This is a genomic window from Dactylosporangium sp. NPDC005555, assembly GCF_040605635.1.
Classification (GTDB): domain Bacteria; phylum Actinomycetota; class Actinomycetes; order Mycobacteriales; family Micromonosporaceae; genus Dactylosporangium.
Genome location: NZ_JBEXDG010000074.1, coordinates 1 through 47,720, shown reverse-complemented (window position 1 = coordinate 47,720; position 47,720 = coordinate 1). Strand labels below are relative to the sequence as shown.

At 69.3% G+C, this 47,720-nt stretch carries 38 protein-coding genes and 4 pseudogenes; 31 read left to right on the top strand and 11 right to left on the bottom strand.

Annotated features, from left to right (window positions below; genetic code table 11):
• Together ABZS58_RS45075 and ABZS58_RS45070 are read right to left on the bottom strand one after the other, a co-directional pair.
• Positions 1-199, bottom strand: a pseudogene (locus ABZS58_RS45075) (hypothetical protein); the annotation flags it as partial.
• 310 nt (positions 200-509) lie between these two features.
• Positions 510-638: pseudogene (locus ABZS58_RS45070) on the bottom strand (IS6 family transposase); the annotation flags it as partial.
• A gap of 67 nt (positions 639-705) precedes the next feature.
• On the opposite strand from ABZS58_RS45070, the pseudogene ABZS58_RS45065 reads away from it, so the two are divergent.
• The 3 genes and pseudogenes from ABZS58_RS45065 to ABZS58_RS45055 form a co-directional block, all read left to right on the top strand.
• Positions 706-921, top strand: a pseudogene (locus ABZS58_RS45065) (hypothetical protein); the annotation flags it as partial.
• Between the two features lie 231 nt (positions 922-1,152).
• A complete protein-coding gene (locus ABZS58_RS45060) occupies positions 1,153-1,698 on the top strand; it encodes a hypothetical protein (protein WP_354790361.1) in 546 nt (181 codons plus the stop codon).
• Positions 1,699-1,806: 108 nt separating this feature from the next.
• Positions 1,807-1,932, top strand: a complete 126-nt coding sequence (locus tag ABZS58_RS45055; RefSeq protein WP_354790362.1) for a hypothetical protein — start codon at positions 1,807-1,809, stop codon at positions 1,930-1,932.
• Positions 1,933-1,955: 23 nt separating this feature from the next.
• Here the strand turns inward: ABZS58_RS45055 and ABZS58_RS45050 are convergent.
• A pseudogene (locus tag ABZS58_RS45050) lies at positions 1,956-2,069 on the bottom strand (transposase); the annotation flags it as partial.
• 124 nt (positions 2,070-2,193) lie between these two features.
• A complete protein-coding gene (locus ABZS58_RS45045) occupies positions 2,194-2,838 on the bottom strand; it encodes a hypothetical protein (protein WP_354790360.1) in 645 nt (214 codons plus the stop codon).
• On the opposite strand from ABZS58_RS45045, the gene ABZS58_RS45040 reads away from it, so the two are divergent.
• The 3 genes from ABZS58_RS45040 to ABZS58_RS45030 all read left to right on the top strand — a co-directional run bounded on the left by ABZS58_RS45040 (position 2,817) and on the right by ABZS58_RS45030 (position 7,530).
• Complete coding sequence (locus ABZS58_RS45040) at positions 2,817-4,244, top strand: HupE/UreJ family protein (RefSeq protein ID WP_354790359.1); 1,428 nt, start codon at positions 2,817-2,819, stop codon at positions 4,242-4,244. The two genes, ABZS58_RS45045 and ABZS58_RS45040, sit on opposite strands and share 22 nt — an antisense overlap.
• Positions 4,245-4,413: 169 nt before the next feature.
• On the top strand, positions 4,414-6,342 hold the full coding sequence (locus ABZS58_RS45035) for a metallophosphoesterase family protein (protein WP_354790358.1): 1,929 nt from the start codon (positions 4,414-4,416) through the stop codon (positions 6,340-6,342).
• A 105-nt stretch (positions 6,343-6,447) separates the two neighbouring features.
• Positions 6,448-7,530, top strand: coding sequence for a DUF916 domain-containing protein (locus tag ABZS58_RS45030; RefSeq protein ID WP_354790357.1), 1,083 nt, complete (start codon positions 6,448-6,450; stop codon positions 7,528-7,530).
• Positions 7,531-7,816: 286 nt separating this feature from the next.
• On the opposite strand, the gene ABZS58_RS45025 is transcribed toward ABZS58_RS45030, so the two are convergent.
• Positions 7,817-8,323 carry a WHG domain-containing protein gene (locus tag ABZS58_RS45025; protein ID WP_354790356.1) on the bottom strand — a complete coding sequence of 169 codons (507 nt, stop codon included), beginning with the start codon at positions 8,321-8,323 and terminating at the stop codon, positions 7,817-7,819.
• A 37-nt stretch (positions 8,324-8,360) separates the two neighbouring features.
• The gene (locus tag ABZS58_RS45020; protein WP_354790355.1) at positions 8,361-8,852 is read right to left on the bottom strand and encodes a hypothetical protein; all 492 of its coding nucleotides are present in this window, start codon (positions 8,850-8,852) and stop codon (positions 8,361-8,363) included.
• A gap of 28 nt (positions 8,853-8,880) precedes the next feature.
• Here ABZS58_RS45020 and ABZS58_RS45015 point away from each other — a divergent pair, with 28 nt between their 5' ends.
• On the top strand, positions 8,881-9,285 hold the full coding sequence (locus tag ABZS58_RS45015) for a polymorphic toxin type 44 domain-containing protein (RefSeq protein WP_354790353.1): 405 nt from the start codon (positions 8,881-8,883) through the stop codon (positions 9,283-9,285).
• A 48-nt stretch (positions 9,286-9,333) separates the two neighbouring features.
• Positions 9,334-9,870: a hypothetical protein gene (locus ABZS58_RS45010; protein ID WP_354790352.1), complete on the top strand. Its 537-nt coding sequence runs from the start codon at positions 9,334-9,336 to the stop codon at positions 9,868-9,870.
• Positions 9,871-10,678: 808 nt separating this feature from the next.
• Here ABZS58_RS45010 and asnB read toward each other — a convergent pair.
• Positions 10,679-12,529 carry an asparagine synthase (glutamine-hydrolyzing) gene (gene asnB, locus ABZS58_RS45005; RefSeq protein WP_354790351.1) on the bottom strand — a complete coding sequence of 617 codons (1,851 nt, stop codon included), beginning with the start codon at positions 12,527-12,529 and terminating at the stop codon, positions 10,679-10,681.
• Between the two features lie 521 nt (positions 12,530-13,050).
• On the opposite strand from asnB, the gene ABZS58_RS45000 reads away from it, so the two are divergent.
• The 4 genes from ABZS58_RS45000 to ABZS58_RS44985 all read left to right on the top strand — a co-directional run bounded on the left by ABZS58_RS45000 (position 13,051) and on the right by ABZS58_RS44985 (position 15,666).
• The gene (locus ABZS58_RS45000) at positions 13,051-13,884 is read left to right on the top strand and encodes an LLM class F420-dependent oxidoreductase (protein ID WP_354790349.1); all 834 of its coding nucleotides are present in this window, start codon (positions 13,051-13,053) and stop codon (positions 13,882-13,884) included.
• Complete coding sequence (locus tag ABZS58_RS44995; RefSeq protein WP_354790347.1) at positions 13,842-14,285, top strand: TIGR03668 family PPOX class F420-dependent oxidoreductase; 444 nt, start codon at positions 13,842-13,844, stop codon at positions 14,283-14,285. The genes ABZS58_RS45000 and ABZS58_RS44995 overlap by 43 nt, the downstream gene beginning before the upstream one ends.
• Positions 14,286-14,295: 10 nt before the next feature.
• Positions 14,296-15,054: a dienelactone hydrolase family protein gene (locus ABZS58_RS44990; protein ID WP_354790346.1), complete on the top strand. Its 759-nt coding sequence runs from the start codon at positions 14,296-14,298 to the stop codon at positions 15,052-15,054.
• An 84-nt stretch (positions 15,055-15,138) separates the two neighbouring features.
• Complete coding sequence (locus tag ABZS58_RS44985) at positions 15,139-15,666, top strand: DUF6221 family protein (RefSeq protein WP_354790344.1); 528 nt, start codon at positions 15,139-15,141, stop codon at positions 15,664-15,666.
• A 70-nt stretch (positions 15,667-15,736) separates the two neighbouring features.
• On the opposite strand, the gene ABZS58_RS44980 is transcribed toward ABZS58_RS44985, so the two are convergent.
• Positions 15,737-16,747: a LacI family DNA-binding transcriptional regulator gene (locus ABZS58_RS44980; protein ID WP_354790342.1), complete on the bottom strand. Its 1,011-nt coding sequence runs from the start codon at positions 16,745-16,747 to the stop codon at positions 15,737-15,739.
• A 185-nt stretch (positions 16,748-16,932) separates the two neighbouring features.
• On the opposite strand from ABZS58_RS44980, the gene ABZS58_RS44975 reads away from it, so the two are divergent.
• From ABZS58_RS44975 to ABZS58_RS44925, 11 genes are all read left to right on the top strand, one after another.
• A complete protein-coding gene (locus ABZS58_RS44975) occupies positions 16,933-18,732 on the top strand; it encodes a beta-L-arabinofuranosidase domain-containing protein (protein WP_354790341.1) in 1,800 nt (599 codons plus the stop codon).
• A 185-nt stretch (positions 18,733-18,917) separates the two neighbouring features.
• A complete protein-coding gene (locus tag ABZS58_RS44970) occupies positions 18,918-19,919 on the top strand; it encodes a LacI family DNA-binding transcriptional regulator (RefSeq protein ID WP_354790339.1) in 1,002 nt (333 codons plus the stop codon).
• Between the two features lie 41 nt (positions 19,920-19,960).
• Complete coding sequence (locus tag ABZS58_RS44965; RefSeq protein WP_354790337.1) at positions 19,961-21,226, top strand: sugar ABC transporter substrate-binding protein; 1,266 nt, start codon at positions 19,961-19,963, stop codon at positions 21,224-21,226.
• A 12-nt stretch (positions 21,227-21,238) separates the two neighbouring features.
• Entirely contained in the window at positions 21,239-22,165 is a 927-nt protein-coding gene (locus ABZS58_RS44960; protein ID WP_354790336.1) for a sugar ABC transporter permease, read from the top strand.
• Position 22,166: 1 nt separating this feature from the next.
• A complete protein-coding gene (locus ABZS58_RS44955) occupies positions 22,167-22,946 on the top strand; it encodes a carbohydrate ABC transporter permease (protein WP_354790335.1) in 780 nt (259 codons plus the stop codon).
• A gap of 612 nt (positions 22,947-23,558) precedes the next feature.
• On the top strand, positions 23,559-24,188 hold the full coding sequence (locus tag ABZS58_RS44950) for a hypothetical protein (protein ID WP_354790334.1): 630 nt from the start codon (positions 23,559-23,561) through the stop codon (positions 24,186-24,188).
• The gene (locus tag ABZS58_RS44945; protein ID WP_354790333.1) at positions 24,185-29,695 is read left to right on the top strand and encodes an Ig-like domain-containing protein; all 5,511 of its coding nucleotides are present in this window, start codon (positions 24,185-24,187) and stop codon (positions 29,693-29,695) included. The genes ABZS58_RS44950 and ABZS58_RS44945 overlap by 4 nt, the downstream gene beginning before the upstream one ends.
• A gap of 11 nt (positions 29,696-29,706) precedes the next feature.
• A complete protein-coding gene (locus ABZS58_RS44940) occupies positions 29,707-32,766 on the top strand; it encodes a family 43 glycosylhydrolase (RefSeq protein WP_354790332.1) in 3,060 nt (1,019 codons plus the stop codon).
• 7 nt (positions 32,767-32,773) lie between these two features.
• Positions 32,774-33,397, top strand: coding sequence for a hypothetical protein (locus ABZS58_RS44935; protein ID WP_354790331.1), 624 nt, complete (start codon positions 32,774-32,776; stop codon positions 33,395-33,397).
• Positions 33,397-34,431, top strand: a complete 1,035-nt coding sequence (locus ABZS58_RS44930; RefSeq protein ID WP_354790329.1) for a hypothetical protein — start codon at positions 33,397-33,399, stop codon at positions 34,429-34,431. Before ABZS58_RS44935 ends, ABZS58_RS44930 begins: the two co-directional genes overlap by 1 nt.
• Before the next feature lie 113 nt (positions 34,432-34,544).
• Positions 34,545-37,862, top strand: a complete 3,318-nt coding sequence (locus tag ABZS58_RS44925; protein ID WP_354790328.1) for a beta-L-arabinofuranosidase domain-containing protein — start codon at positions 34,545-34,547, stop codon at positions 37,860-37,862.
• Positions 37,863-37,974: 112 nt separating this feature from the next.
• On the opposite strand, the gene ABZS58_RS44920 is transcribed toward ABZS58_RS44925, so the two are convergent.
• Positions 37,975-38,991 carry a LacI family DNA-binding transcriptional regulator gene (locus tag ABZS58_RS44920; RefSeq protein ID WP_354790326.1) on the bottom strand — a complete coding sequence of 339 codons (1,017 nt, stop codon included), beginning with the start codon at positions 38,989-38,991 and terminating at the stop codon, positions 37,975-37,977.
• A 4-nt stretch (positions 38,992-38,995) separates the two neighbouring features.
• Positions 38,996-40,477: an alpha-L-arabinofuranosidase C-terminal domain-containing protein gene (locus tag ABZS58_RS44915; protein WP_354790325.1), complete on the bottom strand. Its 1,482-nt coding sequence runs from the start codon at positions 40,475-40,477 to the stop codon at positions 38,996-38,998.
• Positions 40,478-40,720: 243 nt separating this feature from the next.
• Here ABZS58_RS44915 and ABZS58_RS44910 point away from each other — a divergent pair, with 243 nt between their 5' ends.
• From ABZS58_RS44910 to ABZS58_RS44875, 8 genes are all read left to right on the top strand, one after another.
• The gene (locus ABZS58_RS44910; RefSeq protein WP_354790323.1) at positions 40,721-41,962 is read left to right on the top strand and encodes an extracellular solute-binding protein; all 1,242 of its coding nucleotides are present in this window, start codon (positions 40,721-40,723) and stop codon (positions 41,960-41,962) included.
• Between the two features lie 27 nt (positions 41,963-41,989).
• On the top strand, positions 41,990-42,931 hold the full coding sequence (locus tag ABZS58_RS44905; protein WP_354790322.1) for a sugar ABC transporter permease: 942 nt from the start codon (positions 41,990-41,992) through the stop codon (positions 42,929-42,931).
• Positions 42,928-43,746: a carbohydrate ABC transporter permease gene (locus ABZS58_RS44900; protein ID WP_354790321.1), complete on the top strand. Its 819-nt coding sequence runs from the start codon at positions 42,928-42,930 to the stop codon at positions 43,744-43,746. Before ABZS58_RS44905 ends, ABZS58_RS44900 begins: the two co-directional genes overlap by 4 nt.
• 491 nt (positions 43,747-44,237) lie before the next feature.
• Complete coding sequence (locus ABZS58_RS44895) at positions 44,238-44,549, top strand: hypothetical protein (protein WP_354790319.1); 312 nt, start codon at positions 44,238-44,240, stop codon at positions 44,547-44,549.
• A 179-nt stretch (positions 44,550-44,728) separates the two neighbouring features.
• Complete coding sequence (locus ABZS58_RS44890) at positions 44,729-44,938, top strand: hypothetical protein (protein WP_354790317.1); 210 nt, start codon at positions 44,729-44,731, stop codon at positions 44,936-44,938.
• Positions 44,939-45,462: 524 nt separating this feature from the next.
• Positions 45,463-45,906 (top strand): hypothetical protein, encoded by a 444-nt coding sequence (locus ABZS58_RS44885; RefSeq protein ID WP_354790316.1) that lies wholly within the window; start codon positions 45,463-45,465, stop codon positions 45,904-45,906.
• Positions 45,907-46,089: 183 nt separating this feature from the next.
• Entirely contained in the window at positions 46,090-46,353 is a 264-nt protein-coding gene (locus tag ABZS58_RS44880) for a DUF1883 domain-containing protein (RefSeq protein ID WP_354790314.1), read from the top strand.
• Between the two features lie 228 nt (positions 46,354-46,581).
• Positions 46,582-46,854, top strand: a complete 273-nt coding sequence (locus ABZS58_RS44875) for a hypothetical protein (protein WP_354790312.1) — start codon at positions 46,582-46,584, stop codon at positions 46,852-46,854.
• A gap of 97 nt (positions 46,855-46,951) precedes the next feature.
• On the opposite strand, the gene ABZS58_RS44870 is transcribed toward ABZS58_RS44875, so the two are convergent.
• Positions 46,952-47,584 carry a hypothetical protein gene (locus ABZS58_RS44870; RefSeq protein WP_354790311.1) on the bottom strand — a complete coding sequence of 211 codons (633 nt, stop codon included), beginning with the start codon at positions 47,582-47,584 and terminating at the stop codon, positions 46,952-46,954.
• Positions 47,585-47,720 lie beyond the last annotated feature (136 nt).

Here is a 47,720-nt window from a genome sequence, read left to right as displayed (position 1 = left end):
CCCAGGCCAGGAGACGGCGGTAGCCGGCGGCGGTGGTGGGGAAGGTGGCGTCGGCGAGCTCGGCGCCGAGGGTGGTGATGATCGCGGCGACGTGGATGTCTTTGTGGGTGTCAACGCCGAGGATGACCTCCTCCAGATCCGGTTCCGGGTCGGGCTGGTCGGGCTGTCCGGCGGGGTCTGGGTGGGGCATCCTGGACATGGCGTGTTCGTCCTCTCGATGGCTGGGCGGATGGCCATCGCCGGACCGGTGGGCGGTCAGAACTGTGACGGTGCGCTTGTTTGCGGCAAGGCCCCTATCGGGACACGCCCCACCGGTCTGGTGACAGCGAGCACTCCCACCACCGGCGGCCGACAGATCGGCGCCAAGGCATCGGCTGAGCCAGTTGCGTTGCGGGTCAGACCGCGGCGGCGGGAGCACGGCTCCAGACTCTCAAAGCCGCAAACCAAGACTCACAGTTGCGTTGTGGGATCGGCGGGCGCGTTGAACCCCATGGTCGGGTCCGCGGGCAGATCGCCCGAGCGAGTTCGGCGAACGCAGCGGCGACCCGCAACGCGGGCGGGGCGTCGACGCCGAGTTCGTAGTGTCCGCGGCGGACGTTCTGCATGAACGCGTGTCCGGCGATGATCACCTGCGCTGTCGTCCGTTCGCAGGCCGCGCATCGATCTCAACCGCGTGGCACCCGGCTGCGGACCCTGGTCCGGACCGCGGGCGCGAGGTGGTCGGTCGAGGAGTCGTTCCAGACCGCGAAGAACGAGGTCGGCCCCGACCAGTGCCAGGTCCGTCGCTACGACGCCTGGCACGCGCGCATCACCCTGGCCATGGCCGCGGCGGCGTTCCTGGTCATCACCCGCGCCGCCGAAACCGACCGCGACGCTGATCGGTCACAGGGGGCCGGGCCGGGCCGGGCCGGGACATGCTGATCCCGTTGAGCAGCAACGAAATCCGTCGCCTGTTCACCCGGCTCGTCTCCACCGTCACGCACCACACCAGCCACATCCTGCACTGGTCACGATGGCGTAGACGCAGGCAAGCACAGGCCGGAGCTCTGGTCGCCGGGCCCGCCGCTGACCCTGCTCGGCTGCCGCCCCGGCCTCACCGGCCAGGTCGACGCCGCCCTGGCCCACGTCCGCGTCGACGGCCCGGCACACACCATGGGCGACGCGCAACGCGTGTGGGGCGACGTCGTGGACACCCGCCCGTCCGCCCTCGGCGCCGGCCTCGTCGACGTCACCCTGGACGCGCGCCTCGACGCACCGCTCGCCGCCAACGATCGTCCACTGTGGAACATGTGGCGCGCCGGCGGTCCGGCGACCCGCAACGAGTGGGCCCCGCTCGCCCGCAGCGACCGCTACTGCTGGGTCCACGCCGCCAACGTCCACCGCAACCACGCCCCGGACCGCCCCGCCGCCCCCGTCTACCACCTCGACGGCCGCCACGTCACCGACTACGACGGCTTCTACTGCGCCATCGGCGAGGCGCTGAACGGCCCCGGCGGCTGGTTCGGCGGCGACCTGTTCTGGCTGCACGAGAACATCTTCGACCACGCCGGCAACCTCAACCTCGTCTGGCACTACTCCGACGTCGCCCGCACCCACCTCGTCCCCGGCTACGACCGCAAGGCCTGGGACTCGGCCGTCACCTTCGACGACCTCGTCCGCTTCCTCACCGAGGAAAGCGTCAACCTCGACCTGCGCTGACGCCGCCTATGCGGCCGTCCCCATGCCCGCTGACTCGCCGACCAGAACCAAACCCGGCCCACGCATCGTCAGCTATCTACGTCTCGAACCCGGGCTGGAGTAAAAGTCATGGCCACCCTCCGCAACGCCGCCATCAGCGCCCTACGCCTCGATGGCACCACCAACATCGCCGCCGCCAACCGCCACCACGCCCGCAATCCCAACCGCTCGCTGGCCCTGCTCGGCATCACATAACGACTTTGCCGGAGCCCTGACGCCAAGGCGTTCACGATCTCCCGCCGCTCATGCACCGCCGGGCGCCCACCCGGCTTCACCACAGGGATCAACGGCGCCAGCAACTGCCACTCGGCATCGGACAGATCAGTCGGGTACGCAGCACGCGACGAACACATCGTGACCTCCACCAGGACGTCCCCGTTGCCGCCTACCCCAACCGCCTATCCCACCAGGACCTTTCCAAACGCCGCCACTCACAACGATGTGCGAAAGACGGGTCTAGAGCTGATCGAGCCAGATCACGATCCCGGTCAGGTCGTTGAGCACGGCCGCGACGCCCGCTCTGATGGAGGCAGCGCAGCGCTCGGCGGTGAACGATTCGGGGTTGTACGTCGAGGACATGCCGAGCCCTTCGCCACGGAACGACGCGCCGGACCAGTCGACCGCCGTGACGTTGTGGGTGGGCTCGGCCAGCTCCGCGCCCACCACGAGGAACTGCTGTGACAGGTGGTTCGCGGTGACCAGCGCGAGTGGGTCGATGAGGTCGTTGCCCGCGGTGACGATGAGGTCCGGGCCCATCTCGAGGGCCTTGGTGATGCTGGGAACGAGGTTGTGCGGGTCGCCGGCGACCACCGTTCTGAGATCGACGTGCTCGTCCTCGGCCCAGTCCTTGACCGCCGTCACAAGGGCTTTGGTCGGGGCGTCGTCACCCACGGTGAGTAGTACCACGCGGTAGTTCTTCGGCGGGTGGACCCCGGTCCAGGAACCGGGCCGTGGCGTGATGGTCGCCTCCGGGGTGGGCGAGGCGGAGGGGTCGACGAACCCCGGGCCGAGTGTCCCGACGGGGGCGGGCTTGGGGCGCGGCTGTGACCAGCCGTCGCCGGAGCCGCATCCGGTGACCAGTGCGGCGGCCGCGGCCAGCATGGCAACGGCCCGAAACATGGGGCGCAAGGCGATCGTCCTTCGGGTGGTGGGGGAGCGTGCGTGCTTCTTCCTATCTCAGTTCCTGCCTCCTTCAGTCCGCCGGAAGTCGTCCTGGCAGTTTGTTCGCCAGCGGTTCGTCGGCGGTCCGGCTCGTGTTCGCCCGTGACGTGCAACGTGCACTGGCCAACCGAAGGAGCAGCATGTCCCAACGCGCCCGCCTCACCGTCATCGGGATCCTCGCGACGGTGATCGCCTTCCTGAGCGCCGCGCCGGCGCTCGCCCACGGGTTTTCGTCGACTGTGTACGTCGACGTCACCGCCGGCGACGAGGGTCACGTCCGGACGATGCTGCAGCTCGAGTACGACCTGCTCGTCGTGTCCACCGCTGACTTCGAGGACGACGATCCCCTCTTCAAGACGGGAACCGCCGCATTCGACGCCCGCGACACCGACGCACAGGCCGCGGCGCTCAACACTCATGCGAAGTCGGTCGTCGGTTACGTCACGGAGCGTTTCTCGGTCACTGCGGACGGCAAGACCTGCACGCCGACAAAGGTCGGCGACGTCACGATCGGCGAGCGGGAGGGCGTGCCGTACGCCAAACTGCTGCTCGACTGGGCCTGTCCTGAGCGGGGCGGCGAGCACGAGGTGCGCAGCAAGCTTTTCCCCGACGCCGAGGGCTACGTCAAGGGCACCAAGACGATCGTCACCTACGAGATCGACGGTCATACGGGCAGCGCCGCGCTCGACGCCGATCAGCCGTCCTTCTCGACCGGTCAGACGTGGTACGAACGGTTCTGGGAGTTCTTCCGCCTGGGCGCCGAGCACCTGCTGACCGGGATCGACCACATCCTGTTCCTGCTGGCGCTCATCGCCGGGTCACGACGCCTGCGTGAGATCGTGCTCGCGGCCACGAGCTTCACCCTGGCGCACTCGGTGACGTTCATGCTTGCCGCCCTCGGTCTGGTCGACGTATCCGCGCGGGTCGTGGAGCCCGTCATCGCGCTGTCGATCGCCGTGGTCGCCGGCTGGTACCTGTGGAGGATCTGGCGGCGCGGCGACCACGCCACCGACCTCGAGGCGGCGGGACGCGGTCACTTCAGCCTGGATCGTTCGGGCTGGACCCGCCTCGGGGTCGTGTTCTGCTTCGGCCTCGTGCACGGCCTGGGCTTCGCCGGCGCGCTGGGGATCGACGAGGCGTGGTCGTGGACCCTGCTGTGGTCTTTGCTCGTGTTCAACGTCGGCATCGAGGTTGTGCAACTGACGATCATCGCTGTCGTCTTTCCACTGCTGATCGTGCTGCGTCATCGCGCGCCGAAAATCGGCCTGTGGACGACCGGCGCAATTTCTGCGGGCGTGTCCGTTATGGGATTGATCTGGTTCACACAACGGGTGTTCGGGCTCTGAAAAGGCGCAGGTCTTCATGGACATGCAACTGGCCGCAAGATCGAATTCACGGTCGATTCATCGAACGGCGAAACGTTGAGGTCGCTTTTCCCGTACCTCCAACGGAAAAGGGAAGAAAACCGTGAAAGCAAGCACCTCCAAGCAGGCCCCCGGGCCTGCGCGGCGTCGCGTGGTCGCTGGGACCACCGCGGCGTTCCTGGGTCTGGCTGTGGCCCTCGGCGGCGGTCTGGCGACCCCCGCCAGCGCTGCGGACCCCGCCACGCTCAGCGGCATCATCCTCGGCGTCGGCGCGAACGAGACCCAGCGGATCGTGACCTGGTACTCGTCGGCCGACACCGCGCAGAAGGTCCAGCTCGCCCCGACCGCCACGCTCGCCAACGGCGAGTTCCCGGCCGGTGCTGCCACCTTCGACGCCATCGGCGGGGCGAACATCGCGACCAGTGGCGGCTTCAACCGTCACGCGACGCTCGCCAGCCTGCAGGAGCAGACGGCGTACTCCTACCGGGTCGGTGCCGAGGGCAACTGGTCTCCGACGTACTCCTTCAAGACGCAGGATTTCGAAGGCGACTACGACTTCCTGTTCTACGGCGACCCGCAGATCGGTGCGTCGGGTGACGTGGCGAAGGACCAGGCCGGTTGGCAGGACACCCTGGACGTCTCGCTCGCGGCGAACCCGAACGCCGAACTGCTGGTGTCGGGTGGTGACCAGGTCGAGACGGCGGGCACCGAGTCCCAGTGGACCGCCTTCCTCGCACCTGACAAGCTGCGTCAGTACCCCTGGGCTGCCACCATCGGTAACCACGATGTGGGTAGCAAGGCGTACGAGCAGCACCTGTACACGCCGAACACGGACCGCTCGGCCCCGCTGTACGCCAACGGGCAGCCGACGTCCAACACGTCGGGCGGTGACTACTGGTACATCTACAAGGATGTCCTGTTCATCGACCTGAACAGCAACAGCTACCGCACCGCTTCGGGTGGCGGCGGCGACGAGGCGCACATCGCCTACGTGACCGACGTCATCAACCAGCACGGCGCCGAGGCCAAGTGGACGGTGCTCGTCTACCACCACGCGATCTACTCGCCGGCTGACCACGCCAAGGACTCGGACAACAAGGTGCGTCGGGTCGACTTCCCGACCGCCTTCTCGAACCTGGGCGTCGACGTGGTGCTGCAGGGGCACGACCACAGCTACTCCCGCAGCTACGAGATCAAGAACGGCGCGAAGGCGAACCCGGGCGAGCAGCCCGGCGCCGCTGATGTGTTCCCCGGTCCCGGCGGTGTGATCTACGTTACGGGTAACTCGGCTTCGGGTTCGAAGTACTACGACATCACCGCTCCGGACAACAGCGGCACGAGCGGCGCCGGCAACGGTGCGGACCCGCTCAACCCGAACAGCTACTGGTACAACTCGGTCCAGAACCAGGAGCACGTCCGGACCTACGTCAAGGTCCAGGTTCGCAGTGACAAGCTCGTCGTCGAGAACGTCCGCAGCGGCACCTGTGCTGCGCCGAACGCGGCCGTCGAGCGTGGCGCCTGGTGCAACAACACGCCGGCCAACCAGCCGGTCGGTTCGATCGTCGACTCGGTCACCGTCCACCCGTACCAGGGCGACGGCCAGGCCATCCAGGTCAACGTGCCGAACGCCGCTCCCGGCGAGTTCGGCTGGACGATCGACGGCTACAACGGCCTCGTGAACCTCGGCACCGCGGAGGACCACAACGGCGACTACTTCGCGGCGGCGGGCCACATCAACCCGATCGTCGTGTCGGACAACCGGCGTTCGCTCGCGCCGTGGTCGATCTCGGCCAGTGTGAGTGACTTCCGGGACGGCGACAAGACCTTCTCCGGCGCCTACCTCGGCTGGACGCCGCAGGTGATCGAGGCCGGCGCTGGTGCTCAGGCGAGCGGGTCGGTGGCCTCCGGCTACGACGACCACGGCCAGGGCCTGTCCGTCTCACGCGGTCTCGGCTGGGCCAACCAGGGCCACGCCAAGGGCACCGCCCGGTTGGGCGCTGACCTGGATCTGAAGATCCCGGGCAGCGTCGAGAAGGGTGGCTACCGTGCCACCCTCACGATCACTGCGCTGAGCAGCTGACCGGACACGTTTGACAAGGCGGGGCTGGCACCTTCGGGTGCCCGCCCCGCCCCCCTCGTTCCAGACCTGCTCCAGACCTGCTCCAGATTGCTCGAGGACCCCCAGATGCATGCGCCCGCACCGCGTCGGAAGCCAACCGTCGCCGCCCTCGTCCGTATCGCCGTCCTGGCCCTGCTTGCCGCCTTCGCGGTCGTCGGGTTGGGTGCGGGCCCTGCCCTGGCAGAGGAGGGCAACGTCGCCTGGACGGTCAGGACGGCCTCGAACAGCTACGGCGCCGATCGGTCCAGCTTCAGCTATTCCGTCAACCCCGGTGGACGGGTCGAGGACACCATGGTCGTCGCCAACCGTGGCACGGCTCCGCTCAACCTGGCCGTCTACGCCGCCGACGGCTTCACGACCGGCACAGGCCAGCTCGACCTGATCACCAAGGACAAGAAGTCCATCGGGATCGGCGTCTGGGTCCACGCCAACCCCGGCACCATCGCGATCAAGCCCGGGGAGTCCGCCGACGTGCCCTTCACGGTCACCGTTCCGGACAACGCCATGCCCGGCGACTATGTGGGCGGCATCGTCACCTCCCTGACGCAGCCCAACGACGCTGAGGGAATCAACGTCGAGCGGCGCCTGGGTATCCGGGTCAAGCTGCGGGTCAGCGGCGAGATCAAGCCGAACCTTGCGATCGAGGACCTCCACGTCGACTACGCCGGCTCGCTCAACCCGTTCGCGAAGGGCACCGCGACCGTCACGTACACGATCCACAACACTGGCAACGCCATCCTTTCGGCCCAGCAGACGGTGTCGGTATCCGGCCCGTTCGGGTGGCTGCGGACCGAAGCGAGCGGGATCGCGGCCCCGCCGGAGCTTCTCCCCGGTGAGAGCTGGAAGGTGACGTCGACCGTCCACGGCGTGTCGCCCGCACTCAGGCTGGCTGCGACCGCAACTCTCACACCCCGGCTCACCGACGCGTCGGGCTCCACCACCTCGCGCAAGCAGGTCCAGGCCACGACGCACAGCTGGGCCCTCCCGTGGATGCTGGTGCTGCTGGTCGTCGTACTGATCGCTGTCATCGTCGTGACCCCCGTTCTCGTCCGCCGCAGCCGCGCACGGCGCAAGCTCCGCGAGGACGCCCGCGTGCAGGAGGCCGTCGAGCAGGCGCTCCGCAACAAACAGGAGACCCAGCCGAGCTGACCGCCCGGTGAGAGTGCCGCCGGCGGATTCGAACCATCGATCGTGATGTGTAGATGCCGATGCCCACCGGTCCCGCCTTGCCAACTGGTTGTCACCGCTCTGGTGGTGCCGGTGACCCATGGCCGCATCCTCGGCAACGACGAGCGTCTGGCGCCGCTCTTCGTTGATCGCATCGGACGCCGGCTGAGCCGCTTGCAGGTGTACCGGCTGGTTCGCCGGATCGCGCGACGCGCCGGGGCTACCGTACGGCGACAGGACTGTGCGTGCGTCACGATGTTCCTTCGGGCTATGGCGTGCAGTAGATGGCGAACGCATTGATCGCGTGGGCCCAGGCCGCGTCGAGATCGGCGTCGGGTGGGAATCGGTTGGCCAGCTCGAGATCGACGAGGCCGTGCGCGAAGCCCCAGATGGCACGTGCGGCTGCGATGTTGCCCCCGGTGACCCTCAGCAGCGGTGCGGCCGCCGCGGCTTCGATGCCGGAGGCGAGACGTTGACGATCCAGGGGATGCCGGGCACTGAGCTCGTAGAGCCGGGGATGCTGTAGTGCCCAGCGGCGGTAGGCGGCGACGAGCGTTGGAAGGTCGGCGCCGGCCGCGGTAAGCACAGCACCGAGCCGTTCCAGCGCGCGCTGTTGCAGCGCAGTTTGAATCTCGGTCTTGCCGGCGACGTGCTTGTACAGCGAGGGTGCCTGTATCCCGAGTTCGTCGGCGAGGCGCCGCATGGTCACCGCGTCCGGGCCTTCACGTTCCAGGATCCGCTCGGCCGCGTCGACCACCTCGCTGCGGCGGTTCATGAGCGTCCCGGACAACCCGGGACCGCCACCAGCCTCCTCATCCGGCGCGCTGGCTGGTGTCGCGCCAGGCAGGTGACGACGTCCACCCGCGACTCAGCACGTAGGCCGCGACGAGGAGAACCGAGACCGTGCCATCCCAACCGGCGATCGTTGCGGTGTCCGCGATGTCGCCATGAGTGGCGTAGAGCAAGGCGGTCATCGTGAGCGCGACCTTGTGGAAGATCACCAGCTCCCACACACCTCGATAGCTGCGCGGTGCCAGCGCGAGCAGGACGAACAGGCCCGCGAAGACGACGAAGCCGTAGGCTCGCCAGGTCTCGACGACCTTGGTCGAGCCGTCGGCGTCCCATACCGCGCCGGCCGCGGTGAGCGCGGCACCGACAGCACCGACGGCGGCAAGCCACAACATGATCCTTGCGATCCGATCGCGACCAGATCGCGGCGACCTCGCCGATATGGTCGATACTGCGGAGCTGTTGGTGATCACGAATCCTCCACCGAGCTGGCTAACGTTGTTAGCTTCGATCATCGGCTAACGACGTTAGCCTCGTCAAGAAGTGGTCGGGTCCCGGGTCGTTGAACACAGCGGCGGGCACGGGCGCACCGCGGGTGCGAGCGGCAGCTGCAAGTGGGACCACAAGCCCTTCATCCGGAAGAACTTCGACCTCGACCCGTATGGCTTCATGGTGATTCCCGGGACCGGGTTGAAGGTCTACCTGGACATCTGGTCGAACATTCATTACGGTCACGTCGGCGCCGAGGCCGGCTTCAGGCCAGAGGTGGTGCAAGGGCCCAACCTGGTGCCGAGCAATCCGTACACCGGTCAGTCAGACCACGGAGACTATGTGGCGACCGCGATCGGCATCAACCTCCACGGCTCGGTCCCGGCGGGCCGGATGACCACCGCGCTCCTGCATCAGGCCATCATGGACAAACATGGCCTCACTTCCAGGCAACGGTAAAGCGCAATCCGTATGATCACGCGAAGCCGCTCCACGGTCCGCTGGCTGGTGGCCGCGCTCGTCGTGGCCACCGTCCTGGCCGGGGCGGCGGTCGTGGTGCATCGGTTGCAGGCGGGGCACCGGGCACCGCTGGACGCGTTGCTGGTGCCCCCGTCGACTATCGACCTGCTGTCGGGAGAGCAATGGCAGGAGGATTCCGCGCGGGCGGTCGGCGGGGAGCTCACCAGGCAGTGGGTCAACGCCAGGAGCCGGGACCGTTTCGTGCAGAGCATCATCGAGCACTCGGGTGGGATCACGGCGCGGTACGGATACTCCGCGGAGGATCCGCGCATCAATGACCGTGAGGATTTCGGTCCCGAAGGAGTGCGTGAAACCCCGCTCGGCGTGCCCGTGTCAGCGGATCAGTCACTCATCTACTGCCTCCTGACCGGGCGGCAGAACGAGCCGTGCTCGCTGTGGGTGTACTGGTCGCGATACGGCCTGTACACGGTGAAGATCTACTATCGCGAACCGGGTCTCGACGCGGCCCGGTTCGCGGAGATAGTCAAGATCGTGGACGCGAGAATCTCGGCGGTGCTGGACTGATCGAGCCGGTCGTGGACCTGCCACGTGCGCAGGCCCACGACCGGGATCGTCAGTTGGTGAAGGCGAGGCGGTCGATGGTGATGCTGCTGTTGCCGCCGTACCAGAAGCCCATGGCGAGCTGGGCCCGGGGAGGCGTTCCATGTAGGCGTCGTCGGCGGGCGCGTCGTCGGCGCAGCAGACGTCGAGGCCGGTCAGTCCGCGCCGGGTGACGGCTTCGGTGAAGCCCTCTAGGGCGCGGTGGCCGGGTCCGTAGCCGGCGGCGACGAGCTCGGTGGAGTGGTTGATGAGTGCGAACACCAGACATTTGCGATCCTCGCGCTCGCTGCCGTTGTCACGCACTACGTACTTCATCGCCCATTTTGGCCTGACCTGCTCATCGTTCTGACCGTCGTTGTCGGGGCGCTATCCGGTCGAAAAGCGCGCCGGCGCAGTACTGACGGACAGTGACCCGCCTCGGCAGGACCGTCCAGAGGAGCCGGCGCCACGACGCGGGTGGCAGCGAGCATGGGGAGTCCGCTGGTCGGCAGGCAGTGCTACACCTGCGGGTCACCATCCACAGTTCAGCCCAGCGGTGACCATTCGGGCGCTCGTACCGTCCGTGCGTCATGGCGTGCGCAGGTCGGGTCTGAATCGGCAGCGCGGCATCTTTGCTCATCGATCGGAGCGGTGATCGCGGCGTCATGCGTGGGGCGGCAGGCCAGGACGAAGGCGTTGCTGCTCACGGGGCGAGGGCGGTGGCGTGCTGATGGAGGACGTCGCCGGTGCGCTGGTACCGCGGGTGTACATGCCGGATTTTCTTATGCCTCGATCAGGTGAGAGCCAGCCGGACCGGGTAGCGGCGCAGCCACAGGTTGAGGCTGAGCAGCAGCTCGACCGAGCGCCGGCTCATCCCGAACCCGCTCTCCTCCAGCGGGGCGGCCAGCGTCTCCCGGACCCGCGGCGGGTTGATCAGCTCCGCGATCGGTGCCTGCGGGTCGTCGACGACCTCGATCAACGACTGGCGCAACGTCCGTTCGTACACCGGATCCTGCGTCGACGGGTACGGGCTCTTCCGCCGGCGCAGAACCGACTCGGGCAGCAGGTCGGCGACGGCGGCGCGCAGCACGCTCTTCTCCCGGCCGTCGAATGCCTTCATCGACCACGGCGTGTTGTAGACGTACTCCACCAGCCGGTGGTCGCAGTATGGCACTCGGACCTCCAGCCCGTGCGCCATGCTCATCCGGTCCTTGCGGTCCAGCAGGACCTGCAGGAATCGGGTCAGGTGCAGATAGGAGATCTCGCGCATCCGGTGCTCGGCCGGCGACTCGTCGGGCAGGTGATCGACCTCGGCCAGTGCCTGCCGGTAGGCGGCGTCCCGGTACCCGTGCAGATCCAGCGCGCGCTCCAACTCTGGGGCGAACAGCCCCTGTGTGCTGCCCGGTCTATCCGGCAGCGCGGTCAGCCAGGGGAACCCGTTCGCGTTGACCGCGGCGGGGTCGTGGAACCAGCTATACCCGCCGAACACCTCGTCCGCCGACTCGCCGGACAACGCGACGGTCGAGTGCTCCCGCACCGCGCGGAAGAGCAAGAACAAAGAGGTGTACAGGTCGCCGAGGCCGGTCGGGATGTCGTTGGCGACCATGACCTCCGTGCGGTACAACGAATCCGTCAGCTCGCCGCTGTTCAACACGATGTCGGCGTGCTGGGAGCCGACGTGCTTGGCGACCTCGTGGACGTAGGGCGTGTCCGGCTCCGGCCGCATCGCGTCCGGGTGGAAGTGCTCAGTCTGCCCGGCGAAGTCGACCGCGAACGAGCGCACCGGCCCGAGCCCCTGTTCCCGCAACCCGAGAGCGGCGAGCGCGGTGACCGCCGACGAGTCGAGCCCACCGGACAGCAGGGTGCACAGCGGTACATCCGCTATCAACTGCCGACGAATGATGTCTTCCAGCAGGTCTCGCACGGTGTGTACGGTCGTATCGAGGTCGTCCGGATGCGGCCGCGCCGACAGCCCCCAGTAGCGGCGCGTCCGAGTTCCGTCTCGGTCAACGACAACAACGTGGCCCGGCCGGACCTCGTGTACCCCGCGATACACGCCGTGCCCCGGCGTCTTCACCAGCGCCAGCAGCTCCCGCAGCCCGTCAAGGTCCACCTCGGCCGACACGTCCGGATGGGCCAGAATGCTCTTCGGCTCCGAGGCGAAGAGCACCCCGTCCGGCGTCGGATGGAAGCACAGCGGCTTCACCCCCATCCGGTCCCGGACCAGCAACAGGCGCTGCTGGCGGCCGTCCCACACCCCGAAGGCGTACATGCCGTTGAGCCGTTCGGCGAAATCCTCGCCCCACTCGAGGTAGGCGTGGAGCACGACCTCGGTGTCGGAGTCGGTCCGGAAGCCGTGCCCGAGCGCGCGCAGCTCCGCGCGCAGCTCCCGGTAGTTGTAGACCTCCCCGCTGTAGGTGAGGGCGACGGTCGGCTGCCGGTCCTCTTCGGCGAGCATGGGCTGAACGCCGCCCGCCAGGTCGATCACGGCCAGCCGACGATGGCCGAAGCCGCAGTGCTGATCGAGCCAAAGCCCTTCGGCGTCGGGTCCGCGGAGCGCGGCGGTGGCCGTCATAGCCCGGAGCGCCGACTGCTCGTGGACCAGATTCCGGTCATACGCGACCCATCCGACAATTCCACACATAGTCGGCCAGTACCCATCCAGCGCCGGGCACAATCGCCCGCAACGCCTGACTTGCGACGTGCGGCGTGGGCCCGACCACCGAGATCGTCTGAACGTTCGGTCGCGGTCCGGTCGTCCGGGACGGAAGGCGGCACGAGCACACCGTGGTACTCAACCGGTAGGTCCGATGTCACGGGCTTCGCAGCGCGCGACAAGCCAGTTCGACCCAGCGGGTGCGTTCCGGGGCTGGGTCCGATAGCCGGAGTGCCCGTGCGGATCGCCGGGTTGCACGGAGACGGGTTGCACACAGGCACGCAGGACGGCTGGGTGGTGTAGCTGGGTGGATCAGCAGCAGGTCACGGCTGGGGTAAAGCGAGGAGGACACCATGTCACCGGCGGTGAGGTGACACAGGTGCCGGATCGCCACTGACGCCGGCATAGCGATCCACTACGCCAAGCCGATGCCGGCGCGGATCTGAGCCGTTGGCTGCGCCAGTACACCGTGCCGGTCGAAGCGTCGCCGGCTGGGTAGAGATGGGGCCATGGACTTCGGAGTCGGATATTTCCCCACCCACAATGCCATGGCCCCGGGCGACCTGGCGCGGCTGGCCGAGGAGCGTGGCCAGTCCGCCGTGTTCTTCGCCGAGCACACCCACATCCCGGCCAGCCGGGACACGCCGTACCAGGACGGGCAGGAGCTGCCGCAGAAGTACTGGCACACCTACGACCTCTTCGTCGCGCTGACCGCGGCCGCGGCGGCCACCAGCCGGCTGCGCATCGGCAGCGGCATCTGCCTCGTCATCGAGCGTGACCCGATCATCACCGCCAAGGAGGTCGCCTCGCTCGACCAGCTCTCCGGCGGCCGCTTCGAGTTCGGCGTCGGCGCCGGGTGGAACCGCGAGGAGATGCGCAACCACGGCACCGACCCGCGAGTGCGCATGGCCGTGCTGCGCGAGCGCATCGAGGCGATGAAGGCGATCTGGGCCGAGGAGGAGGCGTCGTACCACGGCAAGTACGTCGACTTCCAGCGGATCTGGTCCTTCCCGAAGCCGGCCCAGCGCCCCCACCCGCCGATCCTCGTCGGTGGTATGGGCCCGGGCGTGCTGGACCGCGTGCTGGCGTTCGGCGACGCCTGGTTCCCCAACTACGGCGAGGGCGTCATCGAGCGCATCGGCGAGCTGCGGGCCCGGGCCGAGCGCCAGATCGACGTGCAGGTGCTCTCGGCGCCGGCCGATCCCGCGGTACTGCAGCGCCTCCACGAGGCCGGCGTCCAGCGCGCCAGCCGGTGGATCCCCTCCGGCCCGCGCTCGATCGTAGAGCGCGGCCTCGAGCAGTGGGAGCGGGCCATCGCCGACTTCGCGGGCGAAGGCGCGTGACGCCGGACGAGTGCCGGCAGCATTTCGGGGCGGCTCGCGTGGCCCGGCTGGCCACCGTCGCCCCGGACGGCTCGCCCCATGCCGTGCCCATCGTGTTCGCGCTGGAGGGCGACACCGTCTACCACGGCGTAGACGCCAAGCCGAAGCGGCACACCGCCCTGCAGCGGCTGGCCAACCTGGCCGCCGAGCCGCGCGCCGCCCTGCTCGCCGACCATTACGACGAGGACTGGTCCGCGCTGTGGTGGGTCCGCGCCGACGGCATCGCGCGCGAGGTCGACCCGGCGGGGGAGGAGGGCCGCCGGGCGCTCGGGCGGCTGGTGGCGCGCTACCCGCAGTACCGAATCCGGGGCCTGATGATCGCGATCGACGTCGCTCGGTGGACGGGCTGGTCGGCCTCGTAGAGTCGGGGTCATGACCGACTTCTCCGCCGAGCACCGGCGGCTCATCGACGCCGTAGCCGAGCGCCCGGGCGCGCAGATCGCCGAGGCGGCGGTGGCCTATGACCACGACGGGCGGCCCATGGAGGGCTACCGCGCCCACGACGCCGCAGTCGCCGGGCCGAAGCCTGCCGTGATCATCGTGCACGACTGGACGGGGCTGCGGGAGTACCCCAAGGCCCGGGCCCAGATGCTCGCCCGCCTCGGCTACTACGCCTTCGCCGCCGACCTCTACGGCACCGGGCGGCGCTTCGAGGACCACCAGAGCGCGGCGGCGGAGGCCGGGAAGTACTACGGCGACCTCGCGCTGATGCGCGCCCGGGTCCGCGCCGCCTACGACGTCGTGGCGAACGACCCGGCGGTCGACGCGAGCCGGATCGTCGTCATCGGGTACTGCTTCGGCGGCTCGGCGGCGCTGGAGTTCGCCCGCACCGGAGCGCCGCTGGCCGGCGCGGTCGCGTTCCACGCCCGCCTCGTGGCCCACGATCCGGCCGACGTCGCCGCGATCACCGGCGCGGTGCTGATCTGCACCGGCGGCGCCGACCCGGTGGTGCCCGACGAGGCGGTGGCGGCCTTCCAGGACGAGCTGCGCACCCGCCCCGACCTGGACTGGCAGGTCATCACGTACTCCGGCGCCGAGCACGGATTCACCCTGCCGGGCGGCGCGTACCACCCGGCGGCCGACGCCCGCAGCTGGCGCGAGCTGACGGCATTCCTGGACGAGGTCTTCTAAAGACCTTTCGAAAGTTGGACGAACTCAACGAGATGGGAGCAAAATCCGGACCGCCGTCGCCGCCGCCTGAGGAGAATCGAGGGTATGACGAACGAGCTGGTGGCTTTCATCGAGGCACGGCTGGCCGAGGACGAGTCGATCGCCAGCATGATCTCGGCTGGCGGCTATGCACCGCAGGTGTGGAGCGTCAAACCGGACCAGCCCGGCGGCTGGCGAGAGGTCCGACCGTCCGACCGCACCATCATCCAGGACCCTGTGCAGGCGCACGACGAGGGCGGTGAGCCGGTCGCGGTCGTGCCGGGCGGTCGCAACCAGCACATCCACATCGCCCGTCACGATCCCGCCCGGGTCCTCCGCGAGGTAGAGGCCAAGCGGCGGCGGCTCGAGCGACACAAGCCGGGCTATCCCAGCGGACAACTCGAGTACGGCAAACACTACGAGGTGTACCGGCGCGAGGACGGCAAAGCGATCGAGGTGCTGGTTCAGGACGACGAGCCGCGCGAGCCGAACTGGTGCCGAACCTGTAATGAGCCCGCGCCATGCCGAGAGCTTCGCAACGAAGCATCGGTGTGGTCCGATCATCCCGACTACCCCGAATGGATGATGGTATGAGCCAGGGCCGGATCGGACGCCCAGCAGGATCCAAGAAACAAGACCACCGCCACCCTCGGTGAAGGCCCGCCTATGGGACGGTTGACCCTCGGACGACGAGGCGACCGGGCTGACGGACGACGCCAGAGCGGGTCTCGCCATCCAAGATCGCGAAGAGTTGTCCGACCGCGGTCGCGCCCAACTGCTCGAGGTTGAGGTCGACGGTCGTCAGTGGGGGCCGGCACTCGGTGGCGAAGACCTCCCAGTTGTCGTAGCCGACCAGTGCGACGTCGTCGGGTACATGGCGGCCGAGTTCGCGTAAGGTGTCGGCCGCGCCCGAGGCGATCTGGTCGTTGCCGCAGAAGATCGCATCGATGTCGGGGTGTGCGCTCAGGAGCCGGGCGGCGGCGTGCCGTCCCCAGCGTTGCGACCACTGGCCGAAGAGTGGATCGCCGATGAGTGGCAGGCCGGCGCCGTCGAGGACCTCCCGTAATGCGGCGGCTCGGTCGCGGGCGGCCCGGTAGGTGTCGTCGCCAGTGATGTGGGCGATGCGCTTGCGGCCGAGCGCGACGAGATGCTCGGCGGCAAGGCGGGCGCCGCCGGCGTCGTCGGCGATGACAGACAGGTCGCCGGGGTTGTCGGACTCGCAGTAGGCATAGACGACCGGAACTGGGATGTCGCGCGTGAGTGATTGGCGCAGGTCGTTGGCGTCGCCGAGGATGATGAACCCGTCGACTTGGCGGGCCAGCAACGTTTGAATGTAGTGGCGTCGGCGGATGGCATCGCCGCGGGCATCGCACAGCAGGACGCTCATCTGTTCGTTGCCCAGGGCGTTCTCGGCGCCGAGCAGCACCGGAATCGCAAAGCGGGCACTGGTCAGCTCGTCGGTGAGCAAACCGATGGTTCGAGTGTTACCGGAGACGAGCCCCCGAGCGAGCACGTTGGGGTAGAAAGCCAGCTCCTCCGCGGCCTGCTGCACCCGTAGACGGGTCGCGGGGGCCACCTCGGCGCGCGAGTTGAGCGCCTTCGAGGCGGTGGCGACGGAGACCCCTGCCCGCTTGGCAACGTCGGTCAGGGTCGCCCGCGCGCGTGTTCTGCCCACCGGTTCAGTCCTCTCGAAAACGTTTCGGCGAGCATAGCTGGTGGGTGAACCTCGCAATGACAGGTGCTGCGCGGTGGCTGCACACAAGCCGTTGACAGCGGCGTTCCGCGCTGCCAAGATTCCCGAAAAGGTTTTCGTAACATTTCGGAAAGGTGGTGGCGGTGGCGGCCGTCCCAGGACCCGTTGTGCCCTCAAGCGGGGAGCTGTACCCCGTCGGACTGCACCAGGTGCAGCTCACCGGTGGGTATTGGGGTAAGCGTCAGGCGGTCATCGGCACCGCCACCATCGAGCATTGCCGCGAGTGGCTGGACCGTCTCGGCTGGACGGGCAACTTCCGCGACCCCGACGCTGCGCTGCGCCGCCGCGGGCGTGAGTTCTCCGACTCCGAGGTGTACAAGCTCGCCGAGGCGGCCAGCTGGGAGACCGGCCGGGCCGGCGGCACCGATCACACCGGCTTGCTGTCCGAGCTCGTCGCGCTCGCCGCGGGCGCCCAGGCCGCCGACGGCTACCTGCACACCGGCTACGGGCGGCCTGGCCAGCCGGAGCGGTACAGCGACTTCAATTTCGGTCACGAGCTCTACTGCGCCGGTCATCTGCTGCAGGCCGCGGTGGCCGCGCACCGCACCGGCGCCGCTCCCGAGCTGCTGCAGGTCGCCTGCCGGGTCGCCGACCACGTCTGCGAGCGCTTCGCCCAGGAGGGCTTCTGCGGGCACCCCGAGATCGAGCCCGGTCTCGTCGAGCTCTATCGGCTCACCGGCGAGCGCAGGTACCTCGACATGGCCGTCGCGTTCATCGGCCGGCGCGGGCACCGCAGCCTGCCCGAGCACGAGTTCGGATGGCGGTACTTCCAGGACGAGACCCCGATCCGTGCGGCGGAGGTGTTCGGCGGCCACGCCGTGCGAGCCCTGTACCTGGCCTGCGGCGCCGTCGACGTGGCCGTGGAGACCGGCGACGACGAGCTGCTCGCCGCGGTCGTGCGGCAGTTCGACCGCACCGTCGCCCGGCGCACCTACATCACCGGCGGGATGGGCTCGCGCCACCTCGACGAGTCCTTCGGCGACGACTTCGTGCTTCCGCCGGACCGGGCCTACTCCGAGACCTGCGCCGGCGTGGCCACCATCATGCTCGCCCACCGGCTGCTGCTGGCCACCGGCGACACCCGCTACGGCGACATCGTCGATCGGGTGCTGCACAACGTGATCGCCGCCGCGGTGGCCGACGACGGCCGCTCCTTCTTCTACGCCCACACCCTGCATCAGCGCACCCGGCCCGAGACTCCCTCGGCTGAGCATGAGCAGCTGCGCTTCGGCGGTGGCCAGCGCGCGCCGTGGTTCGAGGTGTCCTGTTGCCTGACCAACGTGTCCCGGCTCGTCGCCTCCCTGGGCACCTACTTCGTGACCGCGGCCGAGTCCGGCAACGACGCCGGTGTGCAGATCCACCAGTTCGCTCCCATGACCGTCCAGGCCGCGGGCCTGCGGCTCGAGGTCGCCACGGCGTACCCGGACAACGGCACCGTCACCGTCACCGTGGCCGAAGCACCCGCTCAGGAGCGGACGGTCACGCTGCGGGTGCCGGACTGGGCAGGTGGCGGGACCCGGGTCGAGCGACGCGTCTTCGTTCCCGGCGAGCAGATCCGCCTGGACCTGTCCGTGCGGCCTCGATGGACGTTCCCGGACCCGCGCGTGGACGCGGTGCGCGGCTGCGCCGCCGTAGAGGCGGGTCCGATCGTGATGTGCGCCGAGTCGATCGACCAGGAGGACGGCGTCGACCTCGATGAGCTGCAGGTCGACACCGGCGTCGCGCCCGAGGAGCGCGCGGTGAAGGGGCGCACCGCCGACCCGGGTGAGACCAGGTGGCCGTACGGTGACCGGCCCGTGCCGGCAGGGCATGTGCAGCCAGTCCTCGTTCCGCTCGTCCCGTATCACCGCTGGGCCCGCCGCGGCCCATCCACGATGCGCGTCTGGCTTCCCACCATCCCGTCCTGACAAGGAGGTGACGCGATGCCACACCCCCGCCGGAAATCTCGGCCGGCACTCGCGTTGACTACCGCTCTCGCCGCCGTCATGCCTCCGCCCGCAGCGACCAACGGCACCAGACGATCGGCCTCGGCGGGGCTGCTCGAGGTCAAGGCGTTCGGCTGACCATGCACACCGCCCGGAGGCCCCCGGCGATGCGGGACGTCGCTCACCTCGCCGGGGTCTCGCACCAGACCGTCTCGCGGGTGGTCAACGACCACCCCAACGTCCGGTCGCAGACCCGGGCCAGGGTCCTGGCCGCGATGCGGGCGTTGGACTATCGGCCCAACATCGCGGCCCGGACCCTGGCCACCAACCGGTCCCAGACGGTCGGCCTCGTCACCTTCAACACGACACTCTTCGGGCCCTCGTTCATGGTCCACGCCATCGAGCGGGCGGCCCGGGAGGCCGGCTACTTCGTCAGCATCGCCAGCGCCCGGGAGCCCGACGTGCCACAGGTCCGCGACGCCGTGCGGCGCCTGCGCGAGCAGGCCGTCGAGGGCATCGTCACGCTCGCGCCGGTCGCGGCGGCCTGGACGGCGCTGCGGCAGGTGCCCCTGGACGTGCCGATCGTCGGCCTCGGCATCACTGCCGAGGCCGGCGACGACTCCGAGGTCCCCATGGTGGCGATCGACAACGTCGCCGGGGCGGCCCTGGCCACCCGGCATCTGCTCGAACTCGGCCATCGCACCGTCCACCATGTCGCGGGACCGGCGAACTGGCCGGAGGCCAGAGAGCGGATGACCGGCTGGCGGACAGCGCTGGAGGACGCGGGACGCCCGGCCCCGGCACCCCTCACGAGCGACTGGAGCGCCGCGGCCGGCTATGCCGCCGGCCGGACCCTCGCGGAGCGGCCGGAGGTGACCGCGGTGTTCTGCGCCAACGACCAGGTGGCCGTCGGCGTCCTGCGCGCCTTGTACGAGGCCGGCCGCTCGGTGCCGCACGCCGTCAGCGTCGTGGGCTTCGACGACATGCCCGAGGCCCCGTACCTCCTGCCGCCGCTCACCACGGTCCGGCAGGACTTCGCCGAGCTGGGCCGGCGCAGCCTGGACCTGCTCGTCGACCAGATCTCGACGGGCTCGCGGCGGGGCGGGGAGTTCCGCTCCGCGCCGAGCCTGATCGTGCGCAGTTCCACGGCGACACCCCTTGCAATTTGAGAACGCTCACAAACAATGGATCACCTGGGAAAGGAACGATCGTGAAACGTTGGATGGGCAGCATCGTCGCTGCGACGCTCTTGCTGGGCGCCGCCGCGTGCGGTGACGACACCAAGGCCGGCACCCCGGCCGACGCGGACAGTGGCACCACGCTCAAGCTGTGGACGCGGGCCGCCACCGAGTCGCAGTCCAAGGCCTACGCGGCCGCGTACAACGCCACTCACAAGAACCAGGTCGAGGTCACCGCGTACCCGAACGAGGAGTATCCGGCCAAGCTCGCGTCCGCCGCCGGCGCCAAGGCCTTGCCGGACCTGTTCGCCTCGGACGTGGTGTTCGCGCCGCAGTACGCCTCGCAGGGGCTGTGGCTGGACATCACCGACAAGTTCAACGCGCTGCCGGTCAAGGACAAGGTCGCCCCGGCGCACGTGCGCAACGGCACGTGGAACAAGAAGAACTACGCGGTCCCGCACACCGTCGACATGTCGGTGATGCTGTACAACAAGGACCTCTTCGCCAAGGCCGGCCTCGATCCGGAGAAGCCGCCGACGACCCTGCAGGAGTTCGCCGACGACGCCCGCGCCGTGGACAAGCTCGGCGGCGACGTCAACGGCACCTACTTCGGCGGCAACTGCGGTGGCTGCAACGTGTTCACCCTGTGGCCGTCGGTGTGGGCGTCCAGCGGTGACGTGATGACCGCCGAGGGCACCGAGAGCACCGTCAACGGCAAGGCGATGGCCGACGTCTTCGCGCTGTACCGCAAGCTCTACGACGAGGGTGTGGCCGCGCCGGCGTCGAAGGACGAGGCCGGCCCGACGTGGCTCGGCGCGCTGCAGAGCGGCAAGATCGGCATCGCGCCCGGCCCGGCGGCCTGGCTCGGCCTGATCGAGGAGAAGGCGGCGTTCAAGCTCGGGATCGCCCCGATCAGCGGCATCGACGGGGGTGAGTCGACGTTCGTCGGCGGCGACGCGATCGGCATCGGTGCCACCAGCAAGCACGCCGCGCAGGCGTGGGACTTCCTGGCCTGGACCCTCGGCGACGAGGCCCAGGTGGAGGTCGTGGCCAAGAACAAGGGCGTGCCGGTGCGCACGGACCTGGCCGCCAACAAGTACTCCTCCGCCGACCCGCGGATCGTCACCATCAACAATCTCATGGCCAAGGGCCGCACGCCGTACGCGAAGAACTTCAACGTCACCTACAACGACCCGCAGAGCCCGTGGGTGACCGCGTTCCGGGGCGCGCTGTTCGGCGACGCCCGGAAATCCCTCGACGACGGCGCCACCGCGCTCACCGCCTCCCTGAAGAAGTGAAGTAGAGACGCGATGACCCTGCTCGTCGACAAGCGGCCGGCGGTCTCCCCGCCGGCCGCCCGGCCCCGCCCCCGGCGCACCCGCCGATGGGTGGGCGCGCTGTACGCCGCACCCACCGCCTTCATGGTCGGTATGTTCTTCCTCGTCCCGCTCGGCCTCGTGGCGTACATGTCGCTGCACCACTGGCCGTTGCTCGGCGCGCCAGAGCTCAACGCGCCGGAGAACTACGCCGGCATGGCCGACGACGAGCTACTCGCCACCGCGGCCTGGTTCACCCTCAAGTACACCGTCGTGGTCACGGTGTTGCTCTTCGGGCTCTCCTTCGGGCTGGCGCTGCTCGTGCAGCACCCGGGCCGGGGTGTCGGGCTGCTGCGCACCGCGTACTTCATCCCGGCCGCGGTCGGCTTCGCCAGCGCGTCCCTGCTGTTCCTGGGCCTGCTCAGCGACGAGATCGGCCCGGTCAACCGGATCCTCGAGTCGCTGGGTCTGCTGCACGGCTACGTGTCGTGGACCAGCGGCAGCTCCGGCAGCGCGCTGGGCTCCGCGGTCGGGCTCGTGCTGTGGCGCTTCGCCGGGTTCAACATGCTCATCCTGCTCACCGGCCTGCAAGCGATTCCCGTCGAGGTGTACGAGGCCGCCCGCCTCGATGGCGCCTCCCGCTGGGCGACATTCCGGCGGATCACGGTGCCGTTGATGCGCCCCACCCTCGCCCTCGTCCTCACGCTCATGGTCACCGGCTCCCTGCTCGCCTTCGACCAGTTCTGGATCCTCACCCGCGGCGGGCCCGACAACTCCACCACCTCGCTGGTGATGATCATCTACCGCAAGGCCTTCATCGAGCTCGACCTCGGATCCGCCGCGGCCATCTCCGTCGTGCTCCTCGTCGTCCTGATTCTGTTCAACGTGGTGCAGCTCGGCATGCTGCGCAGAAAGGGCTGACATGCGACGGCTCACCGGCGCCGCCCTGGCCATCCTGTTCCTGTTCCCGCTCGCCTGGAGCGCGTTCGCCTCGGTGCGCACGCCGAGCGGGTTCGGGCTGGAGAACTACGCACGGCTGTTCAACGCCGACAACGGCATCCACTTCGAGCAAGCGTTCAACTCCGTCGCCGTCAGCGTCCTCACCGTCGGCGGCACCCTGGTCGTGAGCACCCTCGGCGGCTACGCGTTCGGCCGGTTCACCTTTCCCGGCCGCGACGCGCTGTTCCTGCTCACCCTCGCGATCCTCATGGTGCCCTACGCGACCATCCTCATCGCGCTGTACGTCCTGCTGGGCTGGATCGGCCTGCAGGACTCGCTCATCGGCCTGAGTCTCGTGCTCATCATGTTCCAGCTGCCCTTCTCCGTGTTCATGATGCGCAACTCCTTCGAGGCCGTGCCCAAGGAGCTCGAGGAGGCCGCGTTGCTCGACGGCTGCGGCAGCTTCCGGGCGCTGACCCGCATCATGCTGCCCGCGGTGAAGCCGGGCCTCATCACCGTCGGGCTCTTCGCCTTCCTCACCTCGTGGAGCGAGTTCTTCGCCCCGTTGATCCTGCTCAACTCGACCGACAAGTTCACCATGATGCTCACCGTGGTGAACATGCGCACCGCCACGTTCGGCGCCATCGACTACGCCGCGCTGGAGGCCGGCGTGACATTCATGGCGGTGCCCTGCCTGGTGCTGTTCCTTGTTCTGCAGCGCAGCTACGTCCGTGGCTTCATGTCAGGCGCACTGCGCGGCTGACTCCCGGGGCACTTGACCACCCGCCGTACACCCGCCGTGCATCGGCTCGTCAACCAGGCGTCTGTTGCCATCTGTCCGCTGCCGCATGGCCGAATTGTCATCACCGTGCGGCGCGCGGCAATGCAGGCTGACTCGGGGGCGCCCTGCCGAACCGGGGGAGTTCGGCACGGTGCGGCTGATCGGCCGGCCGCGCCGCGCCACCATGTCGACGACCCGGATGCTGGCTCGGGAACGCGGCGTGGTCCGTAGGAATCGCGACGGGATCGCCGCTGCGTGCGGGCCTACCGCGCTTCGCCCCGGGCGAATCCTCCAGCCTTCACCGCCACCAGCGTGGAGCTGGGCTGCGTCCGATTAGCCCGACCTTTCCGAATTGCCGGTAAGGAGGGCATCGACAGTTCGTCACATTCATACATTTGCGTGCCTCGTCAACGGTCGCGCTGGTGGGAGCACTTCCAGGCAGGTGAGCGCTTCGACCCGAAAGCATTTCGGTTTGTAAGGACCCGAACGGCAGCTGTCCCAGGTGTAACAACCCGTAGAACGGCGGAAATCAACCGTTGACATGGTCGTAACGTGTTGCCACTCTTTCCGAAAAGGTTTTCGAGGGAGGTGTTCATGCTTCGTCGTACGCTCGTCGCCGTCGCCGCGGTCGTGGTCCTCGCAGGGTGCTCCGGGTCGCCGAAGTCTGCACCACCGCCGCCCGTCGACGGGGCCGACAGCGGCGGTCGGCTCGTCCTGTGGACCCGGTCCCAGCTCGAGGTCCAGGCGACCCTGCTCGTTGACGCGTACAACGCGACCCATACCAACCAGGTCGAGCTGGCGCTGGTGACCGGCGCCGATGTGAACGCTCGCATCGACGGCGCTGCGCAGGCCGGGGCCCTGCCCGACCTGCTCGCCGGCGGCCTGGCGGATGTGCCCGGGTGGACCGGGCGCGGGCTCTACCAGGACATCACCGGGCGAGTCGCGCGCCTGTCCTTCGCCGCTCAGCTCGACCAGCCGTCGATCCAGGCCGGGACCAGGGACGGCGCCAAGCACGCGGTGCCGTTCGTGCTCGCGAAGGACGGCGGCGACGGCATCGGCATCTCCCGCGACTCGAAGAAGGCGGACCAGGCGTGGAACTTCATCGCCTGGGTGCTCTCCGACGAGGCCCAGGTGCAAGTGCTCGCCCGCAACGGGGACGAGGTCGCGCGGGCCGACCTGAAGACGAACGAATTCACCCCCACCGAGAAAGGTGCCCGTTCGTGAGAACAGTCCGGCCAAGCGTCGCGGCCGCTGCCGCGGTCGCCGGCCTACTGCTGACCACCCTCACCCCCGTGCCGGCTCATGCCGCACCCAATACCGCCACCCCTTATCCGACGTTCACCGGCGGCGCCAACCCCGTGCCGGACGAGCGCACCGGCTACCACCCCCGCAACCAGCTCCAGGCCATCTTCGACGCCGACGTCACCGCCGGCGCCGGAGCGGGCCCGGACAACGACTTCTGGATCGACCGCATGCTCGCCCGCACGGGCAACCAGCCGGGCGGGTCGAACGGCGACGCGAACCAATACCTCTTCAGCCGCGGCCGCGCCGTGTTCATGAAGACGCACACCCCGAACGTGCTCGGCTTCGGCGGCGAGGTCGCCTACATCGAGTCGATCGCGGGCGGTCAGGGCGCCTACACCATCACCGCGTCCATCAACGGCGCCGACGTCGCGCTCACCGAGGACGTGACCCAGCGCAAGCAGACCCCGAGCTACTTCCGCACCGTCTTCAACAACACCGCGGGCGGGCTGCGCATCACCGAGACCAAGTACATCACCGACGCCAATGTCGCGGTGACCTCGGTGGACGTCGCCAGCACCAACGGTGCGGCCAAGAGCGTCACGCTCACCGCGAGCTCGGCATTCGCCAAGACCGTCGCGGGTGACAACGGCGAGCTGACCGGCGCGGTGCGCGCGTTCAACCAGCTCACCACGCTCTTCCCGCGCTTCTCCGGCGACGGCTTCGCGCCCGTGGACGGCACGCTGCGCCAGACCCTGAGCGTGCCGGCGTCCGGCGCGGTGACGACCAAGGTGCAGCTGGGCTTCATCACCAAGGAGCAGCCGGCCGCGGAGACGGAGTACACCCGCTACCGGGGCCTGACCCCGGCCGCGGCCTACAAGGAGCACGTCACCGCCTACAACCGGTGGTGGGCCGACAACGTGCCCTACCTGGACACGCCCGAGAACAACATCGACAAGACGCTGTTCTACCGCTGGTGGCTCATGCGGTACAACTTCCTCGACGCCGACCTGCCGGGCAACGACTACCAGTTCCCGACGTCGATGGAGGGCGTGCTCGGCTACAACAACGCGATCGTGCTGACCGCCGGCATGTTCGTCGACGACCTCAAGTACTTCCGTGACCCCGTCTACTCCTACGGCCCGTGGGTGTCGGCCGGCGAGGTGTCGAAGAGCTCGAAGTACGTCGACAACCCCGGCGACCCGGCGAACTGGTCCAACTCCTACACCGAGTACATCTCCGAGGCGGCCTGGCGCTCGTACCAGCTGCACGGCGGGCCGAAGGCGATCGCCCGGAACCTCGCCGGGTACGCCGAGAACGACGTGAAGGGGCTGCAGCAGGCGTACGACTTCGACGGCAACGGCCTCATCGAGTACAACTGGGGCGCCATGACCGGCAACGACGCCGACGCGGTGTCGTTCGACTGGAAGTCCGGCTACATGGACCGCGCCGAGAACGCGTACCTGTACTCCAACGCCAAGGCCGCCGCGGCCGCGTACCGCACCGCCGGCGACACGGCCAAGGCCGACGAGATGGAGGCGTTCGCCGCCCGGATCAAGGCGGCCGTGCTGCAGTACCTGTGGGAGCCCGCCCGCAGCACCCCGGACCAGATGGGGCTCTACGGCAACCTGCTCAAGCACCGCCTGGTCTCCGGCAACCAGCTCGTGCCGTGGAAGGAGATCAACAACTACTACCCGTTCTCGGTCGGGCTGATGCCGAAGCCGGGTGACGCCGACTACACGCAGCCGTACGTCGAGGCGCTGCGGCTGTTCGCGGACAGCTCCCAGTACCCGATCTTCCCGTTCACCACCGCGAACCAGGCCGACAAGGCCGCGGCCGCGGCGGCGGGCTACCCGGGCAGCAACAACTTCTCCATCATCAACTCCACGGTGACGTTCCGGATGCTGTCGTCGGTGCTGCGCGACTACCCGACGAGCTACATCGACGCCGAGTGGTACAAGAAGCTGCTGTACTGGAACGCCTGGGCGCAGTACCAGAACAACGGCGACAACCGTTACCCGGACCAGAACGAGTTCTGGGCCGACGGCTCCGCGACGGCCGGGACGATCGGCTACCGCTCCTGGATCCACCACACGATCCTGGGCGCCACCAACTTCACCGTCATCGAGGACGCGATGGGCCTGCGCCCGCGCTCGGACGCGAAGGTGGAGCTCGACCCGATCGACATCGGCTGGGACCACTTCACCGCCAACAACATCCGCTACCGCGACCGCGACCTCAGCATCGTCTGGGACGCACCCGGCGGCACGCGGTACTACGGCAACGACGTGCCGGAGGGCTACTCCGTCTACCTGGACGGGCAGCTCGCGTTCACCGCGGACAAGCTCGGCAAGCTGGTCTACGACCCGGCCACCGGCACGGTCGAGGCCGCGGCCGGCGTGCAGGTGCTGACCCACAACGCGATCGCGGTGAAGGCGCCGCAGGACGTCACCTACGCCGCCGGCGACCGCGTTGTCGACGTGATGGCCAAGGCGGGCGCCGACATCGCCCCGGCCAGCACCGGTTCGGAGAACTTCGCCCAGGGCCGCCCGGCCACCGCGACGTTCTCGGCCTCGGGCCGCGCCCCGGCCGGCGCCGTGAACGGCACGACGATCAACGAGCCGTTCTGGGGCACCGCCGGATCGCCCAACACCAGCGACTCGCTCGACATCGACCTGCAGGGCGAGCGCTCGATCGACGACGTGCGGGTGTACTTCTACAACACCACGACGACCGCGACGGTCGCCGGCTACGCGCCGCCGGCCCAGTTCACGGTGTCCTACGACGACGGCTCCGGCTGGAAGCTGGTGCCGAACGAGTTCCGGGCGCCCGCATACCCGCGCGGCAACCTCAACCAGGTCCGCTTCCCCGCGGTCAAGGCGAAGAAGCTGCGCATCACCGCGCAGCACGCCCCGGGCGCGAAGACCGGCATCAAGGAGGTCCAGGCGTTCGGCACCGGCGTGGCCGCCCCAGTGGCGGTGAACAACCCGCCGCTGGCCGACGCGTGGCTCGACTCGTCCTACAGCCAGGCCGGCTCGGCCCGCATCATCGGCCTCGCCCAGGACGACGGCGACCCGGGCTCGGCGCTCAGCTCGGCCTGGACGGTCGTCGACGCGCCCGACGGCGGCTCGGCCGCCTTCGACCCGGCCAACGCGCCGAGCACGGTGGCCCGGTTCACCAAGTCCGGCCGGTACACCCTGCGCCTGAGCGTCTCCAACGGCCAGGCGACCTCGACCAAGGACCTCGTGGTCAACGCGACCGCGCTGGCCGAGGGCGAGATCAACGTGGCGAGCACGGCGACGGCGTCGGCGAGCTTCACGGCCGGCTGGAACAACGTCAACGCGGTCAACGACGGCAAGCCCTCGCTGTTCAGCGGCGGCGTGCAGACCGACCTGTGGGCCACGTGGACCGGCAGCGAGCCGGCCACCCGCTGGCTGCAGTACGACTTCCCGTCGGCGGTGCGCGTGGACCACGCCTCGATCGACTTCTGGTCGGACAGCACCACGGGCGGCAGCGGCGTCGCGGTGCCCAAGTCGTGGAAGCTGCAGTGGTGGAACGGCACGGCCTGGCAGGACGTGACCAACCCGGCCGGCTTCGACCCGGCCGTGCGCGGGCGCACCAACCAGGTGACGTTCGACGCGGTCACCACCACCCGCCTGCGGGCCACGTTCAACGGGCTGCCCAACGCGGCCGGGACCGCCTACTCGGCGGTCGGCGTCTCCGAGTGGCGGGTCTTCGCCGCCGCCGCGAGCTCCGTCAAGGGCGTGGACGCGCGCACCCAGGCCGGCGTCGTGCCCACCCTGCCGTCCACGGTGGACGTCACCTACGCCGACGGCACCACGCTGCCGGTCGCGGTGGCGTGGGGCGCGATCGACCCGGCGAAGGTCGCGGCGGTCGGCGACTTCACGGTCTCCGGCTTCGTCGCCGGCACCACGCTCACCGCCACCGCCCACGTGTGGGTGCGCGGCCCCGACCCGGTGCAGATCAACACGATCGACCCGGTGGCGGTCGCCACGAAGGTCGGTGTCGCGCCGAAGCTGCCCACCGGGGTGAGCGTCGGGTACAACGACGGCTCGCGGCAGAGCGGCATCGCGGTCACCTGGGCGGCGATCGACCCGGCCAAGTACGCGGCGGCGAGCACCTTCGAGGTGAGCGGCCAGGTGGCCGGCACCGACAAGACGGCCACCGCGACGGTCACCGTCGGCGACGGCGGCCCGAGCGACACCGCCCCGCCGGTCGCGGTCCTTGCCGCCGACCCGGCGCCGGCCAGCGGCTGGACGACGTCGAACGTCACCGTCACCGCGACGGCGACCGACAACGCCGACCCGGCGCCGAAGATCGAGATCGCGGTCGGGACGGGGGCCTTCCAGGCGTACACCGGACCGGTCACCATCTCCGCTGAAGGCTCGACGCCGGTGAAGGCACGGGCCACCGACAAGGCGGGCAACGTCTCGCCGGTGACCGAGCGCACCGTCGGCATCGACCGCACCGCGCCGACGGCCACGGCAACCCTCGACGCCGCCAGCCGCTCGGTGACCATCACCGGCACCGACGCACTGTCGGGCATCGGGGCGGTGCAGTACCGCCTCACCGTCGGCGGCGTGGTCACCCAGGACTGGACGACGGCCAACGGCGCCGTGCCGATCGGCTCGGCGGCGACAATCGTCGACTACCGGGCCGTTGACAAGGCCGGCAACACCTCCGCCACCGGTTCGCTGCCGGTCGCGGCGGGTCAGGCGCCGGTGAACGTGGCCCGCACGGCCACCGCCTCCGCGTCCTACACCCCGGCCTGGGTCACCGCGGACAACCTCAACGACGGTGTCCAGCCGACCGGGCCGGTCGGGCCGAACACGGACGTGTGGAACACCTGGCCGCAGGTGGGCGAGCAGTGGATCCAGCTGGACTGGGCCTCGCCGGTCACCGTCGACCGTAGCCGGATCTGGTTCAGCCAGGACGTCGACGACTCCGGAGCCGGGGTCGCGCCGCCGAAGACCTGGAAGCTGCAGTACTGGACCAGCGCCGGCACCTGGGCCGACGTCGAGCAGCCCGGCGCCTACGGCACCTCCGCCACCGAGTGGAACACCGTGACGTTCAAGGCGGTCACGACCACGAAGCTGCGGGCGCTGCTCACCGCGAGCGGGACCGAGGAGGGCAAGGGCGCACCCGGCGTGCAGGAGTGGGAGGTGTACGACGTGCCGGGCAACCCGGCGCCGAAGTTCCACGTCGAGGTGCAGGCGAAGACGCAGTGCATCGCCGGCACCGCCTACGTGTCGGTCAACGTCCGCAACGCCGACGACCAGGCGCTCACCGTCGAGCTGGTCACGCCGTACGGGTCGCGGACGGTGACCGGGGTCGCCCCGGGCAAGACCGCGTACCAGTCCTTCACCGCCCGCTCCGCCACCGTGGCGGCCGGGACGGCAACGGTGAAGGTCACCGGCACCGGCGGAAGCATGGAGATCACTGCCCCCTACACCGCCTCCAGCTGCTAGGAAGGCAAACCTTGAGACCGCTCCGCATGATCGCGGTCGCCGGTCTGGTGCTGGCCGGGCTGCTCGTCAGCCCGGCCGGTCCGGCCCACGCCGCGGATTCGTACACCTTCACCCACCAGGGCAACCCGATCCTCGCCGACGGCACCTACTACTCGGCCGACCCGGCCCCGCTCGTCGCCGGCGACCAGCTGTACATCTACACCGGCCACGACCAGGCCGGCCCCACCACCAACGACTTCCAGATGAACGAGTGGGGCACGTTCCGCACCGGCGACGTCCAGAGTGGACAGTGGACCCACTTCCCGTCGCTGGCCCGCCCCGAGACCCTGTTCAGCTGGGCCACGGCCGGTCGCGCCTACGCCGGCCAGGTGGTCCAGGGCCCTGATGAGCGCTACTACTGGTACCTGCCGGTCAGCGAGCGCGTCAGCACCGCCGCCGACAAGTTCGCCATCGGCCTGGCGGTGTCCGACAGCCCGACCGGGCCGTGGACCGACTACCTCGGCGGCCCGCTCATCTCGCAGCGGGTCCCGGCGGTCAACGACATCCAGAACATCGACCCGACCGTCTTCGTCGAGAACGGCCACGTCTACGTCTACTGGGGCACCTTCGGCCAGCTGCGGGTGCTCGAGTACCAGGCGGACATGAAGACGCCGGTCGGCACCCAGAGGTCCGTCACGGGCCTCACCGGGTTCTTCGAGGCGCCGTGGCTGTTCGCCCGCAACGGCACGTACTACCTGGCGTACGCCGGCAACAACGCCGGTCCGACCTCGTTGTGCACCCCGGCGAACTACCACGCCTGCATCGCCTACGCGACGTCGTCCTCGCCGACCGGCCCGTGGACCTACCGCGGCACGGTGCTCGCGCCGGTGTCGTCGACCACCAGCCACCCGGGCATCGTCCAGTTCAACGGGCAGTGGTACATCACGTACCACACGGCCGACGCGGTCGGCGGCGGGCACTTCCGCCGCTCGGTCGCGATCGACAAGGTGGAGTGGGACGACACCCAGTCGCCGCCGCGGATGAAGATGGTCGTGCAGACGCCGGTGAAGCAGCGCGACCGCACCCCGCGGGCGAACATCGCCCAGGAGGCCAAGGTCACCGTCTCCAACGACCCCGTGCCGACGCAGTACTGGGTGAAGGCCCTCAACGACGAGATCGTGCGCGCCAACCCGCTCCCACCGGACATGTGGGGCACGTGGACCGGGAGCAACCCGGCGCAGCAGTGGGTGCAGTACACCTGGGACCAGCCGATGCGCATCGCGGGTTCGCAGATCGACTTCTGGAACGACCAGCCGCAGGGCAGCGGCGTCGGCGTCGCCGCGCCGGCCAAGTGGAAGATCCAGTACTGGAACCTCGGCACGGGGCAGTGGGCCGACGTGCCGAACCCGAGCGGGTACCCGACGTCGACGGCGGGCTTCCAGAACACCACCTTCGATCCGGTCACCACCACGCAGGTGCGGGCGATCTTCGACGCCTCGACCAACGGCAGCACCTGCTCGGCCGTCGCCGTCGAGGAGTGGAAGGTCCTCGCCGCGCAGCCGGCGTCCGCCACCGCCCCGGCGATCACGGTCGAGGTCGGCGAGACCGATGTGCCCGGCACCGTGCCGGTAACGTTCGGCGCCGAGACGCTGCAGGTGCCGGTCTACTGGGACCCGGTCACCGCGGCCGACGTCGCCGAGCCGCACCAGTTCACCGTCAAGGGATCCGTGCTCGGCTACGCGGCCGGCCAGGTCTCGGCCACGGTGACCGTGGTCTCGCCCGGCGACACCGCCGGCGACGTGACCGCGCCGACGCTGACGCTCACCCCGAGCGGCAGCGCGGGCACCGGTGGCTGGTTCCGCTCCGCGGTCAAGGTCCGGGTCGCGGCGGTCGACGACCGCGGTGGACGGATGACGATCGAGTCCAAGGTGGACGGTGGCGCGGCGGCCAGTGCGTCGCCGGTGCGGTACACCGACGTCACCGTCGCCGGTGACGGGCAGCACACCGTGAGCGCCACGGCGACGGACCGGGCCGGCAACACCTCGGCCGCGGCCACGCTGCCGGTGCGCGTCGACGCTACGGCGCCCGTCAGCACGGGTACCGTCGATGCCGCCGCGAGAAGGGTCAGCGTCACGGCGAGCGACGCCACCTCGGGCGTGGCCCGTATCGAGTACACCGTCGACACCGGGGCGTGGGCCACGTACACCGGGCCGATCGCGGCGCCGGACTCGAACAAGCACACGGTGTCGTTCCGGGCGCTGGACAACGCCGGCAACCTCGAGACGGCGAAGACGGCCACGATCGCCGCCGACCTGTCCGGTCCGCTGTCGGGCAACGTCGCGCCGATCGCGATCCCGACGGCGTCGTACACCGCCTCCTGGAACAGCGTCGCCGCGCTCAACGACAACGCCGACCCCGCCGGCCCGGCCCAGGCCCAGATCTGGGGCACGTGGTCCGGCACCCGGCCGGCGGCGCAGTGGGTGCAGTACGACTGGGCGCGGCCGATCCGGCTCACCGGCGCCGAGCTCAAGTTCTGGAAGGACGCCAACCGCGGCACCGGTGACGGCGTGGCGGAGCCCGACGGGTGGAAGCTGCAGTACTGGGACGGCACTGCCTGGCAGGACGTGTCCGGCGGGTCCGCCTACGGCACCTCCACGACGGCGTTCAACACCGTGAGCTTCACCCCGGTGACGACCTCGCGGCTGCGCGCCACGATCAGCGCCAACGGCAACGGCACCACCTACTCGGCGGTCGCCGTCACCGAGTGGCGCGTCTTCGCCGACGATCCCGGCACCGCCCCGGTCACCGTGCCGGTCACGGTGACCGTCCAGCCGCGCTGCATCGCCGGCAAGGCGTACCTCGCCGTGCAGGCCCGCAACGACCACGACTCGGCGGTCGACATCGCCGTCGAGACCGCCTACGGCGACCGGGCCTTCGCCGCCGTCGCCCCCGGCGCCAACGCCTACCAGTCCTTCGCGGTCCGTGCCGCGCCGGTCCCGGCCGGCACCGTCACCGTCCGTGCCACCGGCACCGTCGGCGGCAAGAACGTCACCACCCCCATCACCGCCGACTACGGCACCCTCACCTGTTAGGAGCAGCATGAACACACGCGCTCGACTTCACCTGGCCACCGCCACGGCCGTGCTGGCGGGTAGCACCGCCTTCGCGGGCGTCGCGGCCGCCGAACCCGGGGACTCCAGCGATGTCAACGTGACCGTCGACATCCCCGTGATCCACCAGCCCGGCGTCCTGGCCCTCAGCGTCGCCGCCAACGCGGTGAACCTGGCGGAGAACGGCTCCACCGCCCTGGTGCGCCAGTTCACCGGCACCCTGCCGACGGTCACCGTCACCGACACCCGCACCGCGGAGGAGGTCCCGGCCGGGGCCGCGTGGGCGGTGCTCGGCACGTCCAGCAACTTCACCGGCACGGCGGGGCAGCCCGCCATCACCGCCGACCACCTCGGCTGGAAGCCGCGCCTGATCGACGGCGGCGAGACCGGCCAGGTGAGCGAGGGTGAGGAGGTCGTGACGGTGCTCGACGACCCGACGCAGCCGGGCAACAACGTCGGCCTCAAGGACCAGGAGCTGCTGGTCTCCACGTACGACTCGGCGGCGGTGACCGGCGGCTCGTACGACGTGAACGCCGACCTGTTCCTGCGCACCCCCGCCGACGTCGCGGCCGGCTCTTACCACGCCACGCTGACGATCTCGCTGTTCGAGTAATGATCCTGTCCCGCTCGGCCCGGACCGCGGTGGTGGTGCTCACCGCGGTCCTGGCCGTCCCCCTCGCCCCCACCCCAGCCGTCGCGGACCCGAGCCCGAGCCCCGCCGGCAAGCTCACCTGGACCGTCCAGCCCGCCACCGAGAGCGGGCCGGACGGCCGCCGCTGGGTCGAGCGCACCCTCGACCCGGGTCAGCTCGTCACCGAGCACATGGCCGTGCGCAACCTCGGCAAGATCCCGGCGGTCTTCGTCCTGTCGGCCGCCGACGGTTACCTCACCGACAAGGGTCGCTTCAACATGCTGCCCGCCGACCGGCCCTCCAAGGACGGCGGCACCTGGATCGCGGTGCAGCCGCAGGTCACCGTCGGCGCGAACGAGACCAAGGTCGTGCCGTTCACCATCACCGTCCCGCGCGACGCCGCCCCGGGCGACCACCCGGCCGGCATCGCCGCCTCGGTGCTCAGCAGCAACGGCACCGTCCAGGTCGAGAGCCGGGTCGGGTTCCGGGTGATGCTGCGCGCCAGCGGCAGCGTGCAGGCCGCCCTGGCCGCGCAGGGCCTCACCGCCCGCTATGACCGCTCGTGGAACCCGCTTCGCCCAGGCGCGGTCCATGTCACCTACACGCTGGTCAACACCGGCAACGTGCGGGTCGACGCCCGGGCAGGCGCCTCCGTCGCCGAGCTGTTCGGCGCTCACCGCCGCGACGCAGGCGTGGAGACGGGGGAGCTGTTGCCCGGCGGAGGCCGCGAGGCCGACACCCGCATCCCCGGCGTGTGGGGTCTGGTCCGCGTGCGAACCACGGTCGTGCTCACCCCGTCGGTGCTCGGCGATGCCGGGCCGGGCACGCGGGCGAGCCCGGCGACGGCGGAGGTGACGGCCTGGATCGTGCCCTGGCCGCAGCTCTTCGTGCTGGTGGTGCTCGTGGCGCTCTTCTTCGTCCAGCGCGCCTTCCGGCGCACCCGGCGCCGCCGCCTGGCCCGCCTGCTGGACGAGGCACGGCGGGAAGGACGGGCCACGGCACTCGCGGTGAAGTAGGAATTGTTAGCGCTAACATCGAGAAAGGCAGCACTTCGAATGGGTCATTGACCACATCTGAAGTGAGCGCTAACAATGGGGGCAGTACACCCCTCGGGAAGGAATGACCTTCAGTGGCCAATCGACGTCAGATTCTGCAGGCCTCCGCGCTCGGCGCCGCGACCATCGCCGGCGCGGGCCTGCTCGACCCTGTCTCCGCCGCCGCGGCCGTCACCGCGGCGGCCGCCGCCCCGCCCCAGCCCGGCCCGGGCGGGACCGCGCCCGTCCGCCCCTTCCAGCTGCGCGACGTGCGGCTCGGCAGCGGCGTGCTGCAGGAGAAGCGGGACCGGACCAAGGCGTTCCTGCGCGCCTACGACGAGCGCCGCTTCCTGGTGCTGTTCAACAATCAGGCCGGCCGGACGAACCCGTCGGGGGTCAACGTTCCGGGCGGCTGGGAGGACGGCGGTCTGCTCAGCGGCCACTGGGCCGGGCACCACATGACCGCCCTCGCGCAGGCGTTCGCCGACCAGGGCGAGGCGGTCTACAAGTCCAAGCTCGACTGGATGGTGGGCGAGCTGGCCGCGTGCCAGGCCGCCATCACGGCCCGGATGAGCACCGGCGGCACCGGCGGCGGGGGACAGCCCGCCCCGCAGATCGGCCGTGTGCAGGGCCGCTTCGGCAACGCGCTGAAGCTCAACGGCACCAGCAAGGCGCAGTACTGCACGCTGCCCCAGGAGGCCATCAACCAGCTCACCGACTTCACCATCGCGACCTGGATCAACCTCGCCGCCACGACCAGCTGGACCCGGCTGTTCGACTTCGGCCAGTCCACGACCGTCAACATGTTCCTGACCCCGCGGGCCGGCGTGACCGGCAACGTGCCGCGCTTCGCCATCACCGTCGGCGGGACGGGCCAGGAGCAGCAGATCAACGGCAGCTCGGCGCTGCCCACCAACCAGTGGGTGCACATCGCGGTCACCCTGTCCGGCGAGACGGGGACGTTGTACGTCAACGCCCAGCCGGCCGGCACCAACGCCAACATGACGCTGAACCCGTCCAACCTCGGCAACCCCGGCAACCGGTGGATCGGGCGGTCGCAGTACGACGACCCGTTCCTGGACGCGGCGATCGACGAGTTCCACATCTTCGACCGGGCACTGAGCCAGACCGAGCTGCTGTCCATGCTGGACTCCCCGGCCGGGAGCACCGGGGGCGGCAACATCGCGTGGTACAAGTTCGACGAGGCCGACGGCACCGTGCTCAAGGACTCCTCGCCCAACGGCCGCGACGCCGGCATCGTGGCCGCCTCGACGGCCGGGCCGGCCGACTGGATCCCCACGTTCCCGGGCTACCTCGGCGCCATCCCGGAGGACGCGGCGCTGCGCCTCGGCCCGCCGCGCTGGGCGGTCTACGGCGGCAACGCCGCGACCAACACCTGGGCGCCGTGGTACACGCAGCACAAGATCATGCGCGGTCTGCTCGACGCGTTCTACAACACCGACAACGCCCAGGCCCTCGAGGTCGTCACGAAGATGGCGGACTGGGCCCACCTCGCGCTCACCATCGGCGACAAGAACCACCCCGACTACAAGGGCCCGCTGACCCGTGACGACCTGAACTACATGTGGGACCTCTACATCGGCGGCGAGTTCGGCGGCGCGAACGAGATCTTCCCGGAGATCTACGCGCTCACCGGCGACGCGAAGCACCTGGAGACCGCCAAGGCATTCGACAACCGCGAGTCGCTCTTCGGCGCCTGCGTGGAGAACCGCGACATCCTCGTGGTCACCCCGCAGAACCGGCCCGGCCGGCGCCGCGGCGAGCGGCTGCACGCCAACACCCACGTGCCGCAGTTCATCGGATACCTGCGCGTCTTCGAGCACGGCGGCGGGCAGGAGTACTTCACCGCCGCGAAGAACTTCTACGGCATGATGGTGCCGCACCGCATGTTCGCCCACGGCGGCACGGGCGGCAACTACCCAGGCTCCAACAACAACCTCGAGCTGTTCCAGAACCGCGACAACATCGCCAACTCGGTGCCGACCAGCGGCGCGGAGACCTGCACCACGTACAACGTCATGAAGCTGGCCCGCAACCTCTTCCTGCACGAGCACGACCCCGCGTACATGGACTACTACGAGCGTGGCCTGCTCAACATGATCCCTGGGTCGCGGGCCGACACCGCCTCCACCGGCGACCCCCAGGTGACGTACTTCCAGCCGCTGGCGCCGGGCACCGTACGCGGCTACGGCAACACCGGCACCTGCTGCGGCGGCACCGGGCTGGAGAACCACACGAAGTACCAGGAGACCATCTACCTCAAGTCCGACGACGACACCACGCTGTGGGTCAACCTCTACCTGCCGTCGACGCTGACCTGGGCCGAGAAGGGCTTCACCGTCACGCAGGCGACGACGTACCCACGCGCGGACCAGACGAAGCTCACGATCGACGGCACCGGCCCGCTCGATCTGAAGCTGCGCGTGCCCGGGTGGTGCCGGCGCGGCTTCACCGTCACGGTCAACGGCGTCGCGCAGAACCTGAACGCGCAGCCCGGCTCGTACGTGACGCTCAGCCGCAACTGGAGCCGCGGCGACGTCGTCGAGATCAAGATTCCGTTCAGCATCCACATCGAGCGGGCCGTCGACCGCCCTGACACCCAGGCGATCTTCTGGGGTCCGGTGCTGCTGCAGATCATGGGCAACCCCGGCAGCGGCGCCTGGCGGGAGCTGTCGCTGTACCGCTTCCTGAAGCGCGACGGCGACCACTCGCGCGCGGCAGTGATGGCCGGGGCGGTCACGGCGGCCGGCGACCAGACGTTCACCGCGGGCGGGTTCACGCTGCGGCCGTACTACATCAGCGACACCCAGGCCGCCTCGTCGTACTTCCGCCGGGTCGAGCCGACCGTCGTCTTCGGCTCGGTCGACTCCGGGGTGCCCAACCGCAAACGCAACGACGGGCTGCCGAACTACGACGTCCCCGTCACCGGCGTCACGTCCCCGGGCACGGACGGCCCGACGTTCCTGGACCTGCTGTGGGACCGGGCACCGTTCGCGACCCACGGCCAGTTCATGGCGACGGTCAATGAGCTCGCGGCCCAGCTGTACACGGGGGTCGAGAAGGACGCGGTGGTGGCCGCGGCGGTCGCGGCCGAGCGCGAGCTCGCGACCGGGCCGTCGCTCAGCGTCGCCGTCGAGGCCCGCACGCAGACGATCGGCGCGACCAGGTACGTCTCGGTCAGCGCGCGCAACGACGACAGCGTGCCGCTCACCATCGAGCTGATCACGGCGTACGGATCGCGGACGGTCGCCGGGGTGGCACCCGGCAAGTCGGTGTACCAGTCGTTCAACTCGCGGGCCGCGTCGATCCCGGCCGGCACCGTGACCGTCAAGGCCACCGGCGTCATCGACGGGCAGACGGTGACGGCGGAGTTCTCCGCCTCGTACAACTGATGCGATCTTCCGCACCCCGGGGCCGCAGTCGCAGGCGCCCCGGGGTGCGGACTCGCTGGGCCAGTTCAAGGGCGATCAGTCCGCCCCGCCCCGCACATCGACTCATGGGCGGTCAAGCCGACTTGCGCACCACGAGCGAGTAGTCCGTGAGCACTTCGGTCGGCGGCGTGCCACGGCCGGCGACGCGTGCTGCGAGCATGTCGACGGCCTGCTTGGCGACCTGCGCGGTGCCCGGCTCGATCGTGGTGAGCGGCGGCGTGGTGAACTCCGCCATCGCGACGTTGTCGAATCCGATGACGGCCACGTCGTCCGGCACGCGTACGCCGCGGGCCGCGAGCGTGTGGAGCGCGCCGAACGCCATCGTGTCGTTGAAGCAGAAGACCGCATCTGGCGGCTGCGGCAGGCCGAGGAGGCGCGCCATGCCGGCGGCGCCGTCGCGCAGGTGCCACTCTTCGGCGATGACGACGTGCTCGGCGGGCAACGAAAGGCCGTTCTTGGCGAGCGTGTCGCGAAATGCGTCGAGGCGCAGCGACGCGGCCGACGTGGTGGCGACGCGCGGGTTCGCGCCGATCGCGGCGATCCGGCGGTGGCCGCGGTCGATGAGGTACTGCGTCGCGAGCCGGGCCGCCTCGGTGTTGGCCATGGTGACGTGGTCGACGGGTCCGCGGAAGATCCGCTCGCCGAGGATGACGAGGCGGTCGTTGCCCGTGAGGTGCCGCTCGTCGCCGGGCCCGAGCGCGTGGGGCTGGAAGATCAGGCCGTCGGAGTGCTGGCGGCGTGCGCCGGAGAGGATCGCGATCTCGATGTCGCGGCGTGCACCGGTCTGCTGGATGACGACGGTCCAGTCGTGCCGCTCGGCCTCGGTCATGATTCGCCCGGCGAGGTCGGTGAAGTAGTCGATCGTCAGGTCAGGGATGGCGAGCGTGATCGTGCCGGTTCGCCCTGTCCGCAAGCTGCGCGCTGACGTGTTCAGGCGGTAGCCGAGTTCGTCGACAGCGCGCAGCACTCGGTCACGCGTCTCGGGCCGCACCGACGTGTGCCCGGAGAGCACGTTGGACACGGTCCGGGCCGTGACACCGGCGCGGGCGCCGACGTCGGCCATCGTGACGCTCTCGCCCTTGCGTGCCATCTGCTCACCCACTTCCGGTTGCGCAGCCGATGCGGACGGTGGCCCACGATACAGGCGGCAGCCGAAGGGCGAGCGTCCCGTCGTCGAGCCGCGTGTCCAGCGGTCGCGGCGCGACGGCGTCGGGGTCGTCGACCGTGTTCGTCGCCGTGGGGTCCGGCGCCCACAACAGCTCGGCGTGCTCGACGGAGCGCGGGGCCAGCTCGCGCAGGTCGAGCGCGATGTCGGTGACCGTGGTTGTCGAACGGTTGGCCAGGTGGACGAGCGCATGGTCGCCGCCCGGGGAGACGGTCACGACACAGGTCGCATCGGCGCCGCCCGTCGCGTCCGCCGCGGTGTCCAGCACGGTGTGGCCCGCGCTGCGGGCGACGGCGGCGAACGGGTGGAAGGTGGTCTGCCGCCAGGCGGGCCGGCCGGGCTCGGCGCGGATCGGGCCGATCACGTTGACGAGCTGTGCCATCGCGGCGATGGCCACGACGTCGGCGTGGCGCAGGATGCTCTGCAGCAACGTGCCGACCACGACCGCGTCGGCGAGCGTGTACGTCTCCTCGAGGATGCGCGGCGCCTCCTCGAACACGCGGTGTGGCTCGATCTCGTCGTACGACGTGTAGTTCCACACGTTCCACTCATCGAGGCTGATGCGGATGTCGCGCTCGCTGCGCGTCGCGGCCCGCACGTGCGCGATGGTCGCGGCGACGTCATCGAGGAACCGGTCCAGCACATCCGACGAGCGCAGGAACCGTGCACGGTCGCCCTCGTCGTAGAAGTAGATGTGACACGACAGGTGATCGACGAGGTCGATCGTGCGGGTCAGCACTTCCCGCTCCCATGCGCCGAACGTGGGCATCCGCTCGTGCGAGCTGCCGACCACGACGAGTTCGAGCGCGGGGTCGAACCGGCGCATCGCGGCGGCGGTAACGGCCGCGATCTCAGCGTAGGCGGCAGCGGAGCGGTGGCCGAGCTGCCACCGGCCGTCGGCCTCGTTGCCGAGGCACCACAGGCGCACGTCGTGCGGCTCGGGTGAGCCGTTCGCGACGCGAGCGTCGCAGAGCGTCGTGCCGCCCGGGTAGTTGGCGTATTCGAGCAGGTCGAGCGCCGAGCGTGCGTCGCCGAGGCCGAGGTTGAGCGCGAGCATCGGCTCGACGCCGGCGTGCCGGCACCATGCCACGAACTCGTCGGTGCCGAAGATGTTCGGCTCGATGGTCTTCCAGGCGAGGTCGAGGCGGCGTGGGCGGGCGTCTCGCGGGCCGACGCCGTCGCGCCAGTCGTAGCCCGAGACGAAGTTCCCGCCGGGATAGCGCACCACGGTGACGCCGAGCTCGCGGACGAGCTCGAGCACGTCGCCGCGGAAGCCCTCAGGCGTCGCGGACAGGTCCTCGGGGGCGAACAGCCCACCGTAGACGCCGCGGCCCAGGTGCTCGACGAACGAGCCGAACAGGCGCGGGTTCGCAGTGCCGATCCGGCGGGCCAGCCGGAGCCTCACGGGCACGGCGGGGGTGTGGTCATCCACGTCGACGATCTACCTCTCTCAGTTGTTCATCGATGAAATTAGGCGACAGATGCGGCAGCGTCAACGGGACCGCTGATCGACGGCGATTTTGCGCGAGACGCTTGACGAAAAGCTTTTCGGCGTGCAAAGTCACTGCCCTAACAGGGCCGATTCATCGATGAAACAAACCTGGGATGCGGCGGCACCGCCGCACGGTCAATGGCGACAGGAAGGAGACAGCTCATGAGAAACGCACGCCTCGCCCGCGCGCTCGTCGCGCTGGTCGGGGCCGCAACGCTCGGCCTGGCGGCCTGCTCGTCCGGCAGTCCGAGCAGTGAGGGCTCGACCACGCTGACGGTCTGGCATTACTACAACACCGACGGACAGGTGCAGGGCCTGCAGCGGCTTGCGACCGCGTTCGAGGCCAAACACTCCGGCGTGCACGTCCAGTTCCAGTACGTGCCGGTCGAGCAGATGACGACGAAGGCAGTCACCGCCGCGGGTGCCAAGACGGGCCCCGACGTGCTGGTCTTCGGTGCCTCGGGCACCTACCCGCTGGCGCAGGCAGGCGCGATCAAGCCGATGGACGACTGGTGGTCCGCGTACTCCGATGCCAGGCAGTTCCCCGACGGCGTCCTGCAGAAGGTCGACGGGAAGCTGTACGGCGTCCAGGGCTACGTCAACCTGCTCGGCCTCTGGTACAACAAGGACCTGCTCGACCAGATCGGCGCCCAGGTTCCCACCACGATTCCCGAGCTTGAGGGCGTGATGGCGAAGGCCGTCAAGGCCGGCAAGCAGGGCATAACGCTCACCGGCAAGCCGGGCCTCGAGAGCCAGTGGCAGGGCTTCCCCTGGTTCACGTCGAACGGGTTCACCTACGGCGACGCTCAAGCCGCGCCCATGGCGCAGACATACACGATGCTCCAGGACTGGACCGCCAAGGGATACCTGTCCAAAGAGGCGGCGGCGTGGGACCAAGTGGTCCCGTTCCAGCAGTTCGCCGGCGGCTCGTCGGTGTTCGCGGTCAACGGCAACTGGCAGATCGCCGCCGCGGCCCAGGCCAAGTTCAAGTACGGCGTCGCACCTCTGCCGATCACCTCGCAGGGCGGCGTCCTGCTGGGCGGCGAGGTGCAGAACGTCGGGGCGTTCTCGAAGCACCCCGACCTGGCGAAGCAGTTCCTCGAGGACGCGTTCTTCTCGGTTGACGGCGAGCTCGCGCTGCTCGACGCGTTCGGCTCGATCCCGGCGCGCGCCGACGCCGCGGCGTCGACGAAGATCAGCAGTGACCCCGTCCTCAGCGTGTTCGGCAAGATCGTGCAGCAGCAGGGACGCCCGTCGCCGAGCCCACAGGTGCCGTCCAAGAACGTCGACAAGGTTGAGACGCTCGTCGGCAACTCCTGGTCAAAGGCGATCTCGGGTCAGGGCAAGCCGGAACAACTCGCCAACGAGCTGATCGACCAGCTCAAGCCCCTGTTGAAGGGCTGAGGTCGGATGAGTTCGAGCGTGCCCCCGGTGTCCACGCCGACGAGCACGACCGCCGCCGGCCTCTCCGCACCCGCACGGGCGCGGAGAGGCCGGCGCCACGGCCGCACCGTCGACCGTCGTGTCGCCCTGGCGACTCCCGCAGGTGCCCTGTTGCTCGCGCTGGCCGTCTGGCCGCTCGTCCAGCTCGGCGACATGAGCCTGCATGCAGTGAGTGCGGCGACCCTCAACTCCAACTGGGACTTCGTCGGTCTCGACAACTATGCGGCGATGCTGAGCGAGCGTGACTTCGGTCAGGTCTTGGCCAACACGGTGGCGTTCGTGATCATCGTGACCGCGATCGGGATGGTCGGCGGCTTCATGGTCGCGGTCGCCGTCTTGTCGTCGACCCGCGGTGGCTCCTTCCTGCTCGGTCTGATGGTGTTCGTCTGGGCGTTGCCGCCGGTCGTCAACGGATCGATCTGGAAGTTCCTCCTGGCTGACCAGGGCCTGGTCAACCAGATCCTCCGAACCCTCGGCGGTCACGGGGTGGGGTTCCTCTATGACTCCAAGTTCGCCCTGTGGTCGGTCGCGCTGGTCAATGCCTGGGCGGTCGTGCCGTTCAACGCACTCGTTCTGCGCGCGGCACTGCTCGGCGTCGACCCGCAGGTGCTCGAGGCCGCGGAGCTCGATGGGGCGCGGCCCTGGAAGCGGGTGTGGCACGTCCTGATGCCTGCGGGCCGCACCGCGGCGACCGTACTCACGATTTTGACGATCGTGTACGCCTTCCGCAGCTTCGACTTCATCTACGTCATGACGTCCGGCGGACCGGGAACGGCATCCACGACGCTGCCGTTCCTCGCGTACTCCGAAGCGTTCTTGACCCTCGACTACGGACGGGGGGCCGCGACGGCGCTCATCGCTCTCGCCGTTGTCGTCGTGCTTGCGCTGATCTACTCCCGCGACGTCCGCCGGACCGAGGAGGAGGCATGATCCGCCGCCGCGAGCCGGTCGCCTTCGCGTTCCGCTCCGTGCTCTACGTGCTCTACGGGCTTCCGTTGCTGTGGATCGTCCTCACGTCGCTCAAGAGCCAGGGCGAGGTGCTGTCGAGTCAGGCCTCGATCATGTTCCATCCGACGCTCGATGCGTATCGCGCTGCCATCGCTGATCCGGCGCTCGGTGCCGCTGTTCGTCAGTCGGCGACCGTGGCGATCGGCACGATGGCCGTGTGCCTCGCGTTCGCGACGCCCGCCGCGTACGCACTTGCCAGAGCGCGAAGCGCGATCGTCGTGCCGGCGCTCGTCCTTCTCGTCGTCCTCCAGATGGTGCCGCAGACCGCGAATCTCATCCCGCTGTTCTGGCTGCTGTCGAAGTGGGGACTGCTCGATACGACGCTCGGCCTCGTGCTCGCGGACGCGGCTATGTTCCTTCCGTGGGCGATCCTGCTGCTGCGCCCGTTCTTCGGGCAGATCCCGACCGCCATCGAAGAGGCCGCCCGCGTCGACGGCAGCTCCACGATCCGCACGTTCTGGTCGGTGGCGCTGCCGCTGGCCCGAAACGGGATCCTCACCGTGTCCTCGGTGATCTTCCTCGTCTCGTGGGGTGAGTTCCTCTATGGCATGACGTTCATGCTCTCGCCCGGGAAGTACCCGCTGTCGTCGCTGATCGCGGTGCAGTCCGGCGCTTATGGCGCGGACTGGCCGGCGATGATGGCGTTCGCCGTCGTCTCCGCGGTGCCCGTGCTCGTGGTGTACGTGGCCAGCTTGCGGCTGCTGTCCTCGGGTTTGACCATGGGCGCGGTCAAATAGCCGCGACACCGCGCCGGTGTCGGCGCGGTGTCGCTGCCGGGAAGCCGGTGCCTCAGGTCGTGATTCCATCGCGGATCATCCGTCCTGCCGCAACCCTCGCGGTGCTCGCGGGCCGATCGTATTGCCGCTCCCGTGACCGGCGTGTCGGTGCATCGGACGGCACTACGGGACGTTCGCCGGGTGCCGGCACACCGCGTGACGACGAGTTGTCGCACGACTCGGATCGCCCGCCCATCCGCTCGACGGTGACGTCTGACGGCGCCCGGGAGGGCAGGCGGGCGCGGTCTCATTGAACGGACCATCGCTGCTGCTGCTGCTCCTCCTCCTGGTCCCTCCGCCGCCGCTCGGCCCGTGCCTGCCGGTCGAGGTGCTCGGCGATGGCGTCCGCTCGATGCTCATCGGCCTGCCTGAGTGCCCGCCGACACCGCAGGCTCGCGAAGACCCACGTCCGGGACTGTACGGCGAGCGGTGTACCGGCAGAAGATGGAGTCATGCGTGTCGCGCTGCTGTACTTCGCTGACTGCCCGAACTGGCGCGAAGCCGGATACCGGCTGCGTCAGGCACTCCTCGAGATCGGCCGTCCCGACATCGAGATCGACTACCAGGCGGTGGAAACGGACGTTGAGGCCGCCGCTGCCGGCTTCGCCGGTTCGCCGACGTTTCACGTCGACGGCGCTGACCTGTTCGATACACCCGCCGCCGGTACGCTGGCCTGCCGGATCTATGCCACCGGCGACGGTCTCAGCGGCGTGCCGGACGTGGCGGCGCTGACCACAGCATTGCGAAAGCACGTCGGGTCATGACCGCCACAGAGCCGGCCCGCGAGGCCGTCAGCGGCGTCGACAGTGTCGGAGGGGTGACTGACCAGGACTAGGGCTTGGGGGAGCTCGTGGTCGTCGACCCTGACGGCAACCGGGTCCGGCTCGGCAGTCCGGTGCCGTGAGCGGCGGCTCGGCGACCCCGATCGGCCAGATTTACGGTCATGGCGTACCAGCTGATCGACAACGAGCCGCCCGCCGGCTCGATCGAGCACGCCACCTTCGTGGCGTTTCTGCCGGGCCGGGCCTGCGCCGCCCTGCCCGGCCCGGCGCTGATCAGCGGCACCGTGCTGCCTGGCGTTGACCGCGACCGCGCCGACCAGCACGGCGCGGCGGCGGGCCAGGGCGCGGAATTTCATGAGCGACGACACTGAGCGCGGGCCCGGGACAAGCTGGCCCGACTCGATCAGTTGCGTGCCCGTGCAGTGCTGTTTCCGATCCTCTGGGTGGCGGCCAGCTCGACGCCGCGGCTGGCCGTCGCCGTGTATGAGCTGAGCCACTGCGGCAAGACGCTGAGGGTGCCTTGGCGGCCGCGGACGAGGCCTGTGCGATGTGGCGGCGGCTGGCCGCGGAAGCACCGCTGACCGAAGCGGCCGCGGTAGCGTTCGACGGCGGATCACCGGTTTGGGGTCCGACTCCCGATGCAGCCGCACAGCGCGCTGCCGCAGGTCGTCGGGGTACTTCTTCGGTGCTGCCACGGATCTTCCTCCCCACGGCCATCAGACCATGATCAAGAGGCTCCGCAAAAGCGGGGGTGGCTCATTCCCCGGCCTGGAGGGCGATCTGGGAAGCGTCGTGTCACCAGGGAACGTGCTTTCCGGCCAGCGCGCTGCTCCTGCCCTGGCTCGCGCAAACCTGTGCCGCGTTCTCCGCGCAGGGGCGTGAGGAGGCTCTGACCTTGGCGGGCTTCATCGCGGTGGACGCCGCGGACGCTGACCGCGCCGCGTACGCCGGCGAGATCTCGGCCCTGCGCGCGCTCGCGGTCGAATCCCTGCACACCGCGTCAACCGACATCATGTTCGTGCACCTGCAGCAGGCTGTCCTCGGCTTCGACGGCGACGAAGTCTGGGCCAAGCAACTCGACCGTATCAACGACGGGGAAGTCGACGTGCAATGCCCGGACTGCGAGGAGGAACTCGTCGTTGACCTTACGTCCGGCGACTCGCTGATCAAGCCGGGACTGTCCTCCGCCCTGGCTGTCCACCTGCACGCTGCGGCCGTCCACGCGACCCGCGGCACCGTGGCGACCATGCTGCAGCGCCTTTTCGGCCAACTCGCCTGTCCCAGCTGCGGCACGCTCTTCGCGGTGGCCGACCACGTGGCCGGCGTCTCCTACGAGTGAGCTCCCCGCATCGCTCAGCCACCGATCGAGCATCGCCCAGCCTCGGACCACATGATCACATGCGCCCTCGTGCCGCGGAGCGCTCGCCACCCACAGCAGCGATAGCGACTCAGTCGCTGCCAAGGGCGGACCAGTTGGCGGATCGACCTTTACTGTCCGCGCCTGGCCAGCTACGAATGGTTCGTGGAGCATCTGTACTGGGACCTTGGGTCCTTCGCCGGCGGCGCCCAGTTTGAAGTGACCCTCCGAGGTTCGACCGCCAGGGTCATGCTCATGGATAGGGACGAGTATCAGGCCTATCTCGACGACGAAGAGTACGAGTACTACGGCGGCTTCTTCGACGTCAGCCCGGTTGTCCTTGAGGTGCCGTATGACGCCCGCTGGTACCTGGTAGTCGACAGCAACCCTCGTCGAATCAGTGTTGAGGTCGAACAGGTCTTCGACTGAGAGCGGAGTTGCGTACGGCCTACCCCCACCGGCTCCATGCGCGTCGACTCACCCACGCAGCAATGTCGGAGTGGCACGACTGCATGATCGGGTGCGCGCCCATGCCGCGACTGCTGCGCGTCGGTAGGACCGTGCTGGTTACCGTCAGTGACGGACGCGGTGACGCCAAGGCTTGCTGTTCTGCCGAGAACCGGACGGCTATGACATTGATACGCGCAACGATGTTTGGTGGAGGCCAACAACCTCTGGGATCATGGCCAGGTGCGGATGGGTGACCGTCTAGGAAAGCTCCGCGGCCAGATCCTATACGAGGTCCTCTGGCTCGACCGGGCGTTTGCGCCCTACTACTTGCTTGTGGCGGCGGTCGGAACGCTTTGTTTCGTGGTCCAGCTGACGCTCAACACCGGCTGGATGCGCCTGATCGCGCTCGGTTGGGTAGTCATCGTGCCACTGTGGATTCAACGCTACCGCCAGCACCGCAACGCGCGACGAGGTCGATAGTTCGGCTGTCAACGTCTGCACGTGGATCACGGCAACCCGCTTCAACCGACGTGCGACGCCGCACTGATCTGCCGCTGTCGGTGGGTGTCTGGCTGGGTTACAGGGTTCCGGATTCTGGCCAGTTGGACCAGTGTGTGTTGGGTGGCGTGTCCGGTGCGTACCGTTCCACGTCTCCAGTGGTAAGCACGTCGGCGAGTTGGTTGAAGGTCGTTGACTCGCTGGGGAGCTTGCCGTCGGGGTGGTGCCATTGGTCTAGCCGCATGATCTCGGGTAGGTCGGCCGGGATTCGCCGCCGAAGTTCCGATTCATCGGCCAGGAGCAGTTCTCGGTGGTCTGGGACGAGCCGGCGAAGCACGTCGATCAGTTCCTCGCCGTGTTCGGCGGGCATGTCGAGCCGGTCGCCTCGGATCACGATCGACGTTCCGCCGTACGTCTCGGGCTGGTCGTCGTCTTCGATCTCATCCCAGTTGTCGATCCGGTCGAGGAAGTCCGCGTTCTCGAAGCCCGGTTCGCCGCTGGTCAGGCAGTTGCCGAAGATGTGGAGGATGTCGGTGAGGTTGCCGGCCCGGGGCGAGTAGCCCACCGTCTCGACGATCAGCGCCCACCGCCGCGCGTCGCGGTATGCGTGAAGCCGTGCGTCGACAGCGTAGTAGTAGCCGTTGTTCAGGTCCGGAAACGTGTACTGTTCGGCCGCGGTGTCGAGCTGGCTGAGGATCTCAACAGAGTCCATGGCCGTGCAGCGTAACCGCGCACGCTCCGCCACGGGCGACCCGCGGCACCGGTAGGCCGCTGGCGAGGTGCCTGTCGTGCAGGTCCTTTTCCAGCGGCCCCCGGCCCGAACCCGCCGTGCCCGCTTTCCGGGCAAC

What these genes read in the sequence shown, in the direction of transcription:
- ABZS58_RS45060 (WP_354790361.1), top strand. Translation starts at nt 1,153, where the DNA reads ATGGGCGACGCGCAACGCGTGTGGGGCGACGTCGTGGACACCCGCCCG.
- ABZS58_RS45055 (WP_354790362.1), top strand. Translation starts at nt 1,807, where the DNA reads ATGGCCACCCTCCGCAACGCCGCCATCAGCGCCCTACGCCTCGATGGC.
- ABZS58_RS45045 (WP_354790360.1), bottom strand. Translation starts at nt 2,838, where the DNA reads ATGCTGGCCGCGGCCGCCGCACTGGTCACCGGATGCGGCTCCGGCGAC.
- ABZS58_RS45030 (WP_354790357.1), top strand. Translation starts at nt 6,448, where the DNA reads ATGCATGCGCCCGCACCGCGTCGGAAGCCAACCGTCGCCGCCCTCGTC.
- ABZS58_RS45025 (WP_354790356.1), bottom strand. Translation starts at nt 8,323, where the DNA reads ATGAACCGCCGCAGCGAGGTGGTCGACGCGGCCGAGCGGATCCTGGAA.
- ABZS58_RS45020 (WP_354790355.1), bottom strand. Translation starts at nt 8,852, where the DNA reads ATGATCGAAGCTAACAACGTTAGCCAGCTCGGTGGAGGATTCGTGATC.
- asnB (WP_354790351.1), bottom strand. Translation starts at nt 12,529, where the DNA reads ATGTGTGGAATTGTCGGATGGGTCGCGTATGACCGGAATCTGGTCCAC.
- ABZS58_RS45000 (WP_354790349.1), top strand. Translation starts at nt 13,051, where the DNA reads ATGGACTTCGGAGTCGGATATTTCCCCACCCACAATGCCATGGCCCCG.
- ABZS58_RS44990 (WP_354790346.1), top strand. Translation starts at nt 14,296, where the DNA reads ATGACCGACTTCTCCGCCGAGCACCGGCGGCTCATCGACGCCGTAGCC.
- ABZS58_RS44985 (WP_354790344.1), top strand. Translation starts at nt 15,139, where the DNA reads ATGACGAACGAGCTGGTGGCTTTCATCGAGGCACGGCTGGCCGAGGAC.
- ABZS58_RS44970 (WP_354790339.1), top strand. Translation starts at nt 18,918, where the DNA reads ATGCGGGACGTCGCTCACCTCGCCGGGGTCTCGCACCAGACCGTCTCG.
- ABZS58_RS44960 (WP_354790336.1), top strand. Translation starts at nt 21,239, where the DNA reads ATGACCCTGCTCGTCGACAAGCGGCCGGCGGTCTCCCCGCCGGCCGCC.
- ABZS58_RS44955 (WP_354790335.1), top strand. Translation starts at nt 22,167, where the DNA reads ATGCGACGGCTCACCGGCGCCGCCCTGGCCATCCTGTTCCTGTTCCCG.
- ABZS58_RS44950 (WP_354790334.1), top strand. Translation starts at nt 23,559, where the DNA reads ATGCTTCGTCGTACGCTCGTCGCCGTCGCCGCGGTCGTGGTCCTCGCA.
- ABZS58_RS44935 (WP_354790331.1), top strand. Translation starts at nt 32,774, where the DNA reads ATGAACACACGCGCTCGACTTCACCTGGCCACCGCCACGGCCGTGCTG.
- ABZS58_RS44930 (WP_354790329.1), top strand. Translation starts at nt 33,397, where the DNA reads ATGATCCTGTCCCGCTCGGCCCGGACCGCGGTGGTGGTGCTCACCGCG.
- ABZS58_RS44920 (WP_354790326.1), bottom strand. Translation starts at nt 38,991, where the DNA reads ATGGCACGCAAGGGCGAGAGCGTCACGATGGCCGACGTCGGCGCCCGC.
- ABZS58_RS44910 (WP_354790323.1), top strand. Translation starts at nt 40,721, where the DNA reads ATGAGAAACGCACGCCTCGCCCGCGCGCTCGTCGCGCTGGTCGGGGCC.
- ABZS58_RS44900 (WP_354790321.1), top strand. Translation starts at nt 42,928, where the DNA reads ATGATCCGCCGCCGCGAGCCGGTCGCCTTCGCGTTCCGCTCCGTGCTC.
- ABZS58_RS44895 (WP_354790319.1), top strand. Translation starts at nt 44,238, where the DNA reads ATGCGTGTCGCGCTGCTGTACTTCGCTGACTGCCCGAACTGGCGCGAA.
- ABZS58_RS44890 (WP_354790317.1), top strand. Translation starts at nt 44,729, where the DNA reads ATGGCGTACCAGCTGATCGACAACGAGCCGCCCGCCGGCTCGATCGAG.
- ABZS58_RS44870 (WP_354790311.1), bottom strand. Translation starts at nt 47,584, where the DNA reads ATGGACTCTGTTGAGATCCTCAGCCAGCTCGACACCGCGGCCGAACAG.